At 60.0% G+C, this 57,671-nt stretch carries 50 protein-coding genes (1 of these 50 running past the window's edge); 24 read left to right on the forward strand and 26 right to left on the reverse strand.

Annotated elements, in window-relative coordinates; genetic code table 11:
* Nucleotides 1-321: 321 nt before the first annotated feature.
* The 5 genes from AC0L2P_RS14845 to AC0L2P_RS14865 form a co-directional block, all read right to left on the reverse strand.
* Nucleotides 322-1,407 carry a class I SAM-dependent methyltransferase gene (locus tag AC0L2P_RS14845; protein WP_473502041.1) on the reverse strand — a complete coding sequence of 362 codons (1,086 nt, stop codon included), beginning with the start codon at nt 1,405-1,407 and terminating at the stop codon, nt 322-324.
* Nucleotides 1,408-1,503: 96 nt separating this feature from the next.
* Nucleotides 1,504-2,547 (reverse strand): glycosyltransferase family 2 protein, encoded by a 1,044-nt coding sequence (locus AC0L2P_RS14850; protein WP_473502042.1) that lies wholly within the window; start codon nt 2,545-2,547, stop codon nt 1,504-1,506.
* Nucleotides 2,544-3,794 (reverse strand): lipopolysaccharide biosynthesis protein, encoded by a 1,251-nt coding sequence (locus tag AC0L2P_RS14855; protein ID WP_473502043.1) that lies wholly within the window; start codon nt 3,792-3,794, stop codon nt 2,544-2,546. Before AC0L2P_RS14855 ends, AC0L2P_RS14850 begins: the two co-directional genes overlap by 4 nt.
* 453 nt (nt 3,795-4,247) lie before the next feature.
* Entirely contained in the window at nt 4,248-5,330 is a 1,083-nt protein-coding gene (locus AC0L2P_RS14860) for an NAD-dependent epimerase/dehydratase family protein (protein WP_473502216.1), read from the reverse strand.
* A 279-nt stretch (nt 5,331-5,609) separates the two neighbouring features.
* On the reverse strand, nt 5,610-6,320 hold the full coding sequence (locus AC0L2P_RS14865) for a helix-turn-helix transcriptional regulator (RefSeq protein WP_473502044.1): 711 nt from the start codon (nt 6,318-6,320) through the stop codon (nt 5,610-5,612).
* A gap of 286 nt (nt 6,321-6,606) precedes the next feature.
* Between AC0L2P_RS14865 and AC0L2P_RS14870 the strand changes: the two genes are divergently transcribed.
* Nucleotides 6,607-8,346 carry a PAS domain S-box protein gene (locus AC0L2P_RS14870; RefSeq protein ID WP_473502045.1) on the forward strand — a complete coding sequence of 580 codons (1,740 nt, stop codon included), beginning with the start codon at nt 6,607-6,609 and terminating at the stop codon, nt 8,344-8,346.
* 182 nt (nt 8,347-8,528) lie between these two features.
* Here the strand turns inward: AC0L2P_RS14870 and AC0L2P_RS14875 are convergent, their stop codons facing one another.
* On the reverse strand, nt 8,529-9,206 hold the full coding sequence (locus AC0L2P_RS14875) for a LuxR C-terminal-related transcriptional regulator (protein ID WP_023675618.1): 678 nt from the start codon (nt 9,204-9,206) through the stop codon (nt 8,529-8,531).
* 508 nt (nt 9,207-9,714) lie between these two features.
* Between AC0L2P_RS14875 and AC0L2P_RS14880 the strand changes: the two genes are divergently transcribed.
* The 6 genes from AC0L2P_RS14880 to AC0L2P_RS14905 all read left to right on the forward strand — a co-directional run bounded on the left by AC0L2P_RS14880 (nt 9,715) and on the right by AC0L2P_RS14905 (nt 15,890).
* Nucleotides 9,715-10,437, forward strand: a complete 723-nt coding sequence (locus tag AC0L2P_RS14880; RefSeq protein WP_473502047.1) for a nucleotidyltransferase family protein — start codon at nt 9,715-9,717, stop codon at nt 10,435-10,437.
* Between the two features lie 47 nt (nt 10,438-10,484).
* Entirely contained in the window at nt 10,485-11,621 is a 1,137-nt protein-coding gene (locus AC0L2P_RS14885) for a DegT/DnrJ/EryC1/StrS family aminotransferase (RefSeq protein WP_473502048.1), read from the forward strand.
* Complete coding sequence (locus tag AC0L2P_RS14890) at nt 11,618-12,292, forward strand: sugar transferase (RefSeq protein ID WP_473502049.1); 675 nt, start codon at nt 11,618-11,620, stop codon at nt 12,290-12,292. The genes AC0L2P_RS14885 and AC0L2P_RS14890 overlap by 4 nt, the downstream gene beginning before the upstream one ends.
* A 73-nt stretch (nt 12,293-12,365) precedes the next feature.
* Complete coding sequence (locus AC0L2P_RS14895) at nt 12,366-13,370, forward strand: SDR family NAD(P)-dependent oxidoreductase (protein WP_473502050.1); 1,005 nt, start codon at nt 12,366-12,368, stop codon at nt 13,368-13,370.
* Complete coding sequence (locus AC0L2P_RS14900) at nt 13,367-14,641, forward strand: hypothetical protein (protein ID WP_473502051.1); 1,275 nt, start codon at nt 13,367-13,369, stop codon at nt 14,639-14,641. The genes AC0L2P_RS14895 and AC0L2P_RS14900 overlap by 4 nt, the downstream gene beginning before the upstream one ends.
* Nucleotides 14,628-15,890 (forward strand): polysaccharide biosynthesis/export family protein, encoded by a 1,263-nt coding sequence (locus tag AC0L2P_RS14905; protein ID WP_473502052.1) that lies wholly within the window; start codon nt 14,628-14,630, stop codon nt 15,888-15,890. The genes AC0L2P_RS14900 and AC0L2P_RS14905 overlap by 14 nt, the downstream gene beginning before the upstream one ends.
* 23 nt (nt 15,891-15,913) lie before the next feature.
* Here the strand turns inward: AC0L2P_RS14905 and AC0L2P_RS14910 are convergent, their stop codons facing one another.
* Nucleotides 15,914-17,251 carry an HlyD family type I secretion periplasmic adaptor subunit gene (locus AC0L2P_RS14910; RefSeq protein ID WP_473502054.1) on the reverse strand — a complete coding sequence of 446 codons (1,338 nt, stop codon included), beginning with the start codon at nt 17,249-17,251 and terminating at the stop codon, nt 15,914-15,916.
* Between the two features lie 194 nt (nt 17,252-17,445).
* Nucleotides 17,446-19,197, reverse strand: a complete 1,752-nt coding sequence (locus AC0L2P_RS14915; RefSeq protein WP_473502055.1) for a type I secretion system permease/ATPase — start codon at nt 19,195-19,197, stop codon at nt 17,446-17,448.
* A 406-nt stretch (nt 19,198-19,603) separates the two neighbouring features.
* Here AC0L2P_RS14915 and AC0L2P_RS14920 point away from each other — a divergent pair, with 406 nt between their 5' ends.
* On the forward strand, nt 19,604-20,296 hold the full coding sequence (locus AC0L2P_RS14920; RefSeq protein WP_473502057.1) for a N5-glutamine methyltransferase family protein: 693 nt from the start codon (nt 19,604-19,606) through the stop codon (nt 20,294-20,296).
* A gap of 86 nt (nt 20,297-20,382) precedes the next feature.
* Here AC0L2P_RS14920 and AC0L2P_RS14925 read toward each other — a convergent pair whose 3' ends face one another.
* The 8 genes from AC0L2P_RS14925 to AC0L2P_RS14960 form a co-directional block, all read right to left on the reverse strand.
* Nucleotides 20,383-20,649: an acyl carrier protein gene (locus AC0L2P_RS14925; protein ID WP_473502058.1), complete on the reverse strand. Its 267-nt coding sequence runs from the start codon at nt 20,647-20,649 to the stop codon at nt 20,383-20,385.
* Between the two features lie 56 nt (nt 20,650-20,705).
* Entirely contained in the window at nt 20,706-22,259 is a 1,554-nt protein-coding gene (locus AC0L2P_RS14930) for a class I adenylate-forming enzyme family protein (RefSeq protein WP_473502059.1), read from the reverse strand.
* Nucleotides 22,259-24,280 carry an asparagine synthase (glutamine-hydrolyzing) gene (gene asnB, locus AC0L2P_RS14935; protein ID WP_473502060.1) on the reverse strand — a complete coding sequence of 674 codons (2,022 nt, stop codon included), beginning with the start codon at nt 24,278-24,280 and terminating at the stop codon, nt 22,259-22,261. The genes AC0L2P_RS14930 and asnB overlap by 1 nt, the downstream gene beginning before the upstream one ends.
* A 3-nt stretch (nt 24,281-24,283) precedes the next feature.
* The gene (nadE, locus tag AC0L2P_RS14940; RefSeq protein WP_473502217.1) at nt 24,284-25,267 is read right to left on the reverse strand and encodes an NAD(+) synthase; all 984 of its coding nucleotides are present in this window, start codon (nt 25,265-25,267) and stop codon (nt 24,284-24,286) included.
* On the reverse strand, nt 25,264-28,002 hold the full coding sequence (locus AC0L2P_RS14945) for an AMP-binding protein (RefSeq protein WP_473502061.1): 2,739 nt from the start codon (nt 28,000-28,002) through the stop codon (nt 25,264-25,266). Before AC0L2P_RS14945 ends, nadE begins: the two co-directional genes overlap by 4 nt.
* A 253-nt stretch (nt 28,003-28,255) precedes the next feature.
* The gene (locus AC0L2P_RS14950; RefSeq protein WP_473502062.1) at nt 28,256-28,504 is read right to left on the reverse strand and encodes a hypothetical protein; all 249 of its coding nucleotides are present in this window, start codon (nt 28,502-28,504) and stop codon (nt 28,256-28,258) included.
* Nucleotides 28,505-28,935: 431 nt separating this feature from the next.
* Complete coding sequence (locus AC0L2P_RS14955; RefSeq protein ID WP_473502063.1) at nt 28,936-29,835, reverse strand: proline iminopeptidase-family hydrolase; 900 nt, start codon at nt 29,833-29,835, stop codon at nt 28,936-28,938.
* A 173-nt stretch (nt 29,836-30,008) separates the two neighbouring features.
* Complete coding sequence (locus tag AC0L2P_RS14960; RefSeq protein ID WP_473502064.1) at nt 30,009-30,734, reverse strand: LuxR family transcriptional regulator; 726 nt, start codon at nt 30,732-30,734, stop codon at nt 30,009-30,011.
* Nucleotides 30,735-31,033: 299 nt separating this feature from the next.
* On the opposite strand from AC0L2P_RS14960, the gene AC0L2P_RS14965 reads away from it, so the two are divergent.
* The 10 genes from AC0L2P_RS14965 (at nt 31,034) to AC0L2P_RS15010 (ending at nt 41,715) form a co-directional block, all read left to right on the forward strand.
* Nucleotides 31,034-32,707: an ABC transporter substrate-binding protein gene (locus tag AC0L2P_RS14965; protein WP_473502066.1), complete on the forward strand. Its 1,674-nt coding sequence runs from the start codon at nt 31,034-31,036 to the stop codon at nt 32,705-32,707.
* A 107-nt stretch (nt 32,708-32,814) separates the two neighbouring features.
* Nucleotides 32,815-33,843, forward strand: coding sequence for an ABC transporter permease (locus tag AC0L2P_RS14970; protein WP_473502068.1), 1,029 nt, complete (start codon nt 32,815-32,817; stop codon nt 33,841-33,843).
* Complete coding sequence (locus AC0L2P_RS14975; RefSeq protein WP_473502069.1) at nt 33,843-34,817, forward strand: ABC transporter permease; 975 nt, start codon at nt 33,843-33,845, stop codon at nt 34,815-34,817. Before AC0L2P_RS14970 ends, AC0L2P_RS14975 begins: the two co-directional genes overlap by 1 nt.
* Nucleotides 34,807-35,829 carry an ABC transporter ATP-binding protein gene (locus tag AC0L2P_RS14980; protein ID WP_473502070.1) on the forward strand — a complete coding sequence of 341 codons (1,023 nt, stop codon included), beginning with the start codon at nt 34,807-34,809 and terminating at the stop codon, nt 35,827-35,829. Before AC0L2P_RS14975 ends, AC0L2P_RS14980 begins: the two co-directional genes overlap by 11 nt.
* A complete protein-coding gene (locus tag AC0L2P_RS14985; protein ID WP_473502071.1) occupies nt 35,826-36,812 on the forward strand; it encodes an ABC transporter ATP-binding protein in 987 nt (328 codons plus the stop codon). The genes AC0L2P_RS14980 and AC0L2P_RS14985 overlap by 4 nt, the downstream gene beginning before the upstream one ends.
* Before the next feature lie 332 nt (nt 36,813-37,144).
* The gene (locus AC0L2P_RS14990) at nt 37,145-38,353 is read left to right on the forward strand and encodes an ABC transporter substrate-binding protein (protein ID WP_473502072.1); all 1,209 of its coding nucleotides are present in this window, start codon (nt 37,145-37,147) and stop codon (nt 38,351-38,353) included.
* A gap of 11 nt (nt 38,354-38,364) precedes the next feature.
* Entirely contained in the window at nt 38,365-39,138 is a 774-nt protein-coding gene (locus tag AC0L2P_RS14995) for an ABC transporter ATP-binding protein (protein WP_473502073.1), read from the forward strand.
* Nucleotides 39,131-39,841 carry an ABC transporter ATP-binding protein gene (locus AC0L2P_RS15000; RefSeq protein ID WP_473502074.1) on the forward strand — a complete coding sequence of 237 codons (711 nt, stop codon included), beginning with the start codon at nt 39,131-39,133 and terminating at the stop codon, nt 39,839-39,841. The genes AC0L2P_RS14995 and AC0L2P_RS15000 overlap by 8 nt, the downstream gene beginning before the upstream one ends.
* 7 nt (nt 39,842-39,848) lie before the next feature.
* A complete protein-coding gene (locus tag AC0L2P_RS15005) occupies nt 39,849-40,736 on the forward strand; it encodes a branched-chain amino acid ABC transporter permease (RefSeq protein ID WP_473502076.1) in 888 nt (295 codons plus the stop codon).
* Nucleotide 40,737: 1 nt separating this feature from the next.
* Nucleotides 40,738-41,715: a branched-chain amino acid ABC transporter permease gene (locus tag AC0L2P_RS15010; protein WP_473502077.1), complete on the forward strand. Its 978-nt coding sequence runs from the start codon at nt 40,738-40,740 to the stop codon at nt 41,713-41,715.
* Between the two features lie 19 nt (nt 41,716-41,734).
* Here the strand turns inward: AC0L2P_RS15010 and AC0L2P_RS15015 are convergent, their stop codons facing one another.
* From AC0L2P_RS15015 to AC0L2P_RS15030, 4 genes are read right to left on the reverse strand one after another with little or no spacing between them, the layout of a single operon-like run.
* Nucleotides 41,735-42,910 (reverse strand): ABC transporter ATP-binding protein, encoded by a 1,176-nt coding sequence (locus tag AC0L2P_RS15015; RefSeq protein ID WP_473502078.1) that lies wholly within the window; start codon nt 42,908-42,910, stop codon nt 41,735-41,737.
* The gene (locus tag AC0L2P_RS15020) at nt 42,903-44,045 is read right to left on the reverse strand and encodes an extracellular solute-binding protein (protein ID WP_473502080.1); all 1,143 of its coding nucleotides are present in this window, start codon (nt 44,043-44,045) and stop codon (nt 42,903-42,905) included. Before AC0L2P_RS15020 ends, AC0L2P_RS15015 begins: the two co-directional genes overlap by 8 nt.
* A 21-nt stretch (nt 44,046-44,066) precedes the next feature.
* On the reverse strand, nt 44,067-44,888 hold the full coding sequence (locus tag AC0L2P_RS15025; protein ID WP_473502081.1) for an ABC transporter permease: 822 nt from the start codon (nt 44,886-44,888) through the stop codon (nt 44,067-44,069).
* A complete protein-coding gene (locus AC0L2P_RS15030; RefSeq protein WP_473502082.1) occupies nt 44,885-45,763 on the reverse strand; it encodes an ABC transporter permease in 879 nt (292 codons plus the stop codon). The genes AC0L2P_RS15025 and AC0L2P_RS15030 overlap by 4 nt, the downstream gene beginning before the upstream one ends.
* Before the next feature lie 249 nt (nt 45,764-46,012).
* On the opposite strand from AC0L2P_RS15030, the gene AC0L2P_RS15035 reads away from it, so the two are divergent.
* The 6 genes from AC0L2P_RS15035 to AC0L2P_RS15060 all read left to right on the forward strand — a co-directional run bounded on the left by AC0L2P_RS15035 (nt 46,013) and on the right by AC0L2P_RS15060 (nt 52,971).
* On the forward strand, nt 46,013-46,939 hold the full coding sequence (locus tag AC0L2P_RS15035) for an ArsR/SmtB family transcription factor (protein WP_473502084.1): 927 nt from the start codon (nt 46,013-46,015) through the stop codon (nt 46,937-46,939).
* 183 nt (nt 46,940-47,122) lie between these two features.
* Complete coding sequence (gene arfA, locus AC0L2P_RS15040) at nt 47,123-48,634, forward strand: arabinosylfuranosidase ArfA (RefSeq protein WP_473502085.1); 1,512 nt, start codon at nt 47,123-47,125, stop codon at nt 48,632-48,634.
* Nucleotides 48,635-48,683: 49 nt separating this feature from the next.
* Nucleotides 48,684-49,775, forward strand: coding sequence for an ABC transporter ATP-binding protein (locus AC0L2P_RS15045; RefSeq protein WP_473502087.1), 1,092 nt, complete (start codon nt 48,684-48,686; stop codon nt 49,773-49,775).
* Nucleotides 49,776-49,794: 19 nt separating this feature from the next.
* Nucleotides 49,795-50,712, forward strand: a complete 918-nt coding sequence (locus AC0L2P_RS15050) for a carbohydrate ABC transporter permease (protein WP_473502218.1) — start codon at nt 49,795-49,797, stop codon at nt 50,710-50,712.
* Nucleotides 50,709-51,557: a carbohydrate ABC transporter permease gene (locus tag AC0L2P_RS15055; protein ID WP_473502088.1), complete on the forward strand. Its 849-nt coding sequence runs from the start codon at nt 50,709-50,711 to the stop codon at nt 51,555-51,557. The genes AC0L2P_RS15050 and AC0L2P_RS15055 overlap by 4 nt, the downstream gene beginning before the upstream one ends.
* Before the next feature lie 94 nt (nt 51,558-51,651).
* Nucleotides 51,652-52,971 (forward strand): ABC transporter substrate-binding protein, encoded by a 1,320-nt coding sequence (locus tag AC0L2P_RS15060; RefSeq protein ID WP_473502089.1) that lies wholly within the window; start codon nt 51,652-51,654, stop codon nt 52,969-52,971.
* A gap of 181 nt (nt 52,972-53,152) precedes the next feature.
* On the opposite strand, the gene minE is transcribed toward AC0L2P_RS15060, so the two are convergent.
* The 6 genes from minE to AC0L2P_RS15090 all read right to left on the reverse strand — a co-directional run.
* Entirely contained in the window at nt 53,153-53,425 is a 273-nt protein-coding gene (minE, locus tag AC0L2P_RS15065; RefSeq protein ID WP_023677151.1) for a cell division topological specificity factor MinE, read from the reverse strand.
* Nucleotides 53,422-54,237 carry a septum site-determining protein MinD gene (gene minD / locus AC0L2P_RS15070; protein WP_473502091.1) on the reverse strand — a complete coding sequence of 272 codons (816 nt, stop codon included), beginning with the start codon at nt 54,235-54,237 and terminating at the stop codon, nt 53,422-53,424. The genes minE and minD overlap by 4 nt, the downstream gene beginning before the upstream one ends.
* A gap of 19 nt (nt 54,238-54,256) precedes the next feature.
* Nucleotides 54,257-54,976 carry a septum site-determining protein MinC gene (minC, locus tag AC0L2P_RS15075; protein ID WP_473502092.1) on the reverse strand — a complete coding sequence of 240 codons (720 nt, stop codon included), beginning with the start codon at nt 54,974-54,976 and terminating at the stop codon, nt 54,257-54,259.
* A gap of 227 nt (nt 54,977-55,203) precedes the next feature.
* A complete protein-coding gene (locus AC0L2P_RS15080) occupies nt 55,204-56,205 on the reverse strand; it encodes a substrate-binding domain-containing protein (protein WP_473502094.1) in 1,002 nt (333 codons plus the stop codon).
* Between the two features lie 106 nt (nt 56,206-56,311).
* Nucleotides 56,312-57,364, reverse strand: a complete 1,053-nt coding sequence (locus tag AC0L2P_RS15085; RefSeq protein ID WP_473502095.1) for an ABC transporter permease — start codon at nt 57,362-57,364, stop codon at nt 56,312-56,314.
* Nucleotides 57,364-57,671 carry the 3' end of a sugar ABC transporter ATP-binding protein gene (locus tag AC0L2P_RS15090; RefSeq protein ID WP_473502096.1) on the reverse strand. Its footprint extends 1,210 nt past the window's final position, so only the last 308 of its 1,518 coding nucleotides appear in the window; its start codon lies off the right edge, out of view; it ends in the stop codon at nt 57,364-57,366. The genes AC0L2P_RS15085 and AC0L2P_RS15090 overlap by 1 nt, the downstream gene beginning before the upstream one ends.

The raw sequence follows: 57,671 nt of genomic DNA on the forward strand, positions 1-57,671 counted from the left end.
CTCATTGCCGCTTGCCTGGGCGATGAATGCCGTAGCGCAGGTGACGAGGCTTTGTCGATTTTCGCCCAAAGTGCGCTATTGTTTGCTACTTCCGCCACCGCTTGGTTGAAAATCACCGCTTTAGGCGCTGCGCCGGTCGGCTGCCGGCGGGCCATTCGCCTGTAGGCGGGTTGCCGCAGCGAGATCCATCGGGAGCGTGGGTCCGAAGTGTCATAACGGAACTGGCCAGGAGCCGCCGAACGGGCATTCATGAATTCCGGAACCCACCTGACTCCGTCCTTCGTCTGCTTGGCAGGCGGCCCCAGCGCGGGAGTGCCGAAATCATCCTTCACGCTGCAGGCGGGGTGACGCAGCGCTCATTGCCGCTTGCCTGGGCGATGAATGCCGTAGCGCAGGTGACGAGGCTTTGTCGATTTTCGCCCAAAGTGCGCTTCCGCCCATCGTCGATGCGTTCCTGATGGCGTATGCCCATGCAGGCAAGCGTGACGGGGAAATCGCGAGGGCAGTCAAACCTTGCGCTATTCGTTGCGCTTTGCTTCGCGGAAGCGCCCGCACGAACTCACTCACGCTACCTGGTTTTTGTCCCTTCCGCAAAAAGCTGTGGACGATGTCTTGCTTCAGGAATTTGGCGAGATTGAACGGCTCGCGCTCACATTTGCTCAATTGCAAGCCGTGCCGCCGACATATGGCATCGAAGGCTTCTTTCGTCCATCGGCCAATGTGGTTTGGTGGCATGTCTACGAGCGAGCCGTGAGACTCCATATAGTACGTTCTGTTTTCATTTGGCACGGCAATGAAGACAGATCCTTGCGCCTTCAAAAGATATTTTAAGCGAGCAAAAACCTCATCAACTTGGTCCATATGCTCGAAAACCTGAAACATGAAAATAAAATCGAACGCGTCTTTCATGGAATTGAAGCTGTCATCTCGAAAGTCGTTCGCAAAGGTTTTGAAGCCTTTTGACGCCAATACCGATCGCGCCGTTTCGTTGTAGTCGACCGCAGAAATATCCGGAGTGTGGAAAAATTTATTCTTGATCCGGTCGAGAAAATACCCGAACCCCGATCCCACTTCGAGAGCAGTCTTTCCGCCAGTATTCAGGCCCGCGAGCTCTTCGATTGTCCTTGCATATTCCCATTTCATAGTTGGATAAGAAGGGTACGCCCAGGCTAAGTTATAAAACTCGAAGCCGCCGGCGACGAACGGATCTGCGAAACCGAATCCGCACTCTGCGCATTTGCGAATGTCGCAAGTGTTACTGCCCCAGAGATCCGACAGGTGGCTTGTTAACTTTCGAGAACGATCGGGGTCCTGACGCGGATTGATGAAATGTCGAGAGGCCTCGTCTGCTGTCACTTCGAACAATTTTGCGGTTGATACACTGCCACACGCTGGACAAATGGTCATCTCGCTATCCCTGAAGCCTGGACGAAGGAAAGCCGCCTTCGACGGTGTAGAATGCGTACCAGCCGGCCCAACGCAGGCCTCGACGATGCCGCCACGCTAAATTCGTTTCCGGCTACGCAACCGGCCTAGTCTCGGGCGGATGGCAAACACGTAAGTAAGAATATGCTGGCTCGCAATTTTCATAACTGATGGGCGAAGAATTTGCATGGCGTCTTGGATCGTCGCTTGCCAGGACTGCTGGTGGAATCTGCTAGGAATACGAGCAACCCGTAGCGCCCGTAACAAAGTCTCGGGGCGAGGAAGATGTTTGCGGTCCTGAATTAGATTCCAGTTAAGCTCTTTGACAGCAAGAGTTACTTGATCAACTTCATCGAAATTCTTAGTTGTAGTGATGCTCGGGTGATTGGTGGCGTCGTAGAAGATCAAGCCGTCATTTATCGCGACCATGTCTCCGTGGCATGCCAGGTCAACAAAGAACAGCTGGTCGACTCCGGCCGGGATGGAATTGTGCGCGCGCATCAGGCAACCCGCGTGAATGACGTCGCGATTGATCAACAGCGTCGACGGGATGATCCCAAGGCTTCGCGTCGTGCGGACCAGATAGAGGTCCGTCAGGCATTGCTGGCTCGAGTAGACGGAGATCCGTTGTCGCCCTTGCGGTGGCAATCGGAATTTCATCCGATCGTCCTCAATTATATTCGCGGCACAGGTCATGAATGCAGCAGAGGGATGCTTGGTGGAAACCTCGGCAAAGGTCTTGAGTGCGCCTGGGGCGAGCCAGTCATCGTCATGGAGCAGCTTGATCCATTTTCCGACGCAAGCGAGCATGGCGTTGTTGGTATTCTCGACCTGGCCCCGGCCCCGGCCGTTCTCGACAATTCGGATGCGAGGCTCGGTCCGTGCATACTCGGCCACGATTGCCCAGGTCGCTCCCTCTCGGCCCTCGTCGTCGCTGACGACCAGCTCCCAACTGGCAAAATCTTGACTCAGAATGCTATCCATCGCCCGGCGGATCGTGTCCGGTCGGCGAAACGTTGGGATGGCGACGGAAATGAAAGGGCGCAGTCGCGAAGCATCAGCGCGATGATGTTGGTCAACCACATCGGTCGTTAAAAGCTGATCAAGCTGCGATTGCTTCATAGTGTTTTTCCCTCGAGGTGATGACTCTGCTTTGGTATGGCGGCTCCCGCTGGTTCGACGGCGTGGCGGAGAAGATACAGAGAGGCCGCCGTTTTCAGTGCAAACCCGACGGCGCCGCCAGCCGCCATCAGATAAATGACTTTGAGTGGTTCCCAACCTGCCTCAGCACCGGCGAGTAGCGGGCCAAATACAAGCGCCATCCGCGCGCCGTCGACGAGAAGTCGTACCTCTTGCCGCCGCAGAAGAGCTGGAACATCTTGAAGCGGTGCCGACAACGCCTGCATAGCACCCATGAACGCCAGCGCCGTCATAATGTCTGCGGCGGGAACCCAGGGCGCCCCCAGGAGCGGGACGACGATATATGGCGCGGCTAGGCCAAGCGCTAATATTGGCAACGCAGTGAGGCCGGCTGAAAGCATCAAGAGGCCGTGCGCGGTGCCGAGCCAATGTGCTCGACTGCTGGTTTTGTTCGCCTCGGATACAAAAACATTGCTAAGCGGGTTGGCGATCAGCGTGACGGGTGCAGTGACCAGCCGCGACGCAACTCCCAGGTAACCGGCAAAAGCGGCGCCAAACAGCGAACCAACGAGTATTGCGGGAAGATTGATGATGGCAAAACTCGCTAGGGCCGAGGGAATGTCGAACAACGGAAACTTGTATTCTCGCCTGGCGACGGCAAAGACGGTCCGCCACGGCGCTCGGGCGATGCCGTTTATGTCCTTCCTGCTCAGAATCCGGGAGCCGAGGATTCCGATAAAGACGAATTGGCTCAGGATATGAGCATGCACCATCGCCTCACCTCCGAAATGGGCGAGCCCAAAAGTTAGTTGCAGCAGGGCCATGGTGGCCGGCAAAATCAGGCGGCCGAGGGCGAAGTCGCGTAGCAGGCCTACGCGCAGACTCCAGCAGTTCACTGCTTCGACGAGACCGGCGCCCCCCATCCCAAGTGGAACGAGCCAAGCGAGGTGGCCAACTCGCGTTGGAGCGATGCTCGCCCACAGCAATCCTGCCGCAAAGGCCAGGACACTCGTCACCGAGACGGCAAGGAGAATGAGCTTAACGGTCACGTATGCCCGCGCACTGTCCTTAACCCCATAGAGAGAGGCCTCGAAACGCAGTGCTGCAATCGCACCGAGGATGTTCACGATCGACAGGTAAATCGTGAAGATCCCGAAATCTGCCGGGGAATAGAGCCGGGCCAAAACGGGAATAGCGGCGACGAGGGTCAGCTGGCCGGCGATCGCCATGGCCGAAACGCCTCCTGCCGCGCGAAGAATACCGCCGATCGGGCTTGGAGGAACACGGGTGATTATTTTCTCGACCGTAGGAACCGTCCTGGATCTCAGAAAGTAGCTTTGGGACATGAGCTCGCGATTCCGAGGAGGCAAAATGCGGTTGAGCAGAGCTTACGATGGGGCCCGGACGTCACCATCATCCATCTGAATGACATCGTTCGGCAGAGCGCGGATGCGGTGAATTCTTTGTGCTCCGGGCCAAGTACAACTGCAGTCTCTGAATTGAGATCGCTCATTTGAGTTGCCTGCGATGAGCTGATTCCGCGAGGATCGCGCGGCATCGATGACCGGAAATGTCGTCGTTACGCTATGCGGTATCAGCTTATCAGCTTGATCTTTTGACCAACCAGCAGCCGCGACCAGGATAGCGGACGCGTGGATTCGTCGCTCCGACAAAGGCGCGGATTACACGCTGGCCTCGACATGCATCAACGTTTGTTGCCGTATGCTGGACGCGGCGTCCGTTCCATGAAAGTCCCGGTACCATTCGACAAAGCGTTGCACTCCGTCCTCAAGCCGCGTCGTCGGGGCGAAGCCGACGGCCTTGCGAAGATCGCTGACGTCGGCGCGTGTCTCCAGAACGTCGCCAGGCGGCAACGGCACATCCACGCGAAGCGCCCGGCAGCCAAGCGCGGTCTCGATGATCGAAATCAGCCGGTTGATCTCCTCGGGCCAGTCGTTGCCGATATTGTAGACGCGATACGGCGCGGAACTTGTAGCAGGGTCGGCGGTGCAAGGGTCCCAATGCGGATCGGGCCGCGGTGGTGCAGCAAGTGCGCGAACCACGCCCTCAGCGATATCGTCGATATAGGTGAAGTCTCGCCACACGCGGCCGGCATTGGCTACTTCGATTGGGTTCCCCTCGATAATCGCACGCGTGAACATATAGACCGCCATGTCGGGCCTGCCCCAGGGGCCATAAACGGTGAAGAAGCGCAGTCCAGTCACGGGCAAGCCGAACAAGTGGCTGTATGAATGCGCCATGAATTCGTTTGAACGCTTGGTTGCGGCGTACAGACTGACAGGATGATCGGCGCCGTGATGCTCGGAAAACGGTATGGTTCGATTTGAGCCGTAGACGGAGCTCGACGAGGCATAGACGAGGTGACTAACGCCGAAGTGCCGGCAGCTCTCAAGGACGTTGAGAAACGCTACTATGTTCGATTGTACATAGGCATGCGGGTCAACTAGTGAATGTCGCACGCCCGCCTGAGCCGCGAGATGCACAAAGTTTGAAGGTCGAACCGCTGAAAACAGCAACTGGACGCGCGCCGCATCCGCCAGATCAATTCGCATCGGAGTGAAGCCCGACTCGGCACAGAGGCGCGCAAACCGCGCTTCCTTGAGTCGTGGATCGTAATAGGGGGTGAAATTGTCGACGCCGATGACTTCGACACCCAGACGCAAAAGCCGCAAGGCGACGTGAAAACCAATGAAGCCTGCCGCGCCGGTGACGACGATCGGGCCGATCCGTGCAAGTCTCTTCACCGCGCGGTCCGAACGCAATCGAGCGATTTCCACCTTCTCCGCTGCGGCAAGAACAGACTCGCTGCCTAGATCATTGTCCAACTTGTCGCCTTTCGAATCCGTTCGACAGTGCCGAATAACCAGTCCGGGATTGCGGCTTCCGATATCTACGCCGGCGCATCGAACCTGGCGGAGTGCGCAATGCGATGCACGACCTGCCAAGTCATGACACTCCAACTTGCGCCGTCTGAATCCCGGGCGGATGCTGACGTCCGGCGATTGTATTCAAGTGGCCTGCCTTTACGGCAGGACCGAAATACGCCCAAGAAGGGCCACCAGTTCCGCCTGGCGTTTTGTTTCGGTCTTGGCGAACAGCGAGGCAAGCTGGGAACGGATCGTGGTGCGGCTGAGACGCCAGCTGCGGGCGATCTCCAAAGGTGCGTCGCCCTGAGCCAAGCGCAAGGCGAGATGCGTTTCTGCGCTCGTCAAGCCAAACATTCTTTGCAACGTGCGAGGATTTGGCCCAGATCTGTTGTCCCGATCCAGCAACGCCACAATGCTCGTTCCGTCGGGAGCGATAACGCCGTTCTCGTTCAGTATCACCGGACGGTCGCCTCTGCTGCGGATCACAACCCAAGACAGGGAGCCCGGCAGGAATTGGCCCGGAACATTTGCGATCAGCCGCCTTAGGGCGGCCGTAAGTCCGCTCGCCGTCTCAGCCGCTTCGCCCTGGCGCTCAAGCGTGGTTTGGGCGGCTGCGTTCCACTCGATTACTTTTCTTTCGCGATTCAGCACGAGATAGCCACAGCCAATGCGATCAAGCACGCCGGTTATGGATTCCAGACTGCCGCCTTTTGGTTCCCCGAGCCTTGCGTCCAATGGATGTGATGCGCGATCGGGAAGGTGACCAGAAGAGGGTCGCGTATTCCGCGCTTCAAAGTCATACTTGGTCCGCGTAGCAATGTACCGATTGCTCGAAGAAGCATCGACCTGTCTATCGATCAGATTCATTTTCTACCCCTAACCCAAAGTTTCACACGCCCGAAGTAAGTATACGGGATTCAGATAGTATTCTGTGTGTAGCTGGATTCTAGTCTTCTATGCGCTGCCGGAGAATATGGTCATCACCGCCTTGAAAACTCAACATGGTCTGACAGTTCTAAAGCAGCTCTTAGGCCCCGCTGCATCCGATAAAATGCGCGCTATGATAGCGGTATGGCAATCCGGCAGTGGTACTAAGCTGTACGTTTTTTGCGCTAGTCTCGACGGGCTAGTCAGAAGGTTGTAGTCTGGGTCCATGAGCTCGCAGTCGCGCAGGTCGAATTCGAACCCGTCGGGCAGATTGCTAACTCATATTGCCTCTGCATCGGTGCTAGCTGCCACACTGATATTCGAAATAAAATCGTCAGCCTATATTGGGCAAGGCGCCAGTTTTCTGGAATTTATTCCGGCTATTATTATTATCGCTTATCTCGAAGATCGCGTACCGGCGCTTGCTGCGACCATTCTGATGGTGACTGTCGGCCTATGGGCACGAGGACACGATCAGATCTCCAATGGAGATTGGGCACGCGCAATCCTGCTCCTGCTTTCGGGCGGGGTGATTGCCATGACATTCCATCGCCTCCGGCAGGACTTGCGCGAGTTGTTGGAGGTCGCGGAGGCCAGGCTCGCTGCCGTCGGAGCGACAGAAAGCCGTTATCGTTGGGCCTTCGAACGTGCTGCCATGGGATTCGCGAACACCAACGAGAAAGGTGAGTTGCTGCAGTCCAACAAACGCCTTTGTGAGATGACCGGGTACAAGGAGGAGGAGCTTGCCCAATTGCAGCTCGATACGCTTGCCCATCCGAACGACCGGCACACCTTGGCGCAATTGATGGGGAGGCTGGGCAATGACATTTCTTCGTTCGTGTCCGAGGTCCGTCTGTTAAAAAAGGACGGTACGGTATTCTGGGCTCGGCTGACGCTTTCTTCGTCCGTGCCGAAAGGGCGGCTCTCGGAGAGCATCTTCGTGGTGGTCGACGATATTTCGGAACGACGCGCTGTTCACGAAGCGCTTCGGGCTCAGAAGGAATGGCTTGACCTCGCTCTGTCTGCTGGACGCTTGGCCACGTGGCGCGTCGACCTTAAAGACGGGACAGTGAAGGGCTCGGACACGTTCTGGGACATTCTCGGCCTAGCCCAGGCTAACAGCCGCAGTTTGGAGGAGCTGTCGGCTGTGGTTCATCCGGCGGACTGGCCAAAGTTGGCGGCATCGAGAAAATCCGCACCATCAATCACGAATTACGATGTTGAGATACGCGTCCGCCGACCGGACGGACATATCCGCTGGGTTGCCCTGCGCGGAAGGGAAGACAGACATGGTGATGGTGGACAGCGGCTTGGGGTGGCTGCCGATCTGAGCGAGAGACGACAGACCACGCTGCTGCGCGCCGCGGCAAAGAAGCGGGAGCGCATCATGCTCGAACAGCGTCATAGATTCGGCAACGTTTTCGCGGTGATCACGGCGCTCGTGAAGATGGTCGATGTTCCCGGAAACAATGTGACCAAATACAAGGAAATGCTGATCGACCGGATACGCGCGCTCGAGGCAACCCATCTGCTTCTTTCACGCCACGGCAGCATGTCGGGCGCAATAAACGATCTCATTGCGCAAGAGTTGCACCCTTATATGGGGACACGCGCCATATCGGTCAGCGGTCCTTCCGTGGCGATGTCGGGAGGCGCCGCCGAGAGTTTTGCAATGATCATTCACGAGCTTGCCACCAATTCCATGAAATATGGAGCGCTTGGCGATCCTAAAGGCCGAATCGACGTAAGCTGGATGTTCGCAGCTGAAGACATAGGCAGTGATATCGTGTTCGAGTGGGTGGAATCAGGGCGGCGGCGAACCTCAAGCGTAGTCCGTCATGGCTTCGGTTCCATGATAATCGGAGTGGATGGAGCGCCGCTTGTCGGTCACTCTCCCAAGCTGGAAATATCGGACCAAGGGTTGCGGTATTCGCTGCGGCTGTCACGCAAGGAAATCGGTTCGTAGTGCAGTGCTCTAATCGGAAAGCAGATATTTAAAGGCGGGTCGCGCTGGGCGGCCTTTAATATGCGCAGGGTTCCTTCCAAGAGTGTCGCTGGCCCAAAGCCGCGCCGCGGCTTTGGGTATGCAGTAATATGCAGGAGGAGTCTTGGGACGCCATTTGCACGTCCAAAACAACCCGCGGCGCTCTAGCTGGCATGTCTCGAAAGCCAAGTCTTCAGCATAACGGCAGCTTCCGTCCGATTGCGTACCCCCAGCTCACGCAGAACCGCAGCAGCGTGGATTTTCGTGGTCGCCTCCGCGATTTCCAGATCGCGCGCAATTTCCTTGTTTGAATAGCCTTCCGCCATCAGCTTAAGGACTTCCTTTTGCCTCGAGGTCAGCCTGCCAAGGTTGACGCCAGCGGTACGCCTCTGTGGACCTTTGTCGTCGGAATGGGTGTGCGCGTGGGTTGTTTGCGTTGCGCCCGGGCGTGACAGAAGTGCAGGAACATAGATGCGCCCGGAGAGGATTTCATTGACGGCCAAAACAACCTCTTCGTCCGTCTGTGACTTTACGATGTAACCGTGAAGCCCGATCGACAGAGCCGTGAGTATTTCCGAGCGTGAATCGTTTCCGGAAACGATCGCAAATCGCGTATCCGGATAGGCGGACAGGATCCCGCCGAGCACTTCTTGGTTGAACAGGCCTGGCATATTCAGGTCCAGGATCGCAAGATCCACGAACGATTGCTCCGCCAGCAAACTGAGCACCGCGTCGAAACAAGACGCTTCAAATATCTCTACACCTGGAATGCCTGCGGTCAGTGCCAATCGCAAGCCGCGACGATACAAGCCGTGATCGTCGGCGATGACGATTCGATACATTGAACTACCCCAACGCGTATCTGAATGGATTGAACGGTGATGGGCCTGAAGTCGTAGCCATTCACTCGTCGATTCATCCAGCCGACGCCGCGACACCCCCAACACCGCAAACGCCAGATTTCTAATATAATCTTAAATGACGGGAAACGCTCCCCTTTTTTTGCCCCTTGTGAGCGAAACCCGCCGAACGTCGTCGAACATACGTTCTGGCCTTTGGAAAGCCGACAGACCAGCTGGTCGTTCAGCATTGCCATAGATCCAAAGATATAGAACAGCAAAACGGCTGAATTGTTACCATTCGAACGCACGACGACATCCACCCCGACGGCCACATACCATCCAGATGCAATGTCCGGATCAGGGATCGGTGCGGAAATCTCACCGGTTTCTACGGGAAATCTCACCGGTTCTTCTGAGGGGACAAGAGCGCGTTTCCCGGGTGCTGACCAGGGCAGGATAGCCGGCCATGACGATGACGTTCAGGCCGAATGAACAAGGGAGGACCAGGATGAAAGCGGTGATTCAATGTGGAGGAATGGGAACACGCCTCCGCCCCTTCACTTCGGTCTTGCCGAAGCCGCTCATGCCGATCGGTGCACGGCCGGTTCTCGAGATGCTTCTGAAATGGTTGCGACGCAACGGTATTCAGGAAGTCTATATTACAACCGGTTATCTCGGCCACTTGATCCGCACCGTGTGTGGAGATGGCTCGCAGTGGAACCTGAAAATTCGATATACGCAGGAGATGGAGCCGCTTGGCACTATCGGGCCGCTGTCTTTGATCAGGGATGAACTGACGGAGCCATTCATCGTTCTCAATGGCGATGTCCTTACGGATCTAAGCCTCAGTCGATTTGTAGCAGCCCACCGTAAGCACACCGATCCAGTGACGATCGCAACAGCCTGTCGCCTGATCAAAATGGATTTCGGCGTCATCGACGAAATCGATAACACCGTGCAGGTCTTTCGCGAGAAGCCGACGCTTTCGCATCTGGTCAGCATGGGGATTTACTGCATGAACCCGGACGTTCTGCAGTTTATCCCGTCCGGCATACCCTTTGGGTTCGACGACCTGATGCTGCAGATGATGCAGAACGGCACAACCGTGCACGTGTACAAGCATGAGGGTCTCTGGCTCGATATCGGGCGCGTCGACGACTTTCAGAACGCACAGACCATTTCCTGGGAAGACCAGTCGGCCTCGATCGAGGTCACCGCGACGGCTGCATGATGAAGTCACGAGCTCGGTTCCCACAATTATCAGTCTAGGAGGTTGTGATGCTCTTGGTCAGTGCCCCAATCTTGGGTGTGCCGGAGAAGACAGCTTTGACCAAGGTCATCGATAGCGGCTGGCTGACCATGGGGGAGCAGGTACGAGCTTTCGAACAAGCTTTTGCCGACGTTCATGATGCGGAGGATTGCGTCGCGGTCAGTTCTTGCACCGCAGCGCTTCATCTCATTTTGCACGCGCTTGGCATCGGACCGGGCGACGAGGTGCTGGTGCCATCCTTAACTTTCGTGGCGACCGCAAATGCGGTGCTCTATGTCGGTGCGACGCCGGTCTTCGTCGACATCGAGTCAGCCGACGTGCCGCTGATGTCGATCGTGGAAGCCGAAGCGAAATGCACGACGCGTACCAAGGCAATCATTCTCGTCCATTTCGCCGGCTACCTCGCCGATAGGGAACAATGGCAGAAGTTCGCCCGTGCCCGGGGGCTGCATATCGTCGAGGACGCGGCGCATGCGCCGGGCTTGAAGGAGGTGGGGACATTTGGTGCCGCGGCCGCCTTCAGCTTCTACGGCAACAAGAACATGACCACGGCGGAAGGCGGGGCTGTGATTGCCAGTGATACCGGTCTGCTCGAGACAATCCGCCAGGCGCGTGGACATGGGATGACCACCGGGACACGTCAAAGGCTGAACAGCCGCACCCCGCAGTATGATGTCACCATGCTCGGATTCAATTATCGCATGGATGAATTGCGGGCTGCGATCGGATTGGTCCAGCTGCAAAATTTGCAGGAGTGGAATGAGATCAGGCGTATCCTGGTCATGCTGTATCGCCGTCTCATCACCAAGCATTGCCCGGCCGTGACCATCCCGTTCCACGAGCCGCGGACGTCAGCCCACCACATCATGCCTGTCCTTTTGCCACGTTACGCTGACAGGCAAGACGTCATCGACGCACTGCGCGCGCAGGGGATACAAACCACTATCCACTACCCGCCTGTGCACCAGATGACTCTCTATCGTGAGCTTATTCCCGGTACTCGTTTACCGCGCACCGAAGATTTCGCGCAGCGCGAGCTGACGGTACCGCTGCATCCGCAGGTCACCGCACCTTTGGTCGAAACGGTAGTTGTCGCTCTTGCCGCAGCGGTGAACGGTTGCGCTCAGACAGGAACAGCCGCATGAATGCCCTGGACCTAGCCATTCACCGGCCTAACGTCTCGAGCGCCGCCCATGGGTCTGTGAGACGAGCAATTGACCTCGTCATTGCTGCGGCCGCGGCGATCGTCTTTGCTCCGCTGATGCTGCTGATTGCCGTGGCGCTGCTGCTAGAAGGCGGTCGGCCCATCTTCTTTACGCAGACCCGCGTCGGGGCCGGTGCTCGCCCATTCCGCATGTACAAGTTCCGCAAGTTCAGCGTGCAATGCGATCCCGGTGGCTTGGCGCTGACCATGACCGATGACAGCCGCATGACGCCGATAGGACGGCTCCTCGCCGCCACCAAGTTCGACGAGTTGCCGCAGCTTTGGAACGTCTTCAGAGGCGAGATGGCAATCGTCGGGCCGCGCCCGGAGAGCCTTGTCTTCGCCGATTGTTTTCGCGGGGGCTTCGAGGGTGTTTTACAATACAAGCCAGGCTTGCTGGGTCCTGCGCAGGTTCTCTTCCGGCATGAAGCCCGCTTTTATCCTCGGTCCATGGATCCGCTACTGTTCTACCGCGAGGTTCTGTTTCCGGCCAAAGCCAGGCTCGACCTTTCCTATTATCCGAAGCGCACGATCGTCTCTGATGTCGTCTGGATGGTGCGCGGGCTGCTGGCGGTGCTTGGCGTCGTTTCACCGCCTCCGATCGGAACTTGAGAGCAGGTGGGACATCGGCGCTCTCGTGGATTTGCAAATTCAGTGCCTCACGTCATAGGGGGAACGCTTGGTCATGGCATACAAGGGCAGGAAAGTTCTGGTTACGGGTGCCGATGGGTTCATCGGTTCGCATCTCACCGAAGCGCTTGTCCGTAGCGGTGCCGACGTCACCGCGGTAGCTCTCTACAATTCCTTCGACAGCCACGGCTGGCTGGACGATTTACCGGACACCATACGAAGCCAGTTGAACCTTATCCGCGGTGATGTTCGCGACAGCGCGTTCCTTAATAGAATCATGCGTGGCCAGGCGGTCGTGTTCCATCTCGCTGCACTGATCGCTATCCCGTATTCGTATGCCGCCGCCCAGTCTTATGTGGAAACCAACATCCTGGGCACGGTCAACGTCCTCGAGGCGGCGCGCCAATGGGAAACTGAGCGTGTGGTGCACACTTCGACAAGCGAGGTTTATGGCACAGCGCTGACAATGCCTATCAGCGAGTCCCACCCATTGCAGGGACAGTCGCCATATTCGGCATCCAAGATCGGTGCCGACATGATGGCGGAGTCCTACGCCAGATCGTTCGACATCCCCGTGGTTATTATGCGGCCCTTCAATACGTACGGCCCACGCCAAAGTGAGCGGGCCATCGTACCGACCATCATACGTCAGGCTCTCGACAAAAAATGCGCGGCGATCATGGTGGGAGACACTAGCCCGATCCGCGATCTTACTTTCGTGGAGGACACGGCGGCGGCGTTTTTGACCGCAGGTTCGGCCGAGCTCGAATTTGGCCATGCCTACAATGCCGGAAGCCAGCGCGCTGTGACGATCTCGGACATATTGGATTTGGTGATCGAGTTGAGCGGTTGCAGGAAACCAATTCACCGCGACGAGCGCCGCCTGCGGCCGCAGAATTCCGAGGTGCGTGCCTTGCTGGCCGATTCTTCGCTCCTCGAAAGCAAGACTGGATGGCGTGCCCAGACCAGCCTGCGCGAAGGGTTGGAGCGGACCATCGGATGGTGGCAAGGGCGCCTCAGCGAAGGCCGAGTGCGACATGAGATGGGCTATATGACATGACATTTCGCCCGCGTGGGTTGGCTCTGCTGTTGATTGCGGCTGCCTTGTCGTTGGATTTGTCCACGGCCGGCGGCCGGCAAGACATCGCGCCGACACAGTTTGTCGCGCCAGTGATCATGGATCTGCCCGGTTATCTCCAACCCGCGACGGATCCAGCCTTCGGCACAATGTTAATGCGCATCACCAAGCCTGGCGCCCTTGGTAATGGCGTCGTATGCGAGAAAAAATTTTGCAGCCACCGTTATTCCATCTCCCAGGCGTGGAATTCAGACCAGACTCTCCTCGTCATCACCAACGGCTGCAATGGCATGTGCTTCTTCGACGGGCAGACCTATGTCCCGCTTTTCCGTCGCGCTCGATCGGCTGAATGCGAGTGGCATCCGCAAAATGCCGATCTGATGATTTGCGTTCAGGACCGGAAAATTTCGACCTGGGTGCCGCGGACCAATCGCGAAGACGTGCTGTTCGTGTCGCCGAATTACCATGATCTTCAGTTCGGGCCGTCCAAAGGCAATCCCAGCCGTGACGGCGATCGCATAGCAGTGCGCGCGATCCGTGGCGATGGTGCGACGGTTGTATTTGCCTATGATCTCAAGCAGCGCCGGAAATTTCCAGACATCGATCTTGCCCAACTTGCCGGAGCCGTCAGCGCCTGCTCGATCTCCCCGCTCGGAGCGAACATCCTGTGCTTTCAAAACGTGAACGAAGACACAGAACAGCGAGCTATTTTCTCCGTCGACGGGGCGTTGCGGCAGAGGTGGACGGACCATCATCGGCCCGGCCATGGCGATATGACGGTCGACGAAGACGGCAGCGAAGTTTTCGTCGGCATCAGCAAATCCGAGCCTGACAAATATCACGTCATCAAAAGGAGGCTGACCGACGGAAAGGTCACCTCGCTTATGAAGTTTGGCGAAGCCGAGCATGTGTCCCTGCGGGCACTGGACAGGCCCGGCTGGGCGTTCGTGAGCTATGGCGGGAAGCCCGATGAGATATCTGCCAATGCCGACTGGGCGCCCTTTGCCCGAGAGGTGATCGCGCTGCGCCTCGATGGCAGCGGTGAGGTTCGACGGGTCACGCAGACCCACAACGTCCCGTCCGACTACTGGAGCGAGACCCATGCCTCGCCGTCCCCCGACGGGTCACAGGTAATCTGGTCGAGCAACTGGGGTGTGCCTGGCGGGCCGGTCTACGAATTCGTCACCCGTCTCGATTGGCCGAAAGAGCCGCGGTCGAACCAGAAGGAGATTGCCGCTAATGGTCCTCGTTAATCGAATCCTTCTTGTCATGCTCGGCATGTTGGCTGCCATGGAAACTGCGGCTGCAGCGGAAGCGCGGGCTGCTTATCGACTTTCCGCCGGCGATACCGTCGAGATAGGAATTGCCTCCACCTCTGAGCGAACGCAACGTGCGGTGGTCCAGATGGACGGCACGATCGCGCTTCCCGAAGTCGGGATGGTTTCGGTTGGCGGCCTGACTCCGGCCGAACTACAGACACGCATGCAGACGATCTTGCCGACCAAGATATTCCACCAGCGGCTGCCTGACGGGCGGGAGCAAATGATCGTCGTCAAGCCGACAGACGTGACCGCCGTGATTGCAGAGTACAGGCCGATCTATGTGACCGGCGACGTGCTCACTCCCGGACAGCAGGCCTATCGCCCGCTGATGACCGTGCGGCAGGCGATCGCCGTGTCAGGTGGTTTCAGCCTTTTGCGGTCCCGGGCAAACCAGGTTGGCCCAGATCCGGTGGATCTGCGGCGCGATTATGAGTCGCTTTGGGGGGAATACACGAGAGACTATTTTCACAGCGCCCGTATCCGCGCCGAACTTCAGGGTAAGTCGACTTTCGACATGCAGCCACCACAAGGGTCGCCTTTGTCGCCAAGTTTTGCCTCGGCGATCGCGCAGGCCGAAGCGGAAGGGCTGAAGCTCTCGTTGGACAATTTCCAGAAAGAGCAGAGCTTTCTCGATAAAAGTGGCAAGGATGCCGCTGCACAAACCGAGACGCTGCTCGAGCGCGAGAAGGCCGAAGCGGATGGGGTGAAGGCGGACGAAGACGAGCTGGCGCGCGTAAGGAAAGCGTTTGAGTCGGGAAATCTGACCAATACCCGGCTCGCCGACGTCCGGCGCGCTTTAGTTCTCTCTTCCAGCCGGGCACTCGAAACCTCGGTTGAACTTATGAGAGCACGACGTCAGCAGGACGATTTTGCCAGACAGCACGAACGCAATGACAACCAAAGAAGGATCGGTCTGCTGACCGAGCTGAAAGATGCCAACGTGCGTCTTGCCGACGTCGGCGCAAGACTTCGCGCCGCCAGCCAGAAGTTGCAGCCCACGGGAGCGGCCGCCCTGCCGTTACCGGTTGCTGGCGAAAGGATCCAGGCCGAGGTCACGATCATTCGCAAGCTCGGCGAAGAATGGCGAAAACAGCTTGCCCAAGAAGACACCGAGGTCATGCCGGGAGATACGATCGAGGTCAGGTTCAGCAGCGCTCTCGAAAATGCGGCGACCCGATAGATCGAGCCGCGTTTCGCAACCCCTTACTGCCTGAAGGCTCTGGAAAACTGGTCGGTAAGAGGCTTCATCAAGTAGGACCAGACACTGCGCTCGTCGGTTCTTATGTGGACTTCGGCGGGCATGCCGGGTTTGAGTATTTTCTCTCCAGTCAGACAGGTCCCTTCATTCTCGACGTCGATGCGCGCCGAAAAATAGGAAAGCTGGCGTTGCTGATCCTTGATCAGATCCGCGGAGACGCGCTTGACCGAGCCTTCGCAAGCAGGTGTGGTGCCGGCGTCGAACGCCGGAAAGCGGATCGACACCTGCTGTCCGGGATGAATCTCGTCGATACGCGACGGAGGAATGGAAGCGTCGACGACAAGGTTGTCGGAATCGGGCACAATCATCATGAGCACCTCTCCGGCGCCAATCACGCCTCCGACGGTGTGGACCGCGGATTCTTGTACCGTGCCCGATTGCGGGGCACGAATGTCTGTCCTGCCGAGTTCGTCTTCGGCCACCACCTTGCGCTCACTGAGTTCAGTCTGCTTGGCTTCCGTTTCGCGAAGTTCGTTGGTCACGTCGCTCCGCATTTGTTCGTCCAGCTGAAGCACCTGCAGGTCCGTTTCACTGATGTGAGCTTGTACCTCCGCTATCGCTGCGACAAGGCGTCCCGATTCGCCCCGAGTCCGGGTCTTCTCCAGGCTGACATTGCTCAACCTCTCCTTGGACACCAACTTCTTTGCGTAGAGAGATTCGACATCTGCAAGGTTCTTGGTCAGCAGATCCAGAGACTCGTCCGTCGCAGACTGCTGCGATTTGAGGCCATCTATCTGACGTTCAAGCTGCTTCGCGCGGCTTTGCAATTGTGCCTTTTGTCCAGCCAGCGCCGCAGCACGGCTTTCAAACAAGGCACGCTCGCCACTGACAAGTGCCGCCACCTGCGGGTCACCCATTTGAGCCCGGAGGTCGGGTGGGATCCGCATTTCCGGCAGACCCTGGCGCTCGGCCTCCAGTCGGGCCAGACGAATGGTGGCGCGATTGAGATCTTCGGTGATTATCTGCAGGTTTGCTCGGGTCAATGTGTTGTCCAGCCTGACCAACACGTCGCCGGCCTTCACATGATCGCCGTCCTGCGCGAAGATTCCGCCGATGGTGCCGCCGGTTTGATGCTGGACTTTTTTTATGTTGCTTTCGACCACTACAGTCGCAGGCGCAATCACCGCGCCGGCAATCTTGGTCAATCCCAACCAGAGCCCTCCGCCAAAGATCAACAGCAAGCTGGTTGCCAGGCCCAAGAGCAGATTGGCCCGGATGCCTTCCGGATCTGGCTTCGTCTCCAACGAACGGCTCTCGCCACCGGCGGCGACGTATGACGACACGGTAGAGCGATACCTCCCATATGTCCGGCTGCAGCTTTGTGCGGCGGAACGACAATTCGCTGCCAGGCTCCGGACCAGGTTACCCCAGGGTAGATTGGCTCGAATGCCATCCGGCTCCGGCTTCGCCCCGGTCGGCTGGCCGCCGCCAACCGCAGTATATGACGAAATGGTCACGTTAGACACTAAGCAATACCTCACGCATGCCCGCTTGCACCGTGCTGCAGCGGAACGACAATGTTTGGCTTGTCCGGACGCGGGAAGGGGCGGACCACATTTGCCAGAACGTCTTCGCGCGAGCCGAACGAATGAAGCATCCCGTTCGACAGGACGAGTACCTGATCGATGTTGACGAGAGCGGAGGGGCGATGCGCAACGACGATCACGATACCGCCGCGCTGACGCACTGCCAGGATTGCGCCGGCCAAAGCAGCATCGCCGTCTGCATCCAGATTGGAATTTGGTTCGTCAAGAACGACGAGGAATGGATCGCCGTAAAGTGCCCTGGCAAGCCCGACGAGCTGTCTCTGCCCAGCCGAAAGGGCCGCGCCGCCTTCTCCGATGCGTGTTTGAAAACCCTGCGGAAGACGCATAATCATCTTGTCCACGCCCGCAGCCTTGGCAGCTGCCAGCACGCCTTTTGCGTCGCTTTTGCCGCCGAACCTCGAAATGTTATCGGCGATCGTCCCATCGAACAGCTCAACGTCCTGTGGCAGGTAGCCAATATGAACGCCGAGCAGTTCTGAGTTCCACTGATCGAGCGAGGCGCCGTCCAATCTTACCGTGCCACGAAGCGGCTTCCATGCCCCGACCAAAGCGCGCACGAGCGTGGTCTTGCCGGAGCCGCTCGGGCCGACGACCGCCAACCCTGCGCCTCTTGCCAAGCGGAAGCTTACATTGAAGATGGTTGGCTTCTGCAGACTTGGTGGCGCGACAGTCAATTCTTCGACCGCAAGTTCCGCCTTTGGGTGCGGCAGTTCCATTGTCTCTTGCTGGCTAGCAAAGGCATCCAGCGTTGCCGCTAGCTCGGAATAGCTTTTGCGGGTTGCCAGAAATCCCCTCCAGTTTGCGATGGCCACATCGACCGGCGCCAGTGAGCGGCCCAGCAAAATGGACGATGCGATGATCACGCCCGGCGAGGCCTCGCCCCCGATCACAAGGTAGGCACCAAGCCCCAGCACACATGATTGCAAGGCCATTCGGAGCGTCTTCGACAGTGAGCTCGCTGCGCCGACGACGTCGGAAAGCCGTTCCTGGTTCTTCAGATAAAGATGACTGACCTCGTTCCAGCGCCGGCTAAGCGGAGCGGACAGGCCCATCGCCTGAACAACTTCTGCGTTGCGGCGGCCGGAATCGGCCAGCAGCCGCTGCGCGACGAGTGTTTCAGATGCACGAGCCGCAGGTTTGCGGCCGATGATCTCGGCAAGCACCGTCAAAAACACAACGGCGCATGCACCGAGCGTTGCCAGCACGCCAAGCGCGGGGTGCAGCAGATAGATGACCACCATATAAAATGGTATCCAGGGCGCGTCGAATAAGACTGTCGGCCCCAGCCCGGAAAGAAAGCCACGTAGCTGGTCCAGATCACGAAGCGGGTGTACCCGGTTCGCATCCGGCCCGGCGACGAGGGGCAGGGAAAGCGAGGCTGCGAACGCCTTTTGCTGAAGATTTCTATGCAGGCGGCTGCCGATGCGGACCAACAGGCGAAGCCTCACGAAATCGAGGAGCCCATAGGCCGCGTAAAGTCCCAGCATTCCGACTGTAAATCCGATAAGCGTCGGCACGCTCTGCGAAGGCAGCACGCGGTCGTAGACCTGGAGCATGTAGACGGAGCCGGTCAAGGCGAGGATATTTATCAATGCGGAGAAAACGCCTACGCCGACGAGGCCGTGCACACAGCCGAACATTGCGGAGCGTAGATCGAGCGAGCGCCCTTTGGTCGACTTCATGATGTGCGCTCGTTGACGCGAAATTGCCGCGCAATCTCGTCGATTCTTTCGATGAGGGACAAACTTTAACCTTCCGGGAAGCAGCAGCTCCGCCCCGCTGCTGGAACATTACGAATTGCTTACATACGTGCCTTCTTTGATTAAAATGTAGCAAAATCGTGACGCCAGGCTGAGAATTCGGCAACTGGCTCGCCAGGCTGGGGATAACTGGCTCGAGTAAGGAGATATTCCTAATCCTGACAAGGCGCAGAAGCTTATGGTCATCTTTGTAGCATCAAGGCTTCAAAGCGTCTGGGGACGGAATGGGTTTTGATTTTGTCGATCGAGAGTTAAACGTTTTTGAGATACACTTCAGCGATACGCCATTGTCGTCCACTAACGGCGGCTAAAACGGGAGGCGAGTGTCGTGAGCGAAGAGATCAATGTCGCCGATGCCTATGGCCGGGGCCGCAGCACCTTCATGGGATTGCAGTTGCTCGTCTCGCCCGGTGCGCTTGTTCCTCGGCCGGAAACGGAACTGCTCGGCAAAGCCGCTCTCGATGTTCTGAGCCAACTGAATTTGCCTGTGCCTCGCGTTGTCGACATGTGCTGTGGGGCGGGTAATCTGGCGTGCGCCATCGCGCACCACGCTCCGACCGCGCGCGTGTGGGCAAGCGATCTTACCGACGGATGCGTGGAGGTCGCGCGCCGCAACGTCACCCATCTTGAAATAGAGGATCGGGTGACGGTGCTTCAGGGCGACTTGTTCAGCGCCTTCTCCGGCCTGGAGCTCGACGGCACGATCGACGTGATCGTTTGCAACCCGCCCTACATTTCGGAAAAACGGCTCGAGGGCGACCGTTCGCATCTGGTCGAGCTCGAGCCACGTGAAGCATTCGCAGCCGGCCCGTACGGCCTGAGCATCCACATGCGGGTGCTCAAGGAGGCGCCGCGTTATTTGCGGCGCGGAGGCATCCTGCTTTTCGAGGTGGGGCTTGGCCAGGACCGGCAGGTCATGAGTTTGCTCGAGCGTTCCAAGGCTTATGAGAGTATCCGGGCAGTCACCAACCAGGCCGGCGAGGGCAGGGTGGTTGTGGGACATACGAAGGCGCAGGCGTAAGCATCGCATCCGCGGCAGGCCTAGACGCACTGTCGCGGCTAGAGACGGCCGGGAAGTTGAAACAGAGTTGCGCGAGATTTCGGCAATCAGTTTCTCTTGCGCATGACGTATTGCGCAATTCCCTGGATGGAATCGAGATTCTCGGGCAGCAGCTCGCTGTCTTCGACCGTGATGCCGAAGGTCTCCTCGATGAAGCCAATTACCTCGAGCACACCCGTCGAGTCCACGATGCCCTGGTCGAGGAGCGAGGTGTCGCTCTCCAGGCTCTCGGGATCGGCTATATAGAAATTCGAAGCCAGGAAAGCGCGAATTTGTTCGCTGTAGGTATCGGTTCTAGCCTTAGTAGATAACATTGATTTCGCCTCCGGTATAAAAAATGAATGCTGATCAACTTCGCTCTGGTACCGACTCATGACAGGGCCGTTTTTTTGAGTTTGCCCGTGTCGGTGATCGGCAGACTGGGTACGATGACGATGGATTTCGGAACCATGAAGTTTTCCAGCCGTCTCTGGCATTCTTTCTGCAACTGCTTTTCGCCGATCATGCTTCCCTGCTCCATCACGACAAAGGCCTTCACTGCTTGCCCGAGCAGCTCGTCCGGAACGCCGATGACCGCGGCTTCCCGTACACCCGCAATGTTCATCAACACGTTTTCCACCTCCTTCGGCGCTATCTTCTCTCCGCGCGATTTTATGATCTCGTCGCCGCGACCAACAAAATAGAGGTAGCCTTCGGCGTCCATCCGGCAGTAGTCGCCGGTGTACAGGACCTGCTCACCCGGCAGGGGGCCGGGCTTGAGCTTCCTGGCTGTCGCCTCCGGCTTGCCCCAATAGCCTTTCATCACCGTCGCTCCGCGGATGACGAGCTGACCAACGACGCCGGGGCCGACCCGCCTGTCATGCTCGTCGACAATCCACATTTCCGTGTTGGGGATGGCGATCCCGACGCTCAACGGCTTTCGCTTCAGATCGTCCGGCGGCAGGTAGGTGCAGCGCTTGCATTCAGTAAGGCCGTACATCGAATAGATACGGGCGCCAGAAAACAGCTCCTGAAGCAGGAGAATGTGCTTGAGCGGCAGGGCGGCCGCAGTGTTGGTGACGTAGCGAATGCTCGAAAAATCCTGATCCCTGAGAGACTTGAGCTCCCCGAGTGCGGCAAAGATGGTCGGTACGCCGGGAAAAGCCGTCACCCTCTCTTGCTTGATCAGCCCAAGGATCTGCGCCGGGAAGGCGAACGAACGCTCAAGCACGAGGCGGGCCCCGGCGCCGAATGCCATGATCATCTGGTAAAGACCGTAGTCGAAGGCGAGGGGCAGGACGTTGAGGATCACCTCGTCTTCGGCAAGCGCCAGATATGAGGAAATCGAGGCGCACGCGGCAATCATGTTTCGGTGCGTCAGCATCACGCCCTTGGGCTCGCCCGTCGAGCCGGACGTATAAATGACCGCCGCGAGATCGATATCGATGCAGCGGCGCGCGGGCGGCGTGCTTCGGGCTGCCGCGACCGCGGTGTCCCAGCCCACAGCATGCGGCAGTTCTTGCAGGTCGCTGCGTTCGATCGGCCCGGAAACGATCATGCGGCGCAACGATGGGCAATTCCGCGCCGGCTCCCTGAAAATCGAGTGCAGGTGTTTGTCGGTGATCAGTGCCGTCGGGCGGCAATCGTTGAGCAGATAATCAAGCTTGTCGCTTTTGGTAAGCGGATTGACGATGCATACCACGGCGTTGGCCTTGAGTACGGCCCAGAACGCTACGACAGCCTCGACACTGTTGTCGGCGAAGATCACCACCCGATCGCCACGCGCGACTCCAGCCTCGCTCAAACTATGCGCTATAGCGTTCGAGCGCGTATCGAGATCGCCATAGGTGACACGTTGGTTCCCGCACACCAGGGCCACTTTGCCGCCGACCCGGCTGGCGGAGTGGGTGAGATAGTCGTGCAGGAGCGGTACGGCGCCGTGCATCACGCGAGCACCTCTTCGCGATGTTCGCGGTCGATATCGATGCTGAGCTTGAGCGTGCGAGCCCCACTTGGCCGGCTCGCGATAAATTGCTGATGGAGAAGCTGCGTCGACAGCACTCCGACCAGCGCCATATTATCGGAGTTGGACAGGTCGCCGCCGCCGGCGCTGGCCTGGCACTTGCTCAGGAGCCGGGTAACCGACTTAGGATCGAAGACGTTCGCTTCGCGCAGCGCCGGCTCCGAAAGTGCTTCGCGAATGTAGGCCGGAGCGCCATCTGCGACGAAGCAAAGCGCGTTGGGGGCCCGGTAGGGCTGCTTCTTACGGGTGACGATCTCCGATGGCACGATCGGTTGCGCCACACGTTTCAGCACGTGCTTTTCATCGAGCACGCGCAGCTTGTAGGCGGCCGGAAGCGAATTCGCGAGCCTCACGAGTTCATGATCGAGGAACGGGAAGCGCCCCTCGACGGAATGAGCCATCAGCATCCTGTCCCCTTGTGAGGAAAGCAGGTATCCCGACATCAGCGTCTGGATCTCGATATACTGGTCCTGCGCAAGAGAGCCCCATCGCGAAAACTCCGCCGGCAGGCGGGCAAGCAGCTCGGATACGGCGTTGCGGCGCTCCGTTTGGGCGCGCATGTCTGCCGAAAACAGCCGCTTGATGGCGCTTGTGGTACGCCAGCGCGTGCCATGCGCAAAACCAGGCGCGTCACAGGCGTGGATGTCGCGCCCGAAGAACTGGCGTGCCATCGCCTGCTGTTGCACCGGCGAGCGGCTGAGATAGGGATAGAGGCGCTCCAGCAAACGGGAGCGTCGCGTCGAGGCGGGCTGGCGTCCCCAGAAGCGGCGGACCTTGCCCTCGCGGAACAAATCGTAGCCGGCGAACATTTCGTCGGCCCCTTCGCCCGTCAGCACGACCTTGATGCCATGCTGGCGCACCAGTCTCGAGAGCAGGAACAGTGGTGCCGGCGCGGTCCTCAGGATTGGTCGCTCGGTGTGGTAGATCACCTCAGGGAAAATGCCGGCGATATCGCTGCGCGAAACGACCACCTCATGATGGTCACTGCCGGCCACGCCAGCGACCAGGCGCTGGAAATGCGTCTCATCATACTCGGCGTCGGCAAAACGCAACGAAAAGGTCTGGAAGCGCTCGCCCGCGAAGCGTCTCCCCAGCGTGGCGACCAGCGAGCTGTCGAGCCCGCCGGACAAATAGCAGCCGACCGGCACGTCGGCGCGTACTATCCTGAGCGCCGTCGCGGCCTCCAGGGCGCTGCGCACTTCCTCCACCGCATCATCAAGCGAGCCGCTGAATTCATCATCGCCGGGTCCGTCAATCTCGGGATAGTCAGGCTTCCAAAAAGCCCGGTCGCGAACGACGCCGCTGTCATAAATACGAATATGCCCAGGCGTGAGTTCGCTTACTCCTCCAAACACGCCCTGTGGCGGCGTAACAGTCCAAAGTGTGAAAGTCTGATCGATGCCGGCTGGATCGAAGGCGCGGGGTATATCCGCATCGGCCGCGAAAATGGCTTTCACTTCGCTGGCGAAGTAAAGCCGCCCGCCGTGCTCGCAAAAATGTAGAGGACAGATGCCGAACCGATCCCGCGACAAGACGAGACGACCCGCCACGGAGTCCCAGATGGCGACTGCCCACTGCCCATTCATCCGCTCGAAGGCGGCCTCGCCCCAGGCATGATAGGCATGGACGATGACCTCGGTGTCGCTGCGTGTGCGGAAGCGATAGCCGAGCGCGACCAGGTCTTGTCGCAGCTCGACATAATTGAAGATTTCGCCGTTGAAGACGATCCACATTGTGTCGCCCGCGCCGGCGAGTGGCTGCTGACCGCTTGCGAGATCGATGACGGACAGGCGGGCATGCGCCAATCCCGCACGTCTGTCCCGGTAAAGGCCGCGCTCGTCCGGGCCGCGATGCGCCAGCGCGCCCACCATGCGCATCAGCGCATCCCGGGGCGGGGGAGCCGCGGCGGCGCTCAGCGACACAATTCCGGCGATGCCGCACATCGCCTAGCCTTCGCCCATTGAAGAGGACACCAATGGCCGCGCGTGAAGATAACGTGCGGCGCGCCGCTTGCTGTCGATATCCTTGAAGACTTTCTGGACCTGCGCCACGGTGAGGCCGGTGGCCTCGGCGACGTCTTCGTCAGCTATCCCGTGGTTCAAGCCGTAGAGGCACAGATCCATCAGATAATAAGGCAGCGCGAAGTAGAACTCCTCCTGGCTCTGCGCCATCGAGAAGGTGTCCGTGGTGGGCGGTCTGCGCCGGACCTCTTCCTCCACCCCAAGATAGTCGGCCAACTGATAGACCTGGGTCTTGTAGAGATGGACGATCGGCATCAGATCGGCAATTCCATCGCCCTGCTTGACAAAGAAGCCCTGGTCGTACTCCAGGCGGTTCGGTGTGCCCGCTACCGCGTAGTTGAGGCGGTCGGCATGGTAGTATTCGGTCATCTTGCGCAGGCGCTGCTTGTAATTGGTTGCAGCGACGATCTGCAGGTAGGTTGCCGACGGCAGACGCACCGTGTCAGTCCTGCCGTCAGGGTCCTGAACCGTGAGGCGCGTGATGTTGAGACCGTTGCTCTCGAGAACCGAGGCGAGCACCAGCTTGCATTTCCAGCCGTCCCCATATTCGGGAACGACAGTCTGGATTGCTTCGGTCTGCCGTCTATAGGCGCCGATCGCTTCAAGGGCCGGCGTTATATCCTCCAGGATCGTATCGATACCAAGCTGTGCGGCAACAGTGCGGCCGAGCCTTAGCGAGTCGCCGGAGGAATGGTGCTCCGGCATGAATATCCCGAGGACCTTGTCTTTCCCAAAGGCGCGAACACACAACGCGGCGACGACTGAGCTGTCGATGCCGCCTGAGAGGCCGACAACCGCCCCTCGACGTCGCAGCGTGCCAAAGACCTGCTGCCGCAAGATCTGGACGATCCGATCGACTTCCGCGCCAGCATCGAGCACCAGCGCGTCCTTGCCGAATGTTGAGATCAGGTCGATGGCTTGTACTCCAGTTTGCGAGACTCGGTTGGCGAATAGGTTTGCGCTACCGCTTTCTCGATGAGGGGACGGTTGGTGGCGAGGTAAGGCTCTATGACCAGATCGATGTGGGTGCCGACGATCGGAATCACCTCCAGATGGGCGAAAACGCGATCCCAGCCGATGGCCAGAGTCATTCCGGGTCGAGCACAGCGAAACAGGGTGCCGGTGATCGGCAGCGCCGGCTTCGGCTCCGTCAGCCATTGGAAGAAGGCCCGTGCCCGCAAAACCTCCTGCAGTTCCAGTTTGGTTCTAAAGCTCGTCGCATTGAACTGTCCCTGAGCGTAGCGATCGAGAAGCTGGACCAGTTGCGCCTCTCGCCTCATTTTAACGGCGACTTTCGCGAGGGCGCGGCAAGCCATCCGGTAAGCGGATACGCGGTTGGTCCGGATTCGATTGAATGTGCGCGTAAACGTCTCCAAGTAGGCGCTTCGCTCGCCGACGAGGCTGGTGTCGAGGATGCCGAGGAACTTTACGGTTCGCCCCGCGGCCAGCAGCCGCGCCGCAACCTCGAAAGCAACAGCGCCACCGAGCGAATGGCCGAGAAGTCGTACATGGCCCGACGGTTGAGCGCGGCGGATCTGCTCGACGGCGGCATCGGCCATGTCGGCGAGGCTGTTTTGTCCGCGCAGTATCAGAGCCAGAGCCGGATACCTGATCGGGGCAACGCGGGTGACCTTGCCCATCGCTGCTGCAAAGGCAGCAAGGCTCGGGCCATAGCCGACGGATCCCGGGAACAGAAAAAGAATGGGAGGTTTGTGCTTCTCGGCGCGCGCGCTGTGATCGCCTGCCTGGGCAGATACGACCGCCTTGACCATTTCGTCCAGGCTCATCCCGACGGTGAAGGCCTCAAGACCGAGTTCCTGCCCGATGGCGCTTTCGATTTCCATGACGCAGTGCAGCAGCTTCAGCGAATCTCCTCCGGCGTCATCCCAGCGCCCTGTCGCCACGCGCGTATTGAGAATGCTGGTCCATGCCCGCTGGACGACCTGCTGCGCCGTCAGCTTGCCTCGCTGCTCGACCGGACGCGCGGTCGCTGCTGTCTCTCTGGCGGAAAGATCCATCTCTGCAAGTGTCGTGATGTCGACTTTGCCGCTCGGCAGATGCGGAATTTCGGCGATAGTGTGCAACCGCAAGGGACGCAGCGGCGGCGGCAGATTGGTCCTGACAAGCTGGCGAAGCTCGTCCGAAAAGGTCGCTTCGGCCGAGCGCCGAGGAACAACAAAGGCGACAAGCTCATTCGCCGCAGCCACGATTGCCACAGCATCCGCGACAGAGGGTGCGCAACGCAGCACCCGTTCGAGTTCGGCTGGCTCGACGCGTCGACCATTGATCTTTACCTGGCGCCCCTTGCGACCGACGATGTGCAGTAGGCCTTGATCATCAAGTCGAACGAGGTCACCTGTCGCGAAAATCCGAAGGCCTGGATCGTCCGGGTCTGATGTTGCCGGGACAACCGCCCCGTCCTCCCAATGGCCAAGCAAGACATACGGGCTCCTGATCAAAAGCTCTCCTCTGCGGCCCGGTTGAACGCGGCGGCCCGTTTCGTCGACAATTGCGAAGGTGATTCCAGACAGCAGCCAGCCAACTGGAACCGAATCTCCATGCTCCGGCCAGTCTCGCGGCAAGAACCATTGGGCGCCGGTGGTCTCGGTTGACGAGTAACCGATCTGGATGAGGCACGTATCGGAGACGGCCTCGCGCAGCAGGGCGATGTCGGTCCAGGGCACCTTCTCACCACCGATCCGGGCGATTCTAAGTGAATGGAACGCCTCAGCAGGTCCGTCTGCCATGAGCGCGCGAAGCAGCGCCGGCACTAGATAGGTGATTGTAACGCCTTCGGAACGCACCAGGCGTTGAACGGCGCGCAAGCCGACCGCTTCGACTTCGACCAGATGCAAGGTGGCGCCGGTGAGAAGAGCTGCAAGAATTTCCCGGCACCCCGCGATTGTGGCGGGTCCGGTCAATGGCAGGAAAACATCATCCGAGTTGATGTGGCATGCATCGACATATTGCTGGACCCGGCACAGCAAGCTGCGCTGGCTGTTAACGATGCCTTTGGGCCGGCCCGTGCTTCCTGACGTATAAAGCACGATGGCGGGCGCATCGACCGATACGGAATAAGACTGAGGCACTTGCCCAGCCTGCGAGGCCGCATTGGTGGACACATCGATCCAACTGACCCGGTCAGGCAAGCCGTCGGGTCGGACATTGCCCTCGCCCAGGATGGCTGAGAGCCGCGCCCCGGCGACGATTTCAAGAATCCGCGAGCCAGGATCTCGCGCGTTCAGTGGCACCGAAGGCCGTCCAGCCGACATGCTTGCCAGCATGGCGATGGGATACCAGGCCGAGTTGGCCTGAAGAATACCTATCGCCTGTCCGTCTGGGACGGCCGCCGCGATCTGGTAGGACAGCGTCTCAACTGACCGGAGAAGCTGGGAATAGGTCACACGATTGGCGCCGTCGCTGATTGCAAGCTTGTCGGGGTACTGGCGGACGATACTTCTCAGGTGCTCGAAGGCGGCAATGTTGGTAAAATCGGCGCCCAATCTTTGAAATGGGCGCAGTACGGGACCACCCTGATCCAGTGCGTATTGTGGGACACTTGACCATTTATCGGAGGTCGCTGTCTGACAATCCACCGCTAGATCCTGATCCGCGATTTCTGATCCCAAATATGCCGAAGACATGAGTTGCCCACGCTAAGATTAGGGTCACTTATCGCCCCCCGCCCCAATCTTTTCATCGATCATTCTGATGATGCCCTTCCCCTGTTTCGCAAGCCGTCGGCCGAGCCAATCATGCCGGGCCCGCCTGGTGCGCATGACGCAGCGAGCACCGGTCTTTGTGCCAAGTTGGCAACGCCTGTTCCACACACGCCACGGCGGGATCGAAGATCAAGGTGAGACCGAAGACGGAATTGCCGCTATTCAGGCATATTGCCTATTCGGTGTTTCTCCCGGGCGATACCGGCGATGCTTCGGTGTCGGAATAGCTCCCGGGGACGAAACAATATGCATAGATCTGTCCCCGATTTTCGTCGGTCACGCGGATCCAATCCTTTTCCCACGTTCGGAAGGTAATACGCCCGCCCGTCGTCATAGCTGCGGCTCTGAACGGACTCGGCGCGTTGACAACGCGCACCGAGATAACATCGTCGCCGTCCATACGCTCGACGAGATACGTCTGCATGAAAGCCTCCCCATGCCCCGCTAGATCACCCGCACTTTAACGGCGGCTAATGGATTCGGTTGCAACTGCTTGGCGAAACTTTGGGTCCTATACTTTCCGTACCTAGCGCACCGGGTCCCTCCCACGCCGTATCCGTCAGGTTTTTCAACGACCGGGATGCCCATTCAGGCAGGCTGATTCCGGCCACGCCGGCGATATGCCGCGCTTCGATCCAATCTGCGCCGCAGCGTTAGGCCTCCGCCTCCGCCGGCAATGGAAAAGACGCTCGAAGAGGGCTCCTTTATGCTGTCCCTGATCTGGCATTCTGTCCGTGATTTAGCCGCATCGAACGACCCTGCGGGCCTTTGCGGGACGTCCACATCGCGTGGCGTCGCCATCACCGAGGCATGACAATGTGCGTCGGCGGACAAATGAGGCGGCAGGCTGGAACGTCAATCGTATTTGGCCAGGAAGCGGCCGATGGCGGCGAGGCAGTCGTGCTTTTCCTCGACATGCGGCATATGGCTGGAATTCGGGAAGACCAGGCCTTCGACGTGCGGAATACGATCGAGAAAGGGCTGGACGCAGGCCTCGGTCGCTTCGTCGTAGAAGCCGCGGAAAACCAGGGTCGGCGCCTCGATCTGATGCAGGCGGTCGACGATGGTCCAGTTCCGCATCGTGCCGATGACGTGGAACTCATTGGGGCCGTTCATCGTGTGGTAGACGGTCGGATCTTTCTCGATTGCCGCAAATGTCCGGGCGACCTCTGCGGGCATTGGAACGACGCGACAGACATGGCGGTCGTAGAAAGCCTTCGTCGCCGCAACATATTCGGGGTGATCGGTCGTTCCTGCCGCCTCGTGGCGGTTGAGCGCACTTTGCACATCGGCTGGCAGACCGGCGCGCAATTGCCGGGCTCCTTCCACCCACAGAGCCATAGAGGCCAGCGAATTGGCCAGGATCAATGCCTTGAGCCCCTCAGGGCGGCGCACGGCGTGCTCGGCCGAGAGTATGCCGCCCCAGGATTGGCCGAGCAGGGCGTAGCGCCCGGCAATGCCGAGATGGGCGAGCAGCGCATCGAGTTCGCCCAGGAAGAAATCGACGGTCCAGAAGTCGCCGCCCTTGTCCGGCAGATGGGTCGATTTGCCGTTGCCGATCTGATCGTAGTGGATGACGGCTCGCCCGGTTCCGGCAAGCTCCTTGAATGAGTCCACATAGTCGTGTGTGCAGCCCGGTCCACCATGAGCGACGACCAGGGGCAGCTTGCCGGAGGTGAGATTGCCGGTCACCCGGTACCAGGTTCGATAACCCTTATAGCCGCTAAATCCTTCGGTGGTCGCATGTGCCGTCACAGTCCAAGCTCCGCATCATGGCGCGGCAGGAGCCACTTTGGTGGGCCTCTCCCAAGCCTTGTTTGCGGTCGACGGTACTAAGCGGCCCGGCGCATTTACAGCTAGCATTATTTATAGGTTCGCCGGTTATGGGTTTGCCCGAGGCAAGGCCGATCACCCGCAGGTCGCGAGCCTCAATGCTCCGGTTCGAGCAGCCGGTAATGGGCGGCGAGCGCGATGGCATGGAAGCGGTTGCGCGCGCCAAGCTTGCGGGTCGCCGCGTTGAGGTGCAGTGTTGCGGTCGGCACCGCGCGGCCAATCTCACGCGCGACCTGCTTGGCCGTCAGTCCGGCAGCGGCCAGGCGCAGGCACTGGCGTTCGCGTGACGTCAGATGGACATGTTGGCAGGTGCGGATTCCGGCGTCGAAACCGGCGTAGACGGAATCGTGCAGCAGATGACCCAGATCGCCGATCTCGGCGATGAAGGGTCTGGCTTCGACCTCGAACCCGGCCTCCGGATCGGCACGGATCGCGGTGAAGGTGGCGAGATCGCCGCCGGCAAGGCGAATGGGTACGGTGACGCCGCAGGTCATCCTGGTGTCTAGCAAATAGCTGACCACGGGATCGTGCTTGGACTGAAGCACGCGCTGCATGACGGTGCTCTGAACGCCGCTGTGCGACCACAGAAACGGTCTCGATACGGTGAGCGCGGCCTCCTGCACGGGGTCAAGCTGATAATATCCGCCCTTGCACCAGAGATCCTGCATGTCGCGCGGCACGTTGCGTAAAGCCATCAGCGACGGCGTGATAAGCTCGCCCTTGTGACTGACCGGCACGGGCGTATAGTCGTAGATGAATGCGGTGAAACCGATGGGCTCCAGCGCCTCCGTTGCCACCGCCATGGCAGCGTCGATGCTCATTCCAGTTCGGAACCGGCTCTCTAGATCGCCTGGGAGGCTTTGCATCCGGCAAGCTTACCCCCTGATGATTGCTTGTCAAATAGCCATGTCGGCCGGCTGCTCAACAAATAGGCGGGGATAAGCCTGTCCGACCCTATCTATCTTAATAGCTATCCCGCCCGACCTCGCTCGCCGTAGTCTTTGCAATTGGGCGAAGTAGCGGACGCCGATCGCAAACCCAGGATTGTTTTTAGCCGCGCGATAGTCGATCGACCGAATGAGCGCGGCAAAGGCCGACACGCCTCCATGAGGGAACATATATGCGACCCCAAAAAGCATTTGCAGCGTTAATACCCGGCCTGGCTCTGCTCGGCGTGACCATGATGTCGCCGGCAAGCAGTGCCTTGGCCGCCGAGGGCAAGCCAGGCGGCACACTCCGACTGCTGGCCAATGCCGCGGCAGGCACCGCCGATCCGCACATCAACTACACGCTGCAGTATTTCCAGATCAATTATGTCCTCTACGATGGCCTGGTGACCTACAAGAAGGCCGGGGACAAGACCGGCTTCGAGGTAGTCGCGGACCTGGCGGAAAGCCTTCCGCAAGTCGAGAACGGCGGCAAGACCTACGTCTTCAAGCTGCGCAAGGGCATCAAATTCGCGGATGGCTCGGATGTTACGACAAAGGACGTCGTGGCTTCGTTCCAGCGCATCTTCAAGATCAGCGGGCCGACGGCCGGGACCTTCTACAAAGGCATCGTCGGTGCGGATGCGTGCTTGAAGGCTCCCGCAACATGCACCCTCGACGGCGGCCTGTCGGTCGACGATGCGGCCGGAACCATTACCTTCAACCTGGCCCAGCCGGATGCCGAGTTCCTGCAGAAACTGGCCGTTCCGCACGCGTCGATCCTGCCCGCGAGCGCGCCGCTCAAGGACGCCGGCACCGATCCGATCCCGGGTACCGGACCCTACATGATCGCCAGCTACGACCCCAATAAGCTGATGAAGATTGTGCGCAACCCTCATTTCAAGGAGTGGAGCAAGGAAGCGCAGCCGGCCGGATATCCGGACGAGATCGACTATGAATTCGGCCTCACTGACGAGGCGGCGGTGACGGCGGTCGAGAATGGCCAGGCGGACTGGATGTTCGATCCGCCACCGTCCGACCGTCTCACCGAACTCGGCACCAAATATGCCAAGCAGGTCACGGTGCACCCGCTGACGGCGATGTGGTATGCGCCGATGAACACCAATCTGGCGCCGTTCAACGACATCCGCGTTCGCCAAGCGGTGAACTTGGCCATCGACCGCGCCGCGATCGTCAAGCTGTTCGGTGGCAGCAATCTGGCGCAGCCGGCCTGTCAGATCCTGCCGCCGGGCTTCCCGTCATTTGCAGCCTATTGCCCGTTCACCGCCAATCCGGGCGAGAAGTGGTCCACGCCGGATATGGACAAGGCCAAGCAATTGGTCGCTGAATCGGGAACCGCAGGTCAGGAGGTGACGATCATCACCGAGGACACCACGGTTTCCAAGGCGATCGGCGTCTACCTGCAGGATGTGCTCAACCAGCTTGGCTACAAGACGTCGGTCAAGCCGATCTCGCAGAACATACAGTTCACCTACATCCAGAACACCAATAACAAGGTGCAGATTTCAATCTCGCAATGGTTCCAGGATTACCCGGCGCCGTCGAATTTCCTGGAGGTCTTGTTCAGCTGTGCCTCGTTCACGCCGGGTTCCGACGCCTCGGTCAATATTTCGGGGTTCTGCGACAAGTCGATCGACGCGTCGATGGACGAGGCAGAGGCAGCCACCATCGCCGATCCGGCCAAGGGCGCGACACTCTGGACCGCCATCGACAAGGCGGTGACGGACAAGGCTCCGGTCGCTGTCCTGTTCACACCGAAGCGTGTCGATGTCATTTCTTCCAGGCTGAAGAACTTCACCTTCAGCCCGCAATTCTACTGGATCGTCAGCCAGTCCTGGGTGGAATAACCTCCCGGAGCCAATGCGACGGAGCGCCGCCGGCTCTCCGTCGCATTTCCTTTTCCGGCGGATCAGCGCATTTTCCAGGCCGAGATATTTCGTAGGCAATCCTGTTCATGGTCAATGTCATTGCGGACCAGCCCGCCGTCCCGGTTCGCCGGGCCACCGATGGCCCGTGGCGCACGGCATGGCGCAAGTTGAAAGGCGATCGTTCGGCAATCTCGGCATTCGCCGTGCTCGTCGCCATCGTGATCGCCTCGCTCGCGGCGCCGCTTTATGCGCGATATGTCTCCGGCACCGATCCATTCGTGACCAATCTCAATGGCGAGATCGTCGTCGATGGGGTGGCCCAGCCGGTGCTGCAGCCCTCTACCGAAGGCCTTGGCCTCGGCATGACGCCGATCGGGCCGACCTGGCGCATCGGCCCCTATATGCTCGGTGCCGACAACCAGGGCCGTGACGTCGCGGCGCGGCTGCTTTACGGCGGGCGGGATTCGCTATTGATCTCGGGTGCTGCAGCCGTGCTTTGCCTTGTCCTCGCGACGTCTCTGGGGGTTGTTTCCGGCTTCTTCGGCGGTATCGTCGACATCGGCCTGTCGCGCATTCTCGACGTGCTCTGGGCCTTTCCGATTTTCCTGTTGGCGATTTCGTTGTCGATCGTACTGATCGCGCAGAGTATCCAGATCGGTCCATTCGAAATCCGCTCCGGCAGCCTGTGGCTACCGGTCTTCATCATCGGCATCGTCTATGTGCCCTATGTGGCGCGGCCGATCCGTGGCCATGTCCTGACCTTGATGCATGCCGAATTCGTGATCGCCGCGATCGGCCTGGGCGCGTCGCCCTGGCGCATCCTTTTGCGCGACATCATGCCCAATGTCGTGACCCGGATCATCGTTTTCGTGCCGTTGATCCTGGCGCTCAACATGATGACGGAGTCCTCGCTGTCGTTCCTGTCGATTGGCGTGCAGCCGCCGGATGCCAGCTGGGGCACGATCATCCAGGACGGCCAGGGCCTGCTCTATTCGCGGCCGGTCGTGGCACTGGCACCGGGGCTAGCCATTGTCATCACGGTGCTGGCCCTTAACATTCTGGGCGACGGCGTGCGCGACGCGCTCGATCCGAAATCCTCGCCGAGGGGCGTCTAGTGTTCGCCGCGCTCGGCTTCCGGCTTGGCCAGATGGTGCTGGTCATGTTCGGCATCAGTGTCGTCGCTTTCCTGATCTTCTTTGCGACGCCCGGCGCTGATCCATCGGCGCGCATTGCCGGCCGCAATGCTTCGCAAGAGACGTTGGTCCAGGTGCGCCACGATTTCGGTCTCGACCGGCCATTGCCGGTGCAATATGGGCTGATGATGAACCGGCTTTTCGTCAGCCGCGATCTCACCTCCTTCGTCAATCGCGGGCAGCGCGTCATCCCGACCGTGATAAGCGCTATTCCCGTAACGCTGTCGCTGGTCGGCGGCGCGGCAGTGCTGTGGGTGCTGGGTGGACTGATCGTCGGGGTGATCGCAGGCGCAACGCGCGGGACATTCATCGATCGCATGCTGATGATCCTGAGCCTGGTAGGCGTGTCGATCCCGGTCTTCTGGCTGGGCGAGGTCGCCAACCTGCTGACGCAAAGCCGCTGGCACGACAGCTGGCTGTTTTCCTGGGTTCCGCCGCTCGGCTACATCCCCCTGACCGAGAATCCCTGGGGCTGGTTCAAGGCGCTTGTCATTCCTTGGTTCACGCTGGCAACCCTCTATGTTGGCCTCTATGGACGGGTGTTGCGGGCAAGCCTGATCGAGATGATGCAGGAGGATTTCATCCGCACGGCCCGGGCCAAGGGGATCGGCGAGCGCCGGGTGCTGCTGCATCATGGCCTCAGGACCTCGCTGGTCGCATTCGTCATCATGTTTGGCCTCGATTTCGGTGCCCTGGTCGGCGGCGGCGCGCTGCTGACCGAAGTGGTCTTCGGATTGCAGGGTGTCGGAAAACTGACCTATGAGGCGCTGCAGACCCTCGATCTGCCGATGATCCTGGCCACGGTGATCTACGCCGCCTTCTTCGTGGTGATGGCAAACTTCGTCGTCGACGTCGTCTTCGTCATCATCGACCCGAGGGCGCGCAATGTCGGCTGATGCTCCTCTTCTGGTGGTGAAGGACCTCACTGTCTCCTTCCGCAGCGACGAGGGTCTGGTGCGGGCGGTGGGAGGTGTTTCGTTCTCCGTCGAGCAGCGCGAGATCGTCGGGGTGGTCGGCGAATCCGGTTCTGGCAAAAGCCAGACCTTGCTCGCCATCATGGGGCTGATCGACAGCCCCAACGCTATCGTCTCCGGTTCCATCCGTTTCATGGGACAGGAGCTGATCGGGCTCAAGCGGCGTGCGCTCGATGCCATTCGCGGCCGCCGGATCGCGATGATCTTCCAGGATCCGATGTCGGCGCTCACCCCGGTGTATACGATCGGCAACCAGATCGGCGAGCAGGTGCGTGCGCATGAAGAAGTGTCGGCGAAAGCGGCACGGGCGAGGGCCGTGCAGTTGCTGGATGCGGTCGGCATCGCAAATCCGGATCGGGTCGTCGACAGCTACCCGCACCAGCTTTCCGGCGGCATGCGCCAGCGTGCGGTGATTGCGATGGCGCTCTCCTGCAACCCGGCACTGCTCGTCGCGGATGAACCGACTACAGCCCTCGATGTTACGGTGCAGGCGCAGATCCTCGAACTGATCGGACGATTGCGCGACCAGTTCGGTTCCGCGGTGATCCTGGTAACGCATGATCTTGGCGTCGTCGCCGAAGTCGCGGATCGGGTCCTGGTGATGTATGGCGGACGCTTTGTCGAGGAGGGCGGCAAGAGCAGCGTGTTCCGGGCGCCGCTGCATCCCTACACATGGGGCTTGTTCGGCTCGATCCCGCCGATGGAGGGACCACGTCCAGCCCGGCTTGCGGCCATCCCGGGGATTCCACCGTCGCTCTCCAACCTGCCGAAAGGCTGCGCCTTTGGCTCCCGCTGCGCCTTTCGCCACGACGCGTGTCTGGTCCAGCTGCCGATCATGCAGGGCGAGAGCCATCGCGCCGCCTGTCTGTTGCCGGAGCCTACGCGCAGAGAATTCGCTGCCCAGAGGCTTGGCGGCGTGGAGATGCAACGATGAATGCCGTGCCGCGCCCGCTGCTCCGCGCCGGCGATCTGTCGAAGCGCTATAGCGTCGGCCGCTCTATCTTGCCGGCGCAGCGCCGGACCGTGCATGCGGTCGATACGGTGTCGCTCGACATCTGGCCCGGGGAAACGCTCGGCATCGTCGGCGAGTCCGGTTGCGGCAAGTCCACGCTTGGCCGATGTCTGGTGCGTCTGACCGAAATCAGCTCGGGGTCGCTGGAATTCGAGGGCCGCGACATCAGCGACGCTTCCCAGCGTCAGCTCCGTCCGCTGCGGCGGCAGATGCAGATGGTCTTTCAGGATCCCAGCGCTTCGCTCAATCCGCGCCGGCGGATCGGCGATCTCCTGGCCGATCCATTCCGTATCCATGAACGCCTCTCGGCATCGGAAATGGCGGACCGCGTGGCTGAGCTTCTGCGCCGGGTCGATTTGTCGCCCCAGCATGCGTCGCGCTATCCGCACGAATTCTCCGGCGGTCAGCGTCAGCGTATCGGCATCGCCCGCGCGCTGGCGCTGCGGCCACGGCTGATCGTGGCCGACGAGCCGGTCTCGGCGCTCGACGTGTCGATCCAGGCGCAGATCGTCAATCTGCTCGCCGACCTGCGCGAGGAGTTCAACCTGACTTATGTGTTCATCGCTCACGACCTTTCCGTGGTGCGCCAGATCTCGAGCCGTGTGGCGGTGATGTATCTGGGATCCATCGTGGAGAGCGGGCCGACCGACGAAGTCTTTGCGGCGCCCAGACACCACTACACCGCGGCGCTGCGTTCCGCCGTGCCGATCCCCAGCATCGACCGGGCGCCGCGCGGCCGATTGGTACTCAGGGGTGACCTGCCCAGCCCGATGAACCCACCTTCGGGATGCCGGTTCCACACCCGCTGCCCTACCGCCACGTCCCTCTGCCGCAGCGAGCGTCCACTTCTCCAAAGTATTGGCGAGGGCCGCCTGGTTGCTTGCCATCATCCGGCCGGCGGTTGACGACGGCAATTCTCGTTCAGCGATATCGCATCAGGATCGTTCAGCCGCAATCGTCGCTAGGCGAGAATGGAGGCCGATCTGGACGCCGCACGATCCGGCGCTATGTTGCGCTTCGGCGCTGCGCGGCCGGGCATCGCGAATGCCTAATACTAAAGTAACTGTTTTCGCGTTGCCGAGCGATGCTACGATTTGAGGGACGGGCATAGGCGGCCGCACAGCGCCGCGTGATTTTGTGCCGGAGAGGAAGGAATGTGGGAGGCCACTCTTCGTTCTGTAGCAGGCAGCCGCCGACATGTTTGCTCGGTTATCGACCATAAGGGAGGAAGTCACAAATGAAGATATCGTACCTGGTCTCGGCCGCGCTTCTTGCCGCGACTGCGATGCCTGCCGCAGCCGCCGAGATTTCCGACGGCAAGGTCAAGATCGGCATCCTCAACGACCAGTCGGGCGTCTATGCCGATTTCGGCGGCAAGTGGTCGGTCGAGGCCGCCAAGATGGCGGTCGAGGATTTGGGCGGCAAGGTACAAGGCTCGCCGATCGAGATCGTCAGCGCCGACCACCAGAACAAGCCGGACATCGCCTCCAACATTGCGCGGCAGTGGTATGACACCGAACAAGTCGATTCCATCATGGAACTGACCACTTCCTCGGTGGCGCTCGCCGTCCAGGGGATTTCCAAGGAAAAGAAGAAAATCGACATCGTCACCGGCGCCGCGACCACCGAGCTTACCGGCAAACAGTGCTCTCCCTACGGCTTCCACTGGGCCTACGACACGCATTCGCAGGCAGTGGGGACCGGTGGCGCTCTCGTCCAGCAAGGCGGCGACAGCTGGTTCTTCGTCACCGTCGATTATGCATTCGGATATTCGCTCAAGGAGCAGACCGCAAAGTTCGTCGAGAGCCATGGCGGCAAGGTGGTTGGCGAGGTGCGTTATCCGCTCGCCTCGACCGACTATTCATCCTTCCTGCTGCAGGCGCAATCGTCGGGCGCCAAGGTCATCGGCCTGGCGAATGCCGGCCTCGACACCTCCAACTCGATCAAGCAGGCGGCCGAATTCGGTATCGTGCAGGGCGGCCAGCGTCTTGCAGCACTTCTGTTCACGCTGGCCGAGGTGCATGGGCTCGGCCTCGAGGCGGCGCAAGGCGTGGTGCTGACCGAAGGCTTCTACTGGGATCGCGATGACAAGAGCCGCGATTTCGCCCAGCGGTTCTTCAAGCGCACCAACCGCATGCCGAATATGATCCAGGCTGCCACCTATTCGGCGGTGACGCAGTATTTGAAGGCGATCGACAAAGCCGGCACCGACGGAACGGAGGCGGTTGCCAAGGAATTGCATGCGATGCCGGTGAACGACGTCTTTACGGCAAACGGCAAAGTGCAGGCCGACGGCAACATGGTTCACGATATGTATCTCTATCAAGTCAAGTCGCCGAGCGAGAGCGCCAAGGAATGGGACTATTACAAACCGCTCGCCACGATCCCCGGTAGCGAGGCATTTCTGAGCGCCAAGGAGAGCGGCTGTCCCACGGCAGGCGAGTGATTGGCGGACCGATGGCGCCGCCTGAACCGAATGGGCCGCGGATGGTGCTTTCCGCCCGCGGTTTGCGGCGCGAATTCGCCGGTTTCGTCGCGGTCAGGAATGTCGATCTCGACCTCTACCACGGCAACATCCACGCGCTGATCGGGCCCAACGGCGCCGGCAAGACCACCGTCTTCAACCTGCTCACCAAGTTCCTGCCCCCCACCAGCGGCAGGATCGAACTGCTCGGCCACGACATCACCCGCACCTCGCCGGCCAAGGTCGCGCGGATGGGCCTGGTGCGCTCGTTCCAGATCTCGGCGGTGTTTCCACATCTCAGCGTGCTGGACAATGTACGTGTTGCGCTGCAGCGGCCGGGCGGGCTCAGCGTTCAGTTCTGGCGCCCGCTGTCCGCGCTCGATCGATTGACGCTGCGCGCCGAGGAGCTTTTGCGGTCAGTCGGCCTCGACGATGCCAAGAACAGGCCTGCCGCCGATCTCTCCTATGGCAGGAAACGCGTGCTCGAGATCGCCACGACGCTGGCGCTCGACCCGAAAGTGCTGCTGCTCGACGAGCCGATGGCCGGCATGGGGCATGAGGATGTGCGCACGGTTTCCGACATTATCCGCTCGGTCGCCAAGGAGCGCGCCGTGCTGATGGTCGAGCACAATTTGACTGTTGTAGCCGATCTTTGCGACTGGATAACCGTCATGCAGCGCGGCGAAATCCTTGCCGCCGGCGACTACGCCACGGTCAGCCGCGACGAACGGGTGAGGATCGCCTATATGGGCACCGCCGATGAGTGACGCCGCGCCGCTTCTCGCAGTCCGCGGCCTCAACGCCTGGTATGGCGAGAGCCATGCGCTGCACGGCGTCGATCTGGAGGTCTTTCCAGGTGAAACGGTGACGTTGCTGGGCCGCAACGGCGTCGGCAAGACCACAACATTGCGCGCCATTATCGGGCTGATCCGCCAGCGGACCGGCCAGATCGCTTTCGACGGCAAGGATTTGATGCGCCTGCCGCTGCACCGGACCGCGCATCAAGGCCTTGGCCTGGTGCCCGAGGAACGCGGCATCTTCGCAACGCTGACCGTGGACGAGAATCTGGTCCTGCCGCCGATCGTCGCCGAGGGCGGCATGAGCGTGGAGGAAATATTCGACCTTTTCCCCAATCTGAAGGAGCGCCGCAACAGCCCGGGCACCAGGCTGTCGGGCGGCGAGCAGCAGATGCTGGCGATCGCGCGCATGCTCAGAACCGGCGTGAAAATGCTGCTTCTCGATGAGCCGACCGAGGGCCTGGCTCCGGTCATCGTGCAGCGCATCGGCGATCTGCTGACGACGATGAGAAAACGCGGCATGACGATCCTGCTGGTCGAGCAGAATTTCCGCTTTGCCAGCCGCGTCACCGACCGTTTCTACCTGATGGAGCACGGGAAGGTCGTGGCGGGCTTTCCGGTCGGCGAACTGCCGGATCGCATGACGCTGCTGCATGAAGTGCTGGGTGTATGATGGCGCCATGACGATGATCTTCGGAATACCCGTTCAGGCATTCCTTGGCCAGTTGCTGGTCGGCCTCATCAACGGCTCCTTCTATGCAATGTTGAGCTTGGGCCTGGCTGTCATATTCGGCCTGTTGCGCGTCATCAATTTCGCCCACGGCGCGCTCTACATGCTCGGCGCCTTCATCGGCTACCTGCTTCTCACCCGGTTCGGCATCGGCTACTGGCCGGCTCTGATCCTGGCGCCGCTGATCGTCGGCGGCTTCGGAGTCGTGATCGAGCGCCTGGCGCTGTCGCGGCTTTACGGCATCGACCCCCTGTACGGGCTGCTTTTCACCTTTGGCCTCGCGCTCGTGCTCGAAGGCGTGTTCCGCTATTATTACGGCGTATCGGGGAGCCCCTATTCGGTGCCGCCGCTGCTCTCAGGGGGAACCAATCTCGGTTTCATGTTCCTGCCGAATTATCGCGGCTGGGTGGTGGTCGCCTCGATGATCGTCTGTTTCGCCACCTGGGCGCTGATCGAGAAGACCAGGCTGGGCTCCTATCTGCGCGCGGCAACGGAGAACCCCGGCCTGGTGCAGGCTTTCGGCGTCAACGTGCCGTTGCTGCTGACTCTCACCTACGGCCTCGGCGCCGCTCTTGCCGGGCTTGCGGGGGTTCTCGCCGCACCGATCTATCAGGTAAGCCCGCTGATGGGATCCGACCTCATCATCGTTGTTTTCGCCGTCGTCGTGGTCGGCGGCATGGGATCGATCCTCGGGGCGATCGTCACCGGCTACATGCTCGGCCTCGCTGAGGGCCTGACCAAGGTCTTCTACCCCGAAGCCTCCAATCTGGTGGTCTTCGTCATCATGGCAATCGTGCTTCTGGTCCGGCCAGCCGGCCTGTTCGGAAGAGATGCATGAGATGGCCGAACTGACACTTCGCGAGACGCGTGCCAAGAACTCGGCACGGCTTGAATGGGCGCTGGTCGGGCTCGGCATCCTGGCGCTGCTGGTGGCGCCTTTCTTCGTCTATCCGATCTTCCTGATGAAGATGCTGTGCTTTGCGCTGTTTGCCTGCGCGTTCAACCTTCTGCTCGGCTACACCGGGCTGTTGTCTTTCGGCCATGCGACATTCTTCGGCGGAGCGGCCTATTTCACCGCGTACGGGGTCAAGGTCTGGGGTTGGCCGCCGGAAGCGGGCATCCTGCTCGGCGTCCTTGGCGCCGCGCTACTGGGGCTTGTGATGGGCTTCTTTGCCATCCGCCGACAAGGCATCTACTTCGCCATGATCACGCTGGCGCTGTCGCAGATGTTCTTCTTCTTCTGCGTGCAGGCGCCGTTCACCGGAGGTGAGGACGGCATCCAGGGCGTGCCGCGCGGCAGGCTGCTTGGAATGCTCGACCTGAACGTCTCCATGACCATCTATTATTTCGTGCTGGCGGTCTTCCTGACCGGCGTGTTCGCCATCTGGCGCATCATCAACTCGCCTTTCGGCATGATTCTCCGTTCCATCCGGGAAAACGAGAGCCGGGCCATTTCGCTTGGCTATTCCGTCGCCAATTACAAGCTGGCGGCATTCGTCATGTCGGCAACATTGGCCGGGCTGGCCGGCGCGCTCAAGGCGATCGTTTTTCAGTTTGCCACGCTCACTGACGTCACCTGGCAGATGTCGGGCGAGGTGATCCTAATGACGCTCCTCGGCGGAATCGGCACCATGGTCGGGCCGATCATCGGCGCCAGTCTGGTCATCGGCCTGGAAAACACGCTCGCCACCTCCAATTTTCCGGTGACCATCGCCACCGGCCTGACCTTCATGGTCTGCGTGCTGGTTTTCCGGCGCGGTATTGTCGGTGAGGTCTATGCGCGGTTTCTCGGGCCAAAGGGTGACGCTAAAGACTGAACGGCTCAGTTCCGCCTCGCTATGCGATGCGTAAACCTTGCGCGTCGAGAAGCACGCAGCCCAGAGGATCGAAGCAGACATCGACCGTTTCGCCTTCACGCAGCGGCTGGCCGTCGATCAGCGTGTTGGCGCGCACCAGCGTGCCGGCGCCGATGTCGATCTCGTAGACCGCATTGCCGCCGAGATAGGAGGTCGAGACGATCCGTCCCGCCAGCCTGTTGGCAGCACCGACGGTACCGACGGTAAGCTTCTGCGGGCGAACGACGACGGTGACCGCGCTGCCGGTCGCGAGCGCCTTCGGCGCGGCCGCCTTTACGACATAGCCGCTGGCCAGCGCGATGGTCGCCATCTTGCCGTCCATTACTGTCACGCTGCCGGGCAGCATGTTGGCCTTGCCAAGGAAATTGGCGACGAATGCGGTGGCCGGCTGGTCATAGACCTGCGCGGGGGAGCCGATCTGCTCGATCAGGCCGGCGTTCATCACAACGATGTGGTCGGACATCGACAAGGCTTCTTCCTGGTCGTGCGTCACGAAGATGGCGGTAATGCCCGTCTCCCTCTGGATCTTCTTGATCTCGACACGCATGTCCTCGCGCATATTGGCGTCGAGCGCCGACAAGGGCTCGTCCAGCAGCAGCACTTCCGGCTCGAAGACGATGGCGCGGGCCAGTGCGATGCGTTGCTGCTGGCCGCCCGAAAGCTGTGACGGCAGCTTTGTCTCACTGCCGGGCAGCCGCACCATATCCAGCGCCTTTTTGACCCGGCGCACGATTTCCGGTTTCGGCACGTTTCGGTATTTCAGGCCGAATGCGACGTTGTCGAAGACGTTCTTGTGTGGAAAGAGCGCGTAGTTCTGGAACACCAGACCAATGTTGCGCTTGTAGATCGGGATGTCGTCGACCCGCTTTCCGCCGATCGAGATCTGGCCACTAGAGATGTCGACCAGGCCCGCGATCGATCGCAGGATCGTCGTCTTGCCGCACCCGGACGGCCCCAGCAAGGTGACGAAACTACCCTTGCGGATCGCCAGTGAAAAATCGCGCACAGCGGCGAACTTGCCGTAGAAAATATCGATGTCGCGAAACTCGACCGCAGGCTTTCCGATCGGCTGCCGCTCGCTCTGGGCGAGCGGGTCGCCATCAGCCCCGGCCGAAGCCGGCCGGGGCTGATGGTCGTGGCTGTTGTCGTCATGCACCTTTCGATACCCTGTCCCATTGCTTGGTCCAGGCGTCTTCGTTCTTCGCCCAGTAGAGCGGATCGGCGAAGGTCAGCGACTTCATCGATCCGGTCGGGTCGAAGGCCGGAAGCGCCGCGATCTTATCGGTCAGCTTCACCTTGGTCGGGTCAAGCGATGGCGGATAGTTCTGGCCCTCGGCGACGGCGATCGACGTGGCTGGATCGAGCATGAAGTTGATCAGCTCCTCGCATTCGGCCATCGGCGATCCCTTGAGCACCAGCATGTCCTCCATCCATGCGTATGAGCCGGCAGGGTCGAGATAGCCGATCGGCTGGCCCTGCTGCTGCAGGGCGGCGACACGTCCTGACCAGGCGTCGGTGACGACGATCTCGTTGCGCGACAGGAGGTCCATCAGTTCCGCGCCGGAGCTCCAGAACTTCTTGGCCAGGTCGCGGGTCTCGCGAACTTTGGCCCAGACCGCATCCATGTCCTGGATGTTGTTGGGATCCTGTTTCGTCTGCAGCGCCGCATACCAGACGCGCGTCGTCATATCGGCGTAGCCGCCGACCTTGCCGGCGTATTTCTTGTCGGTAAGCAGGTTGGCGCCCTTTTCCTTGGCTTCCTCGGGCGAGATGACCTTGTTGTTGTAGGCGATCCCGGTGGTGCCGTAATCATATGGCACCGCCGACAGCTTCGGCGTGATCTTGCGGAACGGCTCGATCATGGCGGTCAGCACATTCGCCATGTTTGGAATGTTCGCCTCGTTGATCTCCGAATTGAAACCGCCATTGACGTATTTGATATAGTAGTTGACGCCGGAAGAATGGACGATCTGGAAGTCGCCTGGTTTCGACGTCTTGATCTTGGTGATGATCTCGTTCTCGTCGCCAAAGGTGCCCTGGACGACCTTGACCTTGGACTTGGCGGTGTAAGGCTGGAATGCGTACTTATCGATCGCCTCCTGCACCACGCCGCCCCATCCGTCGAAGCGCACTTCCGAAACCGCGGCCAGCGCGCGTCCCGTCCAGGGCATGGAAAGCCCGGTGGCGGCGGCAGCGGCGGCCGTCAGCGTCAGGAATGATCGCCGACTGATGTCGCCATTGGCATAGCGTTCGTTGAGCCGTTCCAGTCGGTTGGCGGTTGTCAGTTTCATTTCCGTTCTCCCATTTTCATTTCACTTGCCTGCCTTGAACCAGGTGAGGCTTTGCAGGATGAGCCCGCCAGCCAAGGGAATGCCGACCGTCAAAAGGATCATGACAGTGCCCAGCGCGTTCACCTCGGGGCTGATCGAGATCTTCAGCATCGAGAGGATTTGCGTCGGCATGGTCTCGACGCCCGCGGGTCGCCAGAACAGGCTGGCCGAAGTGTTGTCGAACGAAATGGTGAAGGCGAGTAGGACGCTGGCAAGCACTGCGGGAATGAGCAGCGGCAGCGTGATCTCGCGGAATGTCGACACACGCGGCGCTCCGAGCGACAGTGCCGCCTCCTCATAGGAACGTTTAATGCCGACCATGCGCGCCTGAACGATCAGCACCACGTAGGGGAGGGTGAGCAGAATGTGGCCGAGCACCAGAAGCGTCATGCTGCGCGGCTGGTCGACGGCTTTGATCATGACCAGCAGGCCGACGCCGAGTATCGTCTCGGGGACCAGCGCGGGAAGAATGATAAGCGTGTTGATCGTCTGCTTGCCACGGAACTCGAAGCGCACTAGCGCCAATGCCGCCATGATGCCGAGCAGCGTCGTTACGGTTGCCGTCACCAGGGCAATCCACATCGATGTCCGGAAGGCGTCGAGAACCGGCTCGTTGGTGAGCAGCTTCTCATACCATCGCAGGCTGAAGCCGGTGAGGGGAAAGCCGCCGAACATCGAGGCGTTGAAGGAAAGCACGACCGTGGCGAGGATCGGCGCGAACATGAAGACGTAGACACACACCGTGATCACGCCGGTCAGCCGCCACGCCCATCTGCCTTCGCGATCGCGATGATCCGCTCTCATGCACTGAGGCCCTTCATGATCTGCGACAGGCCCATATAGCGGCTGTAGGCGGCCGCGGCCGCGCCGAGCAGGACGAACAGGACGATGGAAAGCGTGGCGCCCATCGGCCAATTGAGCTGCCCCATGATGGTATCGTAGATCAAATTGCCGAACAGCGCGTCGCGGCTGCCGCCGAGCAGCTGCGGCGTCACATAGGAACCGGCCGCCAGCACGAAGCAGAGCAGCAGCCCAGCGCCCAGCCCCGGCATCGACAGCGGCAGCGTTACTTCGCGAAACGCCTGCGCGCTGGTACAGCCCATCGAGCGTGCGGCGGCGATCAGCGTGCGGTCGATGCTTTCCAGGCTGACATAGACGTTCAGGACCATGTAGGGCAGCAGAAAATGCAGCAGTCCCATGATGACGGCGCCCTCGCTGTAGAGCATCGGCAACGGCTCGTTGATGACGCCCAGCCTAATGAGCACGACGTTGATCAGCCCCTGTTCGCCGAGGATGTGGATCCACGAGAATGTCCGGATGGTGAAGCTGATCCAGAACGGCACGATGAGCAGCAGCAAGAGCAGCCATTTATGCCTGAAGGTCGTGGCCCAGATGAAATAGGCGGGGAAATAGCCAAGGATCGCGCAGATCACCGCGGTGATGGCGCCAACGCGAACAGTCTTCCAAAGAAAACCGTGATAGTAGCTGTCGGTGAGGAATTCCTTCCAGTTGTCGAAGGTCAGCACCGCCGACTCCACTCCCGCGGTGACAAAGGTGAAAAACGTATAGACCGTCATCATCGCGATCGGCAGCACCAGAAGCAGGGTAAGCAGCAAAAGCACGGGCGCGACGAGGACCCAGGCCAGTCGCTGATCGTATAATTTCCACCCTTTGGTCACGACCCGTCCAACCGCTTTACGTGCAAGCCGCAATCACCGGCTCGGCTCCGGACTAGATTGGGCGATCGGCGTTCAGGTGTCCACTCTGCATATGGCTCCTGCACAAATTCTGTGCAGCGCCGCCGCGCGACCCGTGCCCTGCCGGATTCAACAATATGCTCGGCGTTGTGCCTGCGCATTGACTAAATCAGATATCCAGATATACAGGATAATTTCGGATATAGATTTTGCGTTGGTCCGGGCAATTTCATGAGTCGCAATTTTCTGGTGATTGAACCTGAGGACGGCATTGCCGTGCTCAAGGGGCTTGCCTCCTCGGCGCGGATCTCGATGCTGAAACTGCTGCATGAAAAGGGGCCGATGAACGTCAACGAAATCGCTGCCGTGCTGTCGCTGCCGCAGTCGACCGTCTCGACCAACATCCAGGTGCTGGAGGATGCGGGGCTGATCCGCACCGCGAACCTGAAAGCGAAGAAAGGCAGTCAGAAAATTTGTTATCCGACAGCCGAAGAAGTGCTGGTCGTGTTCAAGAGCGAATATCGTGCGATCAAGAACGACGCGATCGAAGTGTCGATGCCGATCGGGCTTTACACCGGCTTCGAGGTGACCGCGCCCTGCGGCCTTTGTTCGCCGGAAGGCATTATCGGTCTGCTCGATGTTCCCAACACTTTCCTCGATCCGGACCGCATGAAAGCCGGTCTGTTATGGTTCACGCGCGGTTTTGTCGAATACCAGTTCCCCAACAATGCCAAGCTCGCCAATGCCGAGATCACCGAACTCGAAGTGGCGATAGAGCTGTCTTCGGAAGTGCCGGGCACCAGCGCCGATTGGCCTTCGGACATCACGCTGACGATCAATGGCGTCGATGTCGGTACCTGGACGTCGCCGGGGGATTTCGGCGACAAGCGCGGGGTCTTCACCCCCTCCTGGTGGAAGCTCAAGGGCTCGCAATACGGCAAGCTGAAGAACTGGCGAGTTGCCAATGACGGCACGTATGTCGACGGCCTCAGGATTTCCGAAACCGGCCTCGCCACACTCGATCTGAAGAGCCATCATTCAATCCGCATCCGTATCGGCGTCAAGGACGACGCCAAGCGCCCCGGCGGGATCAACATTTTCGGCAAAGGCTTTGGGAATTACGATCAGGACATCCTGCTCAGGATTAAAACTGGTTGATATCATGAAACCGGGTTCTGAAGATAACCCAGCGATTTCAACTGGCTGGCGTTCTGCTGTACCAAAGCGTTCGTCCAACTGTCCTACATTTGGGCATTTTTGCTTGACGGAGGGCTGCCATCCCGCTTTGATATCCGACAAGATGATTTAAATCATCGTTTTTGATATTGATGGGAGGGATGCATGAAGGCAGCCGTTACGGCTCATCCGCATTATGTTGTCTCGGAAATCGATCCGAGGCTCTACGGATCCTTCATCGAGCACCTGGGGCGGGCAGTATACACCGGCATCTATGAGCCTGGCCATCCGACAGCGGATACCAACGGCATGCGTCAGGACGTCGTCGATCTCGTCAGGGAACTCAATGTTCCGATCGTCCGCTATCCCGGCGGCAATTTCGTCTCGGCCTACAATTGGGAAGACGGCATTGGCCCCAAGGAACAGCGCCCAGTCCGCCTCGATCTCGCCTGGCACACATCGGAAAGCAACGAAGTCGGCCTGCATGAATTTGCCGATTGGTGTACCTGCGCCAACACCGAGATGATGCTTGCCGTCAATCTCGGCTCGCGCGGCCTCGACGAAGCCCGCAACCTGCTGGAGTACGCCAATCATCCCGGCGGCAGCAAATGGAGCGACAAGCGCATCGCCAACGGCCGCAAGGAGCCCTTCGACGTCAAGCTCTGGTGCCTCGGCAATGAAATGGATGGCCCCTGGCAGATCGGTCACAAGACCGCGGACGAGTATGGCCGCCTGGCACATGAGACGGCCAAGGCCATGCGCGCCTTCTCCAAGTCACTCGAGCTGGTGGTCTGCGGCTCGTCGAATGCCAAGATGTCCACCTACCCTGAATGGGAAGCGACGGTTCTCGACCATACCTACAACGAGGTCGACTACATCTCGCTGCACATGTATTTCGAGAACGCAGCCAGCGACGCTCCGAACTATCTCGCCATGAGCGAAAAGCTCGACGACTACATTGTCTCGGTCGCCGGCGTCATCGACTATATCAAGGCAAAGAAGCGCTCCAACAAGCAGATCTACATCTCCTTCGACGAATGGAACGTCTGGTACCATTCCAAGGAGCAGGACAAGAAGATACTCGGCGGCAGCGATGGTTGGCCGTTCGCCCCGCCGTTGCTCGAAGACATCTATAATTTCGAGGATGTGCTGCAGGTCGGCCTGATCCTCAACACCTTCATCCGTCGGTCCGATATCGTCAAGATCGCCTGCCTGGCACAATTGGTCAATGTCATCGCGCCGATCATGACCGTTCCGAATGGCCCGGCATGGCGGCAGACAATTTTTTATCCCTATCTGTTTGCTTCTAACTATGGCCGCGGCAATGCGCTGGATCTCAAGGTGGAAAGCCCGACCTACAAATCCACCGTTGCGGGCGACGTCGCCCACGTCGATGTTGCCGGCGTGCACGATACGAAAACCGGCCACGTCACCTTTTTCGCTGTCAACCGCCATTCGAGCGAGGCAATCGAAACAGTGGTCGACCTCACCGGCTTCGGCGCAGCGGAGATCGTCGATCACCAGGTCGTGGCACACGCCGATCTGAAAGCCGTCAATTCGGCCGAGAACCCAAGCAATGTCGGCCCCAGGAAGGGTGAGGGCGCCTCACTCGCCGGCGGCAAGCTGAGCCTGTCGCTGCCGGCCTATTCCTACCAGGTCATTCGCCTGAGGCTCTGAGTTCAGGCGGATCATCGAGAAAGCGCAAGCGCTGAGGAGGAGCGTCGACGTGACGGCCGATATCGAGATCAGGAACGTGAGCAAGCAGTTCGGTGCCATGACGGTACTGGATCATCTGTCGCTCTCCATAAGGGCGCGCGAATTCATCGTGTTCCTGGGGCCGTCCGGTTGCGGAAAATCGACGCTTCTTCGGATGATCGCCGGTCTTGAAGCTGTCGATAGCGGCGAGATTGCCATAAACAACGAGCGCATCGATCATTTGCCGCCGGGCAAGCGCGGTGTTGCGATGGTGTTCCAGTCCTATGCGCTTTATCCGCATATGACGGTGCGCGACAACATGGCCTTCGGTCTCGCGAATATCGGCGTACCAGGCAAGGTCATCGAGGCGCGTGTCAACGAAGCCGCTCGCATCCTGGAAATGCCGCATCTGCTGGATCGCAAGCCGGGCCAGCTCTCCGGCGGTCAGCGCCAGCGCGTCGCCATCGGCCGTGCCATCGTCAAGGAGCCGAAGGCCTTCCTGTTCGACGAGCCGCTCTCCAATCTCGATGCGGCGTTGCGCACCCGCACCCGCATCGAACTTGCCCAGCTTCACCAGCGCCTGCACTCGACGATGATCTTCGTCACCCACGACCAAGTCGAAGCAATGACGCTCGCCGACCGCATCGTCGTCATGAACAATCGCAAGATCGACCAGATCGGTACCCCGATGGAGATCTACGAGCGCCCGGCGACCAAATTCGTCGCGGGTTTCGTCGGCGCGCCGGCGATGAACTTCGTCGATGCGACGCTTGACAGATCTGGTGAGAACGCCGCGGCCAAATTTGCGGACGGCATCTCGGTGCAGACCGAGATCGCCTCCAGCCAATTGACCGATGGTAAGTACACATTCGGCATCCGTTCGGAAGACGTGCGCATCGTCGCCGCCGGACAAGGCAATGCCAATGGCGTCGTCGATGTGCTCGAGCGGCTCGGCGAACGCACCCTGATCTACGCGCGGCTGGGCGATGGCCAGCAGATCGTCGGCTCGGATGCCGGCAACAGCCGCGTCGCCGTCGGCGACAGAATCGGGCTCGCCTTCGACGGCCGGAAATCGCATCTGTTCAAAGAGACCGGCCGCGCCTGGCATGCGAGGGAGGCCTGAGATGGCTGACCGGCTGGCGATGTCCCCGACTGCGACGCTTGCTGTCGGCGTCAGAGCCGCAACCGCCGATATCTATGCGCCGCAATGGCGAAACTTCATTTTCGTTGCGCCATTCTTGTTCTTCTTCACGACGCTGCTGCTCTTCCCGCTGCTCTGGGGGATGTGGCTGAGTTTCCACAAGGCCGACACGTTCTCGTCCGGAAATTTTGTCGGCCTCGGCAATTACGTCAGGCTGTATCACGACAAGGTCTTCCTGCAATCGATCTGGAACACCTTTTATTTCGTGCTTCTGACGGTTCCGACACTGGCGCTGATCGGTCTTTTCCTGGCGCTTTGCCTCAACCGGCGCACGCGCACTGCCGCGGTTTTGCGGACGCTGTTTTTTTCCTCCTCGGTGCTGTCGGTCACCATCGTCACGCTGATCTGGCGCATCGTCTTCATTCCGAATGTCGGCCTGTTGTCGACGATCTACGGATGGTTTGGCTCGAAAGCACCGGCTTTCATTGCCGATCCAAGCCTTGCGATGATCGGTATTGCTATTGCCACAGTTTGGTGGTGCATCGGCCTGCCGATGATGCTCTTTCTCTCGGCGCTCCAGCAGATTCCGCAGGACATTTACGAGGCGGCAGCGCTGGACAATGCCAATCGCTGGCAGACGCTACGCTCGATCACGCTGCCGTCGATCAAGCGGACCTTCATCCTGGTGATCATCATCCAGATCGTGCTGCAATTTCAGCTGTTCGGTCAGGCCTGGCTGATGACGCGCGGCGGTCCGAACAACCTGACCAAGCCGATCGTGCTCTATATCTACGATACCGCATTCCGTCGCTGGGATCTCGGCCTGGGCGCCGCTGCATCGGAAATCCTGTTCATCCTCATCCTGATCGCGGCCATGGCCCAGTACCTGGTGACACGTAGCAGGGGAGACCAGGCATGAGCGCCCCAGCAACTTCCATCAAAGGACGGGCATTTGGCGACCATTTGTTATTGGCCCTGGTCATCCTGCTTTCGATCGTCATGATCGCGCCGGTGCTGTGGGTCATCGGCCTGTCACTCAAGGACAATGCGGAGCTGATGGCCGATCCGAATTCGGTGTTTCACGCGCCCTATACGCTGAAGAACTACATCAACACCGTCGGTACCTCGTCGGTGTTCATTTGGGTGCGCAACAGCATCATCGTCTCGGGCGGGTTGACGCTCGGCACGTTGATCCTGTCGTCGCTCGCCGGCTACGGCTTTGCACGGCTGAATTTCCCCGGCCGCGACGTGCTGTTCGTGATCGTGCTGTTCGGCCTGGCGGTCCCGGAGCAGGCCGTGCTCGTCGCCCGTCACCAGATCTTCAGCATGCTGAAGTTCCACAACACCTACCAAGGGCTCATTCTGCCGGGCCTTTCGGCTCCGTTCGGCGTCTTCCTGATGACCCAGTATTTCAAGGCTATCCCGAAGGAACTGGACGAAGCCGCCATGCTCGATAACGCCAGCCGGCTCAGGATTTTCTGTAAGGTGCTTCTGCCGCTCACGCTGCCTGCACAGGCAACGCTCGGCATCTTTACCTTTCTCGGCGCGTGGAACGATTATTTCTGGCCGCTGATTTCGGCGACGAGGAAGGACATGTTCACGCTGACGGTCGGCATGGCCTCGACCCAGACCAATTTCGCCCAGTCCGAAGGCATCGGCTTCCTGATGGCGCAGGCAGTGTTTGCCGGTGCACCGATCCTGATCGTCTACCTGTTCTTCCAGAAATACATCGTCACGGCGGTCTCCGGAGCTGCGGTGAGATAACGAAGATTGCCTGACGGCCGGGGGAATGCGCAGCGATTGAACCACGAAGGCCAATCCAGGGTGGAGCGGCGGAAACTCAGTAGGAGGAACTGATATGAAACTGAAGAAAATAATGTTTGCCGCAGTTTCTGCGGGCGCAATGCTGCTCGCAGCTCCAAGCTTCGCGGCCACGGAACTGAGCGTGCAGCGCTTTTTCGGTGCCTGCGATGCCGATTTCGGCACCAACACCGATCCCACCAAGGCCGTTGGCGAATGCGGCATCATCACCTCGCTAATCAACAAGTTCAACGCCGACAGTCCCGATGTCCACGTCAACGTTACCACCGTGGAATGGCCCGGCTATGATCAGCTGACCGCGCAGTTCGCTTCAGGCGACGCTCCGGACATCGTCACGATCCATGAATCAGTACTGTCCGATTATCAGTCGAAGGGCCTGTTGATGCCGCTCGACGATCTGTTGAAGTCGGTCGGCGTGACACCCGACGCCTTCACCGACGCGGCGCGCAATGGCGCCACCAAAGACGGCAAGATCTATGGCCTGCCGATCGACAGCTGGACGATGCTCTATCACGTCAACATGGATCTTTTCAAACAAGCCGGCCTCGTCAATGCCGACGGCACGCCGATTTTTCCAAAATCGCCCGAGGAACTGCTCGCCCAGGCCGAACAGTTCAAGCAGAAGACGGGCAAGCCCTATTTCGTCCAGAACCTGACCAATGAGACTGCACTCTACACACGCAACCTCTACACCTATCTTTTCCAGCAGGATTCCGATTTCTTTGCCGATCCGAAGCATGTGAAGTTGAATACGCCGGAAGCCAAGAAGGTCGTCGAGATGTACAAGGCGATCTTCGAGAAGGGCTACACCACCAAGGATCTCGATTATGGCGGCTCGATCAACGCCTTCCTTGCCGGCGAGGGTGGCGTCCACCTCAACGGTACCTGGGTGGTCGGCGATTACAACGCCCAGTCCGAGACCAAGGGTACGGCGCTCAACAAGGGCGGCTATTCGGTCTATCCGTATCCGCAGCTGTTTGGCGGCGCCCATGCGCAATATGCCGATGGCCACACCTGGGCCGTTTCGCAGAAAGACCGCACGCCTGAACAGATCGCCGCCATCGGCAAATTCCTGAAGTTCTTCGCCGACAACGACTTCGAATGGTCGCGCACCGGTCACCTGCCGGCCTATAAGGCCGTCATCACCTCGGGCACCTTCAAGGCCCTGCCGCATCGCAACACGATCTCTGCGGTCGCCGATCTCGGCAAGCCGCTGCCGTCCGCTGTACAGCGTCAGTTTGCGATCCAGGACATCATTGGCGAAGAGATGAGTGCAGCAATCAGTGGTCAGAAGGATGTCGACACCGCCCTTTCCGACATGGAAAGCCGCGTCAACGAATTGCTCGCCAACATCTGACGACGGGTTTCGAAAGGCCCTCCCAAGGCGCCCCGCGGCTGGAAACAGCCGCGGGGTTTTGATGAGCAGTGGTTATTGTCCTCGAATTGCGCGACCTGCCGGTGGCGGCCGGCTCAAACACGCCGACCACGGCGCCGCAACCTCGGCAGCAACCGACGCAAGCCCTGACTGGAGGATTCCGTTAGAACGCCGCGGCCATGGGCATTGCGACCTTGTTGGGGATCTGGATGTCGATCTCCAATCTCGACGTCGTTTCGCCGTGATCCATGCTCACCTGCAGAAAATCCTGATCGACCTGAACATGCCGGGCGATCACCGCCATGATCTCCTCGCGCAACACGGAGACGAGATCGGGCTGGTTGCGGCTTCGACGCTCGTAAGCCAACAGCAGTTGCAAGCGCTCGCGCGCCACGGGCGCGCTGCCGCGGCGCTTGAAGATATCGAGCAGGTTCATGCCGCCCTCCTTCCGAACAGCCGGTCGAGAAGGCCCCTCCGCTCGAAAGGCAGAATGACCGGCAGGTCCTCGCCCTCGAGTCTTCTTGCCGCGTCGATATAGGCGCGTGCGGCGGGGTTGGTGTTTTCGCTGAGCGTAACCGGCGCGCCCACATTGGATGCGCGCAGCACGTCCTGGCTCTCGGGAATTATTCCCAGCAAGGGCGTTGACAGGATCTCGAGCACGTCATCGATGCTGAGCATCTCGCCGCGGGCAGCGCGGGCAGCATCGTAGCGCGTGACGAGGACGTGTTTGGCAATCGATTCACCTTGCTCGGCTTTCATCGTCCTGGAGTCGAGCAGACCGATGATGCGATCGGAATCGCGGACCGAGCTCACTTCCGGATTGGTGACGATTACCGCCTCGTCGGCAAAGCGCATGGCAAGCTGCGCGCCCCGCTCGATGCCGGCCGGGCTGTCGCAGAAGACGTAGTCGAAAACCGAGCGCAGCTTGTCGATGACATCGGCGACGCCTTCCTCGGTGAGAGCATCCTTGTCGCGCGTTTGCGAGGCCGGCAGCAGGAACAGCGTGTCGAGCCGCTTGTCACGGATCAGCGCCTGCGAGAGCTTGGCGGTTCCCTGAATGACGTTGACGATATCGAAAACGACGCGCCGCTCGGCGCCCATGATCAGATCGAGGTTGCGCAGGCCGACGTCGAAATCGACGAGGGCCACCCGCTTGCCGGTTTTTGCGACCGCGGCGCCGAGAGCGGCCGTCGAGGTCGTCTTGCCGACACCCCCTTTGCCGGATGTGACAACCACTACTTTGCCCATATTTGTGCCTCCAATGTTGTTAGTTGAGCGGTGCGACGCAAAGTGCGCCGTCCTCGAGAAAGGCCTGGACCGGCTTTCCTCGCGAGGAGGCGTCCATCTCCTCGGCGGTGCGGTACCAGCCGTCTACCGCCAGAAGTTCGGCTTCATTTTTCCGGCAAAAGATACGAGCCGCGGAATTTCCTGTGGCACCGGCGAACGCACGCCCACGCAGCGTGCCGTAGACGTGGATCGACCCCCCCGCGATGATCTCGGATCCGGAACTGACGGAGCCGACAATGACCACATCGCCATCCGGATGAAAGATCGACTGGCCGGAGCGGATCGGTGCCTTGATCATCAATGAGTTCGGCGCCTGCGGCTCTTCCGTCTTGGCCTCAGCGGCGGCCTTCGGGCCCGGCTGCACGTAAAGCGCGTCGGCGGTGGCCTCCTTGGCGCCAACGAGGGGCGGCGGCAGATCGGCATCGAGAGCAACATTGCCATCGGCCTCGATCGCGTAGATGCGAATCCCGCGCTCCGCGAGCTGTGAGACCAGATCCCGCATCTCGCCCGCCTCGGGCTTGAGCATAGTCAGATCGAGCACGACCGGACGGCCGGTAAAGAAGCCGGGAGAGTTTTCGGTCCAGTGATCGAGGCTTTGAAGCCATTCCCCTAACGGGGCCTCAGGGGTGAGGGTGAAGGCTACAAACGAGCGCGCTCGAAAGCGTATGGACTTGTTTTGGATGGGAGCGACGCAGGTCACAGAGGCATTCCTTACTGATTGGTTAAGGCTAGCCCGGCATGGTTAACGAAAAGTTAATGGCGGCCTCCCGAGGCTTCCATTCTTGCTGTTTCGGAGCGCACCGACGATCGATCTTACTGGGCCCTGGAAACTCTCGCCGTTGCCGTAGGGCGGCCGACGAGCAAAACGGTGCGTTAACACGGTGCGGAGGTGCTTTCGACCTCCGCACCGCAGTGGCCACGCAATTTTCAGTTACCCATCATCTGCTTGGCGTTTTCCGGCGTGATTGCCGTCGTTGCCACGGTGACCGTTGGCTCGACGGATGTGGCGCAATCGAGAAGAACCGATTTCGCCATATCAATCGCCTCCTTGGCGCCCGTCGGATAAGTGAAGGTTGCAGCCCATTCGCCTTCGGCAACGGCTCGGATGCCGCCGGCAGGACCTGGCAGGCCGTCGGTGCCGATGATCTTGATCTGCCCTTCCTTGCCGGCGCCCTTGGCGGCAAGCCGCGCTCCCGCGGCCATCATGTCGTTGCTGGCATACACCATCTTGATATCGGGATTGGCCTGCAGCATGGCGGCAAACGCCGTCTGTGCCTTGTCCGGCAGCCAGTCCGCCGCCTGCTCGGCGACGACCTTGATCTTGTCGTTCTCCTTGACGCCGTCCTTGAAGCCGTTGAGCCGTTCCACGGCAGGGGTCGAACTGGGCAGCCCCTCCAGAACGGCAACTTCACCGCCGTCAGGAAGCAGTTTCGTGGCGGTGTATTTGCCGGCTTCGAAGGCGATCTTGTAATTGTCGCCGCCAATGAAGGCCGTGTAGTCCTTGCCCGGATCGCCGACTGTCTTGCGGTCGAGCTCGATGACGGGGATGCCGGCCTCCATGGCCCGCTTCACCGCCGGCGTCAGTGGCGATGCTTCGAAGGGCGATATCAGCAGCAGATCGATCTTCTGGGTGATGAAATTGTCGACCTGCGAGGTCTGGGTGTTCACGCTCCCGGCGCCATCAGCGATCTGCAAGGTGAACTGGGGCACTGCCTTGGCAGCGGCAGTGAGTTCGTCGTTGACGTGCTGGCGATATGGCTCGGCATTGTTGGCCTGAGAAAAGCCGACCACGAATTCGCCGGTCTTGGAGCAGGCCTTGACCAATGGGTCCGCAGCTTGAGCCCCGCCAGCGGCTGCGAGAAAGGTCCCGGCAAGCAGACACGTTCGCCAGGCCCTTTGTCTGCTATTGCGTGTGCTCCTGATACCCATGGTTGTTTCCTTCCTGTCGATGCCCTTGGCTCGACTGTTGGTTTGCTGAGCTTCACTCTCCCAATGCCGGGTAATCTGGCGCCAGGAGCCTTCCAATGTCGCCCACTTAACGGACCAGACCTTCGCGGCGACGGACGAGGGACTGAAGAACTGCCGCCAGGATGATGATCGCGGCTGTCGCGAGCAGTTGCAGGGCGGGCGTGATGTTGTTGAGCTGCAGGACGTTGGCGAGCGCGCCGAGCATGATCGTGCCGGCGACCGTGCCGACCATCGATCCGGCTCCGCCGAACAGGCTGGTGCCGCCGATGACGACCGCAGCGATGGCGGTAAGTTCGTAACCGGCGCCATCGTTGGCACTGCCGAAGTTGAACTGCCCTGCATGGACGATGCCGGCGAGAGCGGCCGCGAAGCCGGTGATCGCATAAACGGTGATCTTGACGGCGGACACCGGAATGCCCGAGAGGCGCGCCGCCCGCTCATTGCCGCCGACGGCAAAGACATAGCGGCCAAAGCGAGTGGTGTTGAGAACCACGGTGGCGATCGCCGCAAAAGCGATGAAGACGATGGTCGCCACCGGCACCACATTGTTGAACAGCCGCTCGCCCAGAATGGCAAACACCGGCGGGGCGAGCCCGGGTCCGTCGCCATAGGAGATGTTGATGTACTCGTTGCCCGAGACGACCAGGGCCAGACCGCGCGCGGCCTGAAGGCCCGCGAGGGTCACGATGAAGGGCTCGAGGCGGAAGCGCGTCGAGATTGAGCCCTGAACGGCACCGAAGACCACGCCGGCAAGAAGCACGGCAAGGATCGTCGGAACGAGGCCAACGCCGCCATTGATCATCATCGTGGCCGTGACGACACTGGCCAGGCCAAGCAAAGCGCCAACCGAGAGGTCGATCCCCGCAGTGATGATGACGAAAGTCATGCCGATCGCGATGATGCCGGTCTCGGACACGGCGCGTACGATGTTGGCGATGTTGTCCGGGGCGATAAACAGTATCTGTCCGTGCCGGCGCGGCGAGAAGATGATGCCGCCGATCACGACGACCACCAAGCCTATCAGGCTCTGGAAGCGGACGATGAGTGCAAGCGGATCGCGCCGCTTTCGAGCTGTCTTGCCGCTCGGCAGTTCGGTATCGGCCGTGCTGGTGTTGGACATCAGGGGGCCTTTCCGGTTGCGGCGGCAAGCACCGTATGTTCGTCGACGCCGCTTTTGAATTCCGCCACGTTGCACCCCTCCCGAAGAACCACGATACGATCGCATAGTCCGATCAACTCGGGCATTTCGCTCGAGGCGACGAGTATGCCGAGACCTTGCGATGCCAGATCACGAAGCCTCGCATAGATTTCCGCCTTAGCGCCGACATCCACCCCACGGGTAGGCTCGTCCAGCAGCAGCAGTCGAGGATTGCCAAGGATCTCCTTGGCGAGCACCACCTTCTGCTGATTGCCGCCCGACAACGCGC

It is taken from the genome of Mesorhizobium sp. WSM4836 (genome assembly GCF_055811815.1).

Excerpts from the sequence above, each read along its gene's own strand:
- AC0L2P_RS15050 (WP_473502218.1), top strand. The coding sequence starts at position 49,795 with ATGTCCCCGACTGCGACGCTTGCTGTCGGCGTCAGAGCCGCAACCGCC.
- asnB (WP_473502060.1), bottom strand. The coding sequence starts at position 24,280 with ATGTGCGGCATCGCCGGAATTGTGTCGCTGAGCGCCGCCGCGGCTCCC.
- AC0L2P_RS14950 (WP_473502062.1), bottom strand. The coding sequence starts at position 28,504 with ATGCAGACGTATCTCGTCGAGCGTATGGACGGCGACGATGTTATCTCG.
- AC0L2P_RS14980 (WP_473502070.1), top strand. The coding sequence starts at position 34,807 with ATGTCGGCTGATGCTCCTCTTCTGGTGGTGAAGGACCTCACTGTCTCC.
- AC0L2P_RS15005 (WP_473502076.1), top strand. The coding sequence starts at position 39,849 with ATGACGATGATCTTCGGAATACCCGTTCAGGCATTCCTTGGCCAGTTG.
- AC0L2P_RS14870 (WP_473502045.1), top strand. The coding sequence starts at position 6,607 with ATGAGCTCGCAGTCGCGCAGGTCGAATTCGAACCCGTCGGGCAGATTG.
- AC0L2P_RS15060 (WP_473502089.1), top strand. The coding sequence starts at position 51,652 with ATGAAACTGAAGAAAATAATGTTTGCCGCAGTTTCTGCGGGCGCAATG.
- AC0L2P_RS15085 (WP_473502095.1), bottom strand. The coding sequence starts at position 57,364 with ATGTCCAACACCAGCACGGCCGATACCGAACTGCCGAGCGGCAAGACA.
- AC0L2P_RS14865 (WP_473502044.1), bottom strand. The coding sequence starts at position 6,320 with ATGAATCTGATCGATAGACAGGTCGATGCTTCTTCGAGCAATCGGTAC.
- AC0L2P_RS14985 (WP_473502071.1), top strand. The coding sequence starts at position 35,826 with ATGAATGCCGTGCCGCGCCCGCTGCTCCGCGCCGGCGATCTGTCGAAG.
- AC0L2P_RS14970 (WP_473502068.1), top strand. The coding sequence starts at position 32,815 with ATGGTCAATGTCATTGCGGACCAGCCCGCCGTCCCGGTTCGCCGGGCC.
- AC0L2P_RS15055 (WP_473502088.1), top strand. The coding sequence starts at position 50,709 with ATGAGCGCCCCAGCAACTTCCATCAAAGGACGGGCATTTGGCGACCAT.
- AC0L2P_RS14905 (WP_473502052.1), top strand. The coding sequence starts at position 14,628 with ATGGTCCTCGTTAATCGAATCCTTCTTGTCATGCTCGGCATGTTGGCT.
- AC0L2P_RS14965 (WP_473502066.1), top strand. The coding sequence starts at position 31,034 with ATGCGACCCCAAAAAGCATTTGCAGCGTTAATACCCGGCCTGGCTCTG.
- AC0L2P_RS14895 (WP_473502050.1), top strand. The coding sequence starts at position 12,366 with ATGGCATACAAGGGCAGGAAAGTTCTGGTTACGGGTGCCGATGGGTTC.
- AC0L2P_RS14875 (WP_023675618.1), bottom strand. The coding sequence starts at position 9,206 with ATGTATCGAATCGTCATCGCCGACGATCACGGCTTGTATCGTCGCGGC.
- AC0L2P_RS15080 (WP_473502094.1), bottom strand. The coding sequence starts at position 56,205 with ATGGGTATCAGGAGCACACGCAATAGCAGACAAAGGGCCTGGCGAACG.
- AC0L2P_RS14915 (WP_473502055.1), bottom strand. The coding sequence starts at position 19,197 with ATGAAGTCGACCAAAGGGCGCTCGCTCGATCTACGCTCCGCAATGTTC.
- AC0L2P_RS14890 (WP_473502049.1), top strand. The coding sequence starts at position 11,618 with ATGAATGCCCTGGACCTAGCCATTCACCGGCCTAACGTCTCGAGCGCC.
- AC0L2P_RS14900 (WP_473502051.1), top strand. The coding sequence starts at position 13,367 with ATGACATTTCGCCCGCGTGGGTTGGCTCTGCTGTTGATTGCGGCTGCC.
- minE (WP_023677151.1), bottom strand. The coding sequence starts at position 53,425 with ATGAACCTGCTCGATATCTTCAAGCGCCGCGGCAGCGCGCCCGTGGCG.
- AC0L2P_RS14945 (WP_473502061.1), bottom strand. The coding sequence starts at position 28,002 with ATGTCTTCGGCATATTTGGGATCAGAAATCGCGGATCAGGATCTAGCG.
- AC0L2P_RS14880 (WP_473502047.1), top strand. The coding sequence starts at position 9,715 with ATGAAAGCGGTGATTCAATGTGGAGGAATGGGAACACGCCTCCGCCCC.
- AC0L2P_RS14925 (WP_473502058.1), bottom strand. The coding sequence starts at position 20,649 with ATGTTATCTACTAAGGCTAGAACCGATACCTACAGCGAACAAATTCGC.
- AC0L2P_RS14850 (WP_473502042.1), bottom strand. The coding sequence starts at position 2,547 with ATGAAGCAATCGCAGCTTGATCAGCTTTTAACGACCGATGTGGTTGAC.
- AC0L2P_RS15020 (WP_473502080.1), bottom strand. The coding sequence starts at position 44,045 with ATGAAACTGACAACCGCCAACCGACTGGAACGGCTCAACGAACGCTAT.
- arfA (WP_473502085.1), top strand. The coding sequence starts at position 47,123 with ATGAAGGCAGCCGTTACGGCTCATCCGCATTATGTTGTCTCGGAAATC.
- AC0L2P_RS14990 (WP_473502072.1), top strand. The coding sequence starts at position 37,145 with ATGAAGATATCGTACCTGGTCTCGGCCGCGCTTCTTGCCGCGACTGCG.
- AC0L2P_RS14845 (WP_473502041.1), bottom strand. The coding sequence starts at position 1,407 with ATGACCATTTGTCCAGCGTGTGGCAGTGTATCAACCGCAAAATTGTTC.
- AC0L2P_RS15035 (WP_473502084.1), top strand. The coding sequence starts at position 46,013 with ATGAGTCGCAATTTTCTGGTGATTGAACCTGAGGACGGCATTGCCGTG.
- AC0L2P_RS14855 (WP_473502043.1), bottom strand. The coding sequence starts at position 3,794 with ATGGCGATCGCCGGCCAGCTGACCCTCGTCGCCGCTATTCCCGTTTTG.
- AC0L2P_RS14995 (WP_473502073.1), top strand. The coding sequence starts at position 38,365 with ATGGCGCCGCCTGAACCGAATGGGCCGCGGATGGTGCTTTCCGCCCGC.
- AC0L2P_RS15025 (WP_473502081.1), bottom strand. The coding sequence starts at position 44,888 with ATGAGAGCGGATCATCGCGATCGCGAAGGCAGATGGGCGTGGCGGCTG.
- minD (WP_473502091.1), bottom strand. The coding sequence starts at position 54,237 with ATGGGCAAAGTAGTGGTTGTCACATCCGGCAAAGGGGGTGTCGGCAAG.
- AC0L2P_RS14885 (WP_473502048.1), top strand. The coding sequence starts at position 10,485 with ATGCTCTTGGTCAGTGCCCCAATCTTGGGTGTGCCGGAGAAGACAGCT.
- AC0L2P_RS15000 (WP_473502074.1), top strand. The coding sequence starts at position 39,131 with ATGAGTGACGCCGCGCCGCTTCTCGCAGTCCGCGGCCTCAACGCCTGG.
- AC0L2P_RS14960 (WP_473502064.1), bottom strand. The coding sequence starts at position 30,734 with ATGAGCATCGACGCTGCCATGGCGGTGGCAACGGAGGCGCTGGAGCCC.
- AC0L2P_RS15010 (WP_473502077.1), top strand. The coding sequence starts at position 40,738 with ATGGCCGAACTGACACTTCGCGAGACGCGTGCCAAGAACTCGGCACGG.
- AC0L2P_RS14930 (WP_473502059.1), bottom strand. The coding sequence starts at position 22,259 with ATGCACGGCGCCGTACCGCTCCTGCACGACTATCTCACCCACTCCGCC.